Below are 47981 nucleotides of genomic sequence, written 5' to 3'. Positions count from 1 at the left end.
CACGACATACACCCCTTGACGGTGTAGTCCATGCCCCCGGCTGTTGACGCAGCGCGGGGGCCCTTACGTCACCCGACCCTACCCGGCAGACCGGCCCCGTCCATCGGCATCAAGATGGATACCCCTTTTCACAAATTGTTCCGTTTCGTTCAAAGGAGTTCAGTTGCCGAGCACGCGGGTGCTGCGAAAGCCCCGCGCGGTCAGCCGGATGAGGACGAGGCTCGCGAGCAGGGTCACTGCCAGCACCAGTGCGAGAGCGGGCAGCACCCACTCGGGCAGAAGCAACACCGAGGGCACCGCGATGAGCGCGGGCAGCATCGCCACCAGGCGGATGGGCCCGCCGTTGAGCCCGGCCTTGGTGTCGAGACTGCTCGGGTACAACAACGCACCGAAGAGCGTCGCGGTGGCCGACCACACACCCATCGACAACGGCACGACGACCAGTGCGACACCGTAGGTCGGTGACAGCGACACCGACACCCCGATGACGAGGGAGGTGACCACCGACGTGAGCACGAAGGCGAGCATCGCGACGATCCAGGCCACAGCGGTCAGCACGAGCGCGGCACCGAGATAAGCCGAGAACAGGTGCCGACGCGGGATCGGCCCGGCCAGTAACGCTTCGATCCCGCCCCCGGTGATGTCGTCGGCGACCACGCCGGGAAGCGTCAGCGTAGCGACGATGGCCACGAGCATCCCCAGGATCGCCGGAGTCATCGTCAGCAGATACGAGGTCATCGGCAGGAATTCCCCGGCCGTGTCGCGAACGGCGACCAGCCCGTCGGGGTCGCTGGGAATCAAGTCGGGCATGTTCGCCAGCGTGTTCACACCGCCGGAGCCGAGGAAGACGAGCACCCCGAGCGCTCCGCCGACAAGGGCGGCAAGCCACACGGCGGTGGTGCCCTGCTGAATCCAGGCGCGTCGCGCGAACGCGGACACGCGGCGTCGGGCAGGGACGGTGGTCGTGGTCATGCGTGGGCCTCCAGCACGTCGAGGATCGTCGTCTCGGTCACCGCTTCGTAGTCGCAGTCCAACTCGATGAGGTCGCGGCCCTGGACGATGAGGAAGTGCCGCGCCAGTTCGAGCGCTTCGGGCACGCTGTGAGTGGAGTAGAGCACCGTGCGGGTCTCGCCCCATTCGCTCAGCAGGGCGCGGGTCTGCGCGGCGTAGACCGGATCAAGACCGGTCAGCGGCTCATCCAGCACGATGAACTCGGGGTCGGTCATCGCCAGTCGAGCCAGATCGACCCGTTGCCGTTGACCCCGGCTGAGCGAGGACACCTTCTTACTCATCAACGAGGCAAGGTCGAAACGCTCAACCAGTTCCTCGGCGGGGACGACGATGGCATCCGGGTAGGTGCTCGTGATGTTCTCCCAGAACCGCAGGTTCTCTTCCACGGTGAGCGCGCTCGCGAGCGCGGACTCATGTCCGAGATACCCGACCCTCGATCGGATCGCAGCGCCGTCGGCCACGGCAGAGCCGAGCACCGTGCAGGTGCCGCTCAGGGCGGGGATGATGCCGCACAGGGTGCGCATCAGTGTCGTCTTGCCCGAGCCGTTGCGGCCCAGCAGGGCGGTCACGCCCGGTCGCAGCGACAGATCGACCGGACCAAGCACTTCGGTGTCGCCGTAACCTGCCACCAGCCGGGAGACGTGCGCAGCATCGGTCACGTTCATCCCTGTGCCTCCGATCCCTTCCGAGGTGTTTCTCGCTGAGCGGCGTCTTCCTCTCGCGGCATCAGCACCGTGCTGAGGGTGCGACGACGACGACCCGGGGTCGCATCGTTGGCCAGCAGGCTTTCGAGTGCCGCCATGAGAGCGCGGCCGAACTCATCGACCTCCTCATCGCTCGCCCAGAACGAGGCCTGAGCGAAACTCACCCGATCGGCGTACAGGTCAGGGTCTCCCGCTTGCAGGTAGTCGCCGAAGTCGCGGATCAGACCCGAAGTGAACACCGTGAACGCTGTCAGGAGCTCCTCGTTGCTCAGAGAGTTCAGTTCCTCCGCCGAGGGGTTCGCGAACCCCGGCGCCAGCCGGTACGTCTTCTCGCTCGCACCCCGAATCTGCTGCTCATCGGCCACCTCGATCAGCTCGTGCTTAACCAGATGGCCGACGTGCCGGTACAGCGTGGCGATCGGAACATCGGACAACCGCTCATGAAGCTGATGCGTCGTCAGCTCCCCCTCACCCAGCAGGGCCTGGACGATACGAAGCCGGACCGGGTGCAGCAGCGCTGAAGAAGTAGCCATGCCCCAATGATATCAGTATTGATAGTGATAACGCGAAGTGCCTTCGTGGCTGCACTGTTCACCTCGTCGGTATGACGGTCTCGATGCGCGTGATGAGCGCGGGCGACGGGTGCAAGTACTTGCTGCGCACGATCGCCGCCGCCGACGGCGACCGTTCCCTCTCGACGCCGTTGACGAGGTACTACTCGGAGGAGGGAACACCTCCGGGCAACTGGATGGGGTCAGCCCTGCCCGGTCTCGGTGACGGGCAGATCGGTGCTGCGGATCAGGTGTCCGAGGCGCAGTTGCAGTTGCTGATCGGGATGGGCCGCGACCCCATCACCGGCAAACCGCTGGGCCGGGCGTTCCCACGGTACGTCTCGGTCGCCGACCGCATCAGCGAGCGCGTGAAGGGTCTTGATGCGGGGTTGGGGATGGGTGAGCGTGCCGAGCAGGTCGCCCGGATCGAGGCCGAGGAGACCGAGCGGGGCAACCGGCGTGCGGTCGCGGGCTTTGACTACACGTTCTCGGTGCCGAAGTCGGTCTCGGTGCTGTGGGGCGTCGCGGACGCCGGAACGCAGGCGCTGATCGCCCAGGCGCATCACGAGGCGGTCACGGAGGTACTGGAGTTCATGGAGCGGGAGGTCGCCGCGACCCGCACCGGCTACACCGCCGCCGATGGCGCGGTCGCTCAGGTCGATGTCACCGGGCTGGTCGCCACCGCGTTCGATCACTACGACAGCCGATCCTCTGATCCGCAGTTGCACACGCATGTCGTGGTCAGCAATAAGGTGCAGACGGCGTTGGATGGGCGGTGGCGGTCGCTGGATGGGCGGCCGATGCACGCGGCGGTGGTCGCGTTGTCGGAGCATTACAACGCGGTCCTGGCCGACCGGCTCACCGGGATGCTCGGCCTCGGTTGGGAGGCGCGGGATCGAGGCCGGGACCGGAACCCGGCGTGGGAGATCGTCGGGGTCGGTGAGGAGCTGATCGAGGAGTTCTCCACCCGCTCCCACGACATCGACGCCGAAGCCGACCGCCTCATCGCCGCCTATGTCGCCGAACACGGCCGCCGGCCGTCCGCAAAGACGATCGTGCGGCTGCGTGCCCAAGCGACGCTCGCGACCCGGCCGGAGAAGCAGACGCATTCGCTGGCCGACCTGACCGCCGGATGGCGCGACCGCGCCGCCGCCGTGCTGGGTGAGGATGCGACCGGGTGGGCCAGCCGCATCACCCAGACCCAGGCCGCCCGGCCTTTGCGGGCGGATGATGTGCCGTTGGAGGTGATCGCCGAGCTCGGGCAGACCGTCGTCGAGACTGTGGGTGAGAAGCGGTCGACCTGGCGGCGCTGGAACCTCCACGCCGAAGCCTCCCGGCAGTCGATGGGGTGGCGGTTCGCGTCCGTGCGGGATCGGGAGGCGATCGTCGCGATGATCGCCGATGCCGCCGAGCAGGCCTCGCTGCGGTTGACGCCGCCGGAGCTGGCCTCGAGCCCGGTCGTGTTCCGCCGCCAGGACGGCACCAGCGTGTTCCGGCCGCGACATTCGACGGTGTTCTCCTCGACCATGCTGCTGGAAGCCGAAGACCGCCTCCTCCACCTGGCCAGCACCCGCACCGGCCCCACCGTCGACGTCGAGACGGTCGAGCGGATCGCCGCGAAGCCAGACCGGCAGGGCCGGGTGCTCGGTGCGGACCAGGCCGACGCGCTCACCAAGATCGCCGTGTCCGGTCGGGTGCTCGACGTGCTGGTCGGCCCCGCCGGAGCGGGCAATACCACATGCAATCTCTGACGCCACTACCGAGCATCAGCGACGGGGGAGTTGGACTGACCTCGACCCCATCGCGCCGCGATACCGGGGTGAGCGTTGTGCCGCATGAAATCAACGATCTAGGACATGTGACCTGTGAATAACTTCACCGCGATACCCTGACCTACAGGTTGCTTAGCGCTTTCGTTAGCACTTCTGGCGGCCGCACTGATTGCGTATGTGAGTTAATGGGCGAGGAGTGCGGGGATTGTGTGGCGTCGAGCCGTGAGTGCTGGGGTGATGGTCGCGATTCCGACGACGAGGAGTCCAGCGACGGCGACAAGACTAGAGATGCCGACCCCATACACCGGGGTGGCGGTGTCGCTGACCTGCATCAGTGCGGCCGTCGCGACGAGTCCGACCGCGCCGTAGACGAGTGCTCCGGTGAGGAACGCTGTGCCGACGTAGATGATGGTCTCGAAAGCTGCGCTGAGCGTCGTGGTAGCGAGGGTTCCGCCACCAGTTTCGATGAGCGCGTTGTTTCGGTCGCGGGTGCGTCCGGTCATGAAGATCACCGCTGCCGCGCCGAGCGCGGCGATCAGAAGTGCGGGGCCGATGATGGTGAAGATCGACGCATGGTTGATGGTCATGTTCTGGGTTCCGCCGCCTTCGAGCGTAGTTCCGGCGGTCATGAACAGCGTGTACAGGCTGCCGGTAAGGGCGATGCCGACCATGAGCGGGGTGACCGCTGCGGTGCTCTGCGTGAGGCGGTACCGGCATCCTGTGCGGGCGAGGAACCAGGCCGGTGACCAGGAGGCTGGGATGATCGCTGTCCAGGCGCGGAGGATGAGCGGGTAGACGAAGGGCCCGAGCGCGGCGATCAGGGCGGTGAGGGCGATGCTGAACAGTTGTGCCCCGCTGACGATGCCCGCGATGCCCATACTCCCATCAGGATCATCAGTCACCATCCTTGCGATCAGGGGGGCGGCGATCACGTTGATGCCGAGAATCACTGTGGCGAGCGTCGCCACTCCTACCCCGATCCAGCGCATCACGGCGAGGCGCGCGCGGGGCTCCTCGGGCTCTCTCACGGCTTCGATCGCGGGCACCCGTCCCGCGCGGAACGCACCGCGCAGTCCCGAGACGATCACGAGCGTCAGAGCAATCCCAACCGTCCATGCCACCGTGCTGGCACCGAACACAACGGGGAGGTTCCGCAGGGAAGCTTGCTGCCCAGCGAGGGAGAGGAACACTCCCGCCGTCAACCGTCCAAGGATCAGCCCGGCACCCGTACCGGTGAGGGCGAGCAGGCAAAGCTGGATCAGCACGACCAAGGTCACTTGACGCGGGAGGATTCCAGCCAGTTGCAGAAGCGCGTAGCCGCGCCTGCCCGAACTGATCGCAAGATTCGTCGTCGCTCCGGTGACCGCGACTGCGGCAAGCACCGTGAACAGGATCGTGCCCTGCGTCATCGACACCAGCGAATCACCATCGGCCGGGCTGAGGGTCGCCGCCGTCTCAAACTGGGATATGACAGCGGACAGCACCATCGTCGCCACGGCGATCATGAGAAGACCGCCGATCCAGAGTCTCCATTCCCGCACGAGTTCCTTGGCGGCGACGATCGCGATCATGCGGCCAGCGATTCCTCTCCTGCGGCGCGCACCGCGTCCAGCACTGCCTGCGCGCTCGGCTTATGAAGCTCCGCGTGGATGGAACCATCGCGCAGCACGAGCACCCGATCGGCGCGTGCGGCCGCTTCGAGGTCATGCGTGACCAGTACCACGCTGCGCGCTCCGGAAGCTGTCTCGCGCAACAGGGAAAGCACTTGCGCCCCGGTCGTAGTATCGAGCGCCCCGGTCGGCTCGTCAGCGAACACGAGCGAAGCGCCTGACGCGAGCACCCGTGCGATAGCGACACGCTGCTGCTGACCGCCAGAGAGCTTGCTCGGCAAGAACCCGGCTCGCTCCGTGAGCCCGACCGCGTCAACTGCGGCGCTTGCATCGGCTGCCGCGCCCCGCTTACGAGCGATCCGTGCAGGAAGTGCCGCGTTCTCCATCGCGGTGAGCGACGGCACCAGATTGTAGGACTGGAAGATGAACCCCACACGATCCCGACGCATCTTCGCCAAAGCGTTTCGGCTCAGCGCCGCGATGCTCTGCCCGAACATACTCACCCCGCCAGCCGATGCCGGTTCCAGCCCTGCCAGGCAGTACAGCAGCGTGGACTTCCCCGAACCTGATGGCCCCACGATCGCGACCATCTCACCGGGGTTCACTTGGAGCGATACGTTGCGCAGCACCGCCACGGGCGGCTGCCCCTTCACCGTCTCAAACGTCTTCTCAAGATTCACGCACGCGACCAGCGGCGATGCATCGGATGCATTCGGAACAGGAAGGCTCATACAGCAATCTAAGCCCATCCTTACCCGCGCCCGCTGAAAGCCCTCACGATTCTCCAGACAGCCCCCGCTTCCAACTACGGAAACCCCTACCCCCTCAAGCGATCAACCGGCTCACCCCGCTTGCACCCCTAACCCCTTCTGTTCTTCTGACTGCACGCAGGTTACGGCCGTAGAGATGGGCTTGCATCGAGGGGTGAAATTCCTGGTCAGGGTGGAGATCCTGGAGTGAAAATGTAGGTGGCATTGCAGCGAATACCACATGCAATCTCTGACGTCGCGACCACTCGCTAGCGGCGGCGGATATCGCACAGCCGGGAGGCTCAGATGACGTGGCAGATGCCATGGTTCTCCGGTTCAGGTCATCTTCGCGTGGTGAGATGGAGTCATGAGCGAGGTCGAAGCGAGGGCGGTTCAGAAGCACTCGCGTTCGTCCTGGGTCGGGGACTCGGTGGCCGCGCTCGTGCTGGTCGTGGTGTTCTGGGTGCCACAACTGTTGTCGGCTTCTGAGGTATGGCTGACCGCCGCTGGGGTGGTGTTGGCGCTTATGGTGGCTGCTTCGGTGATGGTCCGCTGGCGGTTGCCGAGCGTCGCTCCCGTGGCCGCGCTCGTTGCGACCGGCGGTGCCTGGTTTCTGCAGGTGAGTTCTGATCCAATGCTTGCTGTCGCGTGGTGCCTGTACCCGCTTGCGCTGCGTCGTGGGCGTCGGTCGCCGGCTATTGGTGGTGCGGCTGTCGTCGTGATGATCTTGGTCTCGCTTACTTATGGCGCTCCGCCGTCTGCTGCGGGTGTGGATCAGCGGATCATCTTCGCCGCCGTTGCGATTGGTGCGGTGTGGCTGTTGGGTCAGGCCGAAGCGAAGCGGCTGGAGGCTGTGCGGGAGTCTGCTGATCGGCGGGCTGCGTGGGAGCGTGCGGTGCATCAGGCGGCGATGGCGCGTGATGTTCATGACGTGGTGGGTCATGCGCTGAGTGTGATCAGCGCGGAAGCGGAGGTTTCTCGAAGTCTTCCTGGTGTCGGTGAGGCGGAGTTGAGGGAGAGCTTGGGCGATATTGAGCAACGCGCTCGCGGCGCACTGGAAGAGGTGCAGGCGCTTGTGCGTGCGCTCCGGGACGGGGAGCCGGACGCGGGTAGTGCGATGCCGATTCAGCAGCTCGTGACTGCCGCGCGGGTCAGCGGGCTTGAGGTCGATACCCGGCTTGACGCGACGGGTCTGCCCGAAGCGACCTGTCGAGTGTTGTCGCGGGTGGTGCAGGAGGCGTTGAGTAACGTCGTGCGCCATGCCAATGCGGAGCGCTGCGAGGTCGCAGTCTGGCATGAGGACGAGAGCGTACGGGTGCGCGTCGATGACGATGGGGTCGGACTCTCGGCCGGGTATCAACCCGGCATGGGATTGACGGGCATGCGGGAGCGAGTGGGCGCGGTCGGTGGCTCCGTGACGGTGACGAACCGGCTGGAAGGTGGAACCCGGCTCCTGGCGACCTTGCCGATAGGAGAGGGTGGATGAGCGCGCCGATCACGGTTCTCCTGGCCGATGATGATGCTGACTTTCGTCGTGTCTACCGGCGTCTGTTCGACGGCACCGACGGCTTCCGCGTCGCAGGCGAGGCGGGCACCGGCGCGGATGCTCTTCGTCTGATGGCGGCGTTGCGGCCGGATGTGGCGTTGGTGGATGTGCAGATGCCGGACGGGTCGGGCCTGGACGTGGTGCGCGGTGCAGTGGGGCTTGGCACACGGATCATCATGCTCACGACGTTTGACCTGGATGAGTACGTCAGCGAGGCGCTGCGGCAGGGTGCGGCGGGATTCCTGCTCAAGAATGCTTCCGCTCAGGAGGTGCTGGCGGCGGTGCGCGCGGTGCACGCAGGGCATAGCTCCCTGGCGCCTGAGGTCACCGCTCGTCTGGTGGATCAGTTCAGCGCCCGTCCCCGGCAGAGCCCGCACGCGTTCGCGGACACGCAGTTGAGCGACCGGGAGTTGCAGTTGATCCGCTTGATCGCCCGGGGGCACTCGAATCAGCGGATCGCTGGCGAGCTGCATCTGAGCGTGGAGACGGTCAAGACGTATGTGAAGCGGCTGTTCCAGAAACTCGACGTGAGCGACCGCACCCAGTTGGCGGTGCTCGCTCACGAGGCCGGGCTGCTGCACGCGCCACGCTGACCCGATCTCCGGTAAGTGTCCACTTCCGGGGGTCACAATCGCGGGCGCTGACACGTCACGGTGGAGGTAACCACAGAGTTGCCGACGGCCGTGAGGAGCAGTACCGCGTGATCGAGATATCCGACGTATCGAAGAAGTACGGTCCCAAGACCGCCGTCGACCAGGTGACTTTCACCGCGAGGCCAGGCCGGGTGACCGGGTTTCTCGGCCCGAAAGGGGGCCGGGAAGTCCAGCACGTTGCGCATTCTGCTGGGTCTTGACCGGGCGACGTCGGGCACAGCTCGGATCGACGGGAAACCGTATGCCACGTTGGCGCAGCCGCTGCGCACGGTGGGTGCGATGCTCGACGGGGCATCCGCGGTGCCCGAGCGTCGCGGGGTGGACCATCTGCGGTGGATCGCGCAGTCCAATCGCATCCCGGCGCAGCGGATCGGTGAGGTCCTGGAAACGGTCGGGCTGACCGATGCGGCGACGGTCCGGGTACGGAAGTACTCGCTCGGGATGAAGCAGCGCCTTGGGCTTGCCGCCGCCCTGTTGGGTGAGCCGCGCATCCTTGTGCTCGATGAGCCGGTGAATGGTCTTGACCCGGAGGGCATTCGCACGATCCGCACTTTCCTGCGCCGCTACGCGGACCAGGGCAACACGGTGCTGTTGTCCAGTCACCTGATGGGTGAGACCGCGGAGACCGTGGATGACATTGTCATCATCAACAAGGGCCGGATCATCGCCGACGGCACCCTCGATGAGATCACCGAAGGGCACGCGTCACTTGAAGACGCGTTCTTCGCGCTCACCGGCAGCGAGCCTGGGCAGAGCTGGTGAGCGGAATGTTCAGCGTCATCCGCTCCGAGTTCACTAAGTTCCTCACCCTCCCTGGTGTCTGGCTGGTCACCGGCGTCATCGTGCTGCTGTTCATCTACATGCAGCAGAGCCTCCACGCCGATCACGTCAGCATGATTGCGAACGTGCGCCCTGACGGGACCGCCGATATCGGCCTGGGTGTCGTGGAGGTCGCTTCGCAGATACGCGGTTCGATCGGCACGGCCGTGATGAACGCCGGGCTGCTGCTTCCCGTGCTCGGCGCGGTCATCGCCGGTTCCGAGTTCAAGGCCGGGCAGCTCGGGCTGAGCCTGGTCGCGGTGCCGAACCGTACCCGGTTCGTGCTCAGCAAGGTGTTCGCCGTGGGCCTGTATGCGGCGGGCCTCGCCATCGTGTTCATCGCCGCCGCCCTGGTGCTGATGTACCTCGCGGTCAAGGACTGGGACCCCGATGTGCTGTGGAGTGCGCAGACGTTGCAGGAAGCAGGGCGCGTGCTCCTGTACATGGTGACGATCACGCTCACCGGAGCCGCGATCACTCTCGTCACACGGCGGACGCTCTCCGGGATCATCGTGTCCATCGTGCTCATCACCCTGACCTTCGCGCAGGTCGTTGCGCTGATCGCCCCCGCCGTTGATGCGTTCCTTCCGTTGAGCGCCGCCCGCAACCTCATGTTCCAAGACGCCGCGATTCTCCCGGTGCCACTGACTGGAACCGAACTACAGGGCGCGCTCGTCCTCACCGGCTGGGCCGCCATCACCTCGGTGGTCGCGCTGGTCCTGATCCGGCGGAGGGATGCCCGATGAGCGCGAAGGTCCTCTCTGCCGATCCCGTGATTCGTCGTCGTGACGTGATCGGTTCGGAGATCACGAAGATCATCACCCACCCCGCAACCGTCATAATGCTCGCCATCACGCTCGTCGTGAACCTCTTCCTGGCAGTCATCGACGCATCCGGGCTGATCTTCTACACCGGGGCAGGCCCGGCGCGGCTGTCCTCGTTCGGCATGGTGATGCTTGCACCGCTCTACGCATTCCTCGTCATCCCGGTCTGGGCAGCCGCAACCGAACACCACGGCGGACAGCTCCGCATGAGTCTCACCGCCACGCCACGTCGCGGAACTTTCGCGCCCGCAAAACTGACCGCGACGACCACCGTGTGCCTCGCAGCCGCTGTCATCGCGATCGTCCCGGCGCGTCTCGTCATCGGAATCGCGTCCGGCCTGGACCCGGCCGAGCTCGCGCAGAACTGCGTGCAATGGGTGGCGGTGTATGTGCTGATGTCGCTCATCGCCTTCGGGCTCGCGGGAGTCCTCCGAAACACCATTGCGCCCTTGGCGATCATGATCGCCCTGCCCGTCGTGGTCGCCACTGGCATCCTGCAATGGCCCGACGGCATCCGCTTCCTCCCCGACCAGGCCAGCCTCAGCCTCGTCGGAACACCCGGTTACGACGTCACCGAACTCCCGCCCGTGATCGCCGCGGGTGTGCTCGTCGGTTGGGCTGTGCTCTCGGTCGTCGCCTACACGATCGCGCTACTCCGCCGCGATGCCTGACCTCATGAAACCCGCACCACGCCGAACCACCTGGAAGGAACCCCGCACCATGCAGAAGAAGCGCAGTACCATCATCTGGATCATCGTCGGCGCAGTCGTCGTCCTCGCCGCAATCGCATTCCTCGCCCTCGGCAGCTAGAAGCGGCGAGAACATGCCACCCAGAGTGCTACTGATCGCAACGTGCGCTGCGCTTAGTGCACTCGCGATCGGAGTCATACTGTTGCGCCGTGCTCGTGCTCAGCAGCAGAGGTTCAGGCACGAGGAGCGGATCGCAGACGCCCTTGGCGCGGTCCTCCTGGCTGCCCGCGCGCACCTACCAGAGGCTGTCTCGGAGATACAACGCCGGGAAGCAATGGCGGCCATCGAGGTCACTGCGAGCGACGCGGTGGTAGCTATCAGGCAAGAGATTGCACGAGAAGCGCCCGCAAGCCCGATGGTTGTACCGGCCGAGATGCCCCGCTGAGACCTTTTGTTGGTCTCGCTGTAGCGCAATGGATTCGGACCGTTCAACGATGGAAGGGCTGCGTGACCGTGTTCCGTTTCGGGTGTGCCGAGTACTTCACGATGCAGTAGTGAATCCAGTCGCCTTGCCCCTAACGAAAGTCTTGGTAGTCACGGCTGGCTGGACGAACCTGACTCATCGAGGACGCTCCGTCTCGCTCGCAGAAGGAGACGGAGCGGTGCCGCCGACAGGAGCACTTGTCGGAGGTGAGCCTTTGACCGAGGTCGAAACGGTTACTCTCTACGTTGATCCCGAGTTTCTGCAACAACAGATTGCTTGGGCACGACTGTCAACGCCGATAGCGAGTACGTTCAACGCGGCCGCTCAAGGGGCGGGCCAGATTCTCGCTCTTCGCCCGTCACCTGCGGAACGTCGAGCGATTACCTCACAAGCGCGTGCGATCGCGAATCACGACAGTTCAGCGGGGGTTCACGCTTCGGGGCGCTTCGCTGCGATTCCTGGACAGGCTAACCGGTGTGGTCACACCGACGGCTTTGGCGATTCCGAGGAGAGAGGTTCGGGTGATCGTCGCCGCGTTCCGACGCGACCTTGCGCGACCCTGGTCAATGGCGAGGTTGAGTCGTCAAGCGAACCTCTCTACCTCGCAGCTCACGCGCGCATTCAACTCAGCGTACGGTGTGTCACCGATGCGGTTACTGGCGCGACTTCGCGTAGAAGGGCTCGCCGAACTGCTCCAGACGACGAACTGGACCGTTCAAGAGTGCGCTGCGGCTGTCGGCTGGCATGATGCGGACCACGCGGCAAAGATGATGAAGCACATCTACGGCATCACTCCGAGCGAGTTCCGAAAAGCGGCACGTTCATCGCCCTGGTGAATGTCGATGTCTGCTACTTCTTCATGCTCCGATGCTCGCGTAACTCGCGGAATTCATTGCGTTGCTCTGTCGTCGCACGCGGCGGCGCTCGGTGGCCTCGTGGGTAACGGCGCGGATGAGCAGGGCCACACTGGCCGGGCCCATGACGATGAGCTTGAGGGCGTTCCAGCAGCACAGGAGTGCAAGCAGGTGGAGCCAGCCGGGGCCGCCGTGTTCGATGAGGCTGCGGAAGTAGGTCGCGGCGAGGAGGTATGGGGCGGCGAGGAGCATCGCGGGGATGCCCCATTTGAGGCCGCGGCGGGTGCGGATCGCGTCGAGGGCGATGTTGGTGGGCATGTACCGGCGCAGGTAGTACCGGATGCGGGTGCTCAGTGCCCAGAGCAGTCGGATCATGGTCGGGCCTCTCATCAAGACGTGTTGCTCCGTCGAGGAGGCAGAAACATGATGAGTGGCCCCGAAGGGACTGTCCCGGAGGACCCGCAGAGAGTGGAAACGCTGCCTCTCGTTCAGGATACGCCGTTGCCCGGACATTTGTAAGAGGTGCGCCGCTGGTCACCGATCCTGGTGGCGCACCTGCCTGGCACATATTGATGGGAGCCCGGCATGGTCACGATCACTTCTCTCGCCAAGGACGAGCGTTCCGCGCGGATCGTTCTGGCCTCGACGCTGGAACCGGACGACGCGCTGACGGGGAGGCTGATCGCCGCTGTCGGCGCTGTCGAGACGGTCCGGTTGCTGTCGACCGCGGCCCCGTTGCCGACATCGGTTGATGCGGTCGAGGGCGGGCTGTGGCGGCAGAAGGCCGCGCCGCGTCTGGATGCCCGATTGGTCGAACGAGTCGTTGCCGATACGGATCGACTCGGGCTGGGTGTTCTTATCCCCGAGGACCATGATTGGCCGAGCGGGCTGGACGATCTCGGCGATCGCGCGCCGACCGCGCTTTGGGTGCGCGGGGCAACCTCCCTGCTTGCGGGAGACCTACGGGACCGTGTGACGATCACGGGCGCCCGTGCGGCGACCGGTTACGGCGAGCATGTTACTTCCGAGCTCGCCGCAGCGCAGGCCGCGGCAGAGCGCGTGATCGTATCCGGCGGCGCTTACGGCATCGACCGTACCGCCCACGCTTCGGCGTTGTCGGTCGGCGGGCAGACCGTCGCGGTGCTTGCGGGCGGGCTTGACCGTCTGTACCCAGCCGGGAATCAGGAACTGCTGGGACGGGTAGGGGACGTGGGACTGCTGGTGGGGGAGATGGCTCCAGGCTCGGCACCGACTCGGTGGAGGTTCCTTGCTCGTAGCCGTATCCTCGCGGCTGTCTCGGCTGCGACCGTGATTGTGGAGGCCGGGTACCGGTCCGGGGCGCTGACTGTCGTCGCCCGTGCGGCTCAGCTCGGTCGCCCGATCGGCGCGGTTCCTGGGCCGGTCACCAGTGCCGTCAGCGGGGGCACTCACCGCATTCTCCGTGAACGAATCGCGTCGCTCGTGACGGATTCCACGGACCTTAGCGCCCTGATCGAACCGCCCGCCCGCGACCAGGGCCGAGCGTTCGACCGCGACGCTGGCATGGCGCGCTCCGTGCCGCTGCCCGGCCGCACCTTGTAGCAACACTGCTCCGGCTGGGCCGGAGTTTGTCGGCACTGTTCTCTACTCTGGGAGTATGGTTTTTACCGCTCTGCATCGCGTCCTCGGGGTCGCTCCGGGGCCTGTGACAGATGAGCTGCTGGATGCCGCGGTGACTGCCGGGGCGGTGGAGACGAACGATCTGGATTGGAAGTCGGAGCTGCCGCCAGCGAAAGGACTGCCGCAGACCGATTTCCCCAAGGATGTCGCGGCAATGGCGAACAGCGGCGGCGGTGTCATCGTCTACGGTGTGCGCGAATCTCAGAAGGCCGCCGTCAGCCGGGTCGATGTCGGGGAGTTCGATGAAGCCTACGAACGGTCGCTGCGGTCAGCGGCGATCACCGCTATCTCGCCGCCGGTGTTCGGACTGGTCGTGCATCGCCTCGGCGCGGAGGGCAACCGCGCGGTTGTGGTAGAGGTGCCAGCCAGCGTTGACGGGCCGCACTTAATCTACCGCAACGACTACTTCGGTGCGCCCGTACGCAACGACGCCGACACGGTGTGGATGAAAGAACGCCAGATCGAGGCCATGTACCGGGCACGCTTCGATGAACGCCGCCACGCCACCGAAGCGCTCGACGCCCTTTTCACCGAGGCCGCCGGCGGCCGCAACACGCACGAGCGGGCCTGGCTGATCGCCGTCGCCCACCCTCGCGCGCCTCGGCTCAGTGAACGGTTGACTCGCGATCAGGCGCGCGACGTGCTCACCAAGGCAAAGAGCATGGGCGAGTTCTACGCGGGCAAGGGCGGTGTGCATCCGCTGGACAACGTCGAGCACTACAACCCCCGGCCAGGACTGCGCCGCTGGATCGCCGTCAACACCACCACCGACCGCTCCATCTGGCGAGAGGCATGGGCGGGAATCCACCATGACGGGTCGGTCACCGTCGCGGCAGCAGTCGGCGGGCACCGGATGAGCAGCGACGGGCATTTCGAGGGCTTCCAGGTGCAGTCCGCAGCGATCGAGTGCGGTATCGCCGACCTGATGGGACTTGTCCGCGCGACCGCTGAGGCGACCGGCAACGACGAGTACGAGGTGCGCGTCGGGATCGAATGGGCTGGCAAAGCACCGTTGAGCATCCTGACCATTGACAACTTCGGGCAGACCTTCGACGGCGTCTCCACACCGCTGCATCACTACACGCCGGTCGAGACGAGCGTGAACGCGATCGAGGCGCCGCTGGACTACTACTGGCATGTTCACGACCTTGCCCAAGACTGTGTGAACCAGGGCGGCGTATCGAACGTCCGCATGATCCACCCACCCGACCGCGACGACCCGCAGTAACCGACCACGTCCGCTACAGTGACGGGCCCAGTGGCCGGGCCGCAGCCGGACGATGGTGCTCGTGCCGGCTGGCCGCGGTGAGAGCTCGTGCCCGGTCGAGCGCAGCGCGGGCGCGGGCCGCGTCGATCTTCTGTGCGTCCGTTTGCGCCGGGGAGCCGAGCGCGGCGGTTTCGTTGACTGTGTAGCGATCCCGGTAGGCGGCAATGACCATGCCCATGCGCCGCCAGATTGCCGCACCTATACCGTCCTTCGGCTGCGGGCCAAGCGCGGCCGTCCACGGCTCGCCGTCACGCACCGCCGTGTCGAGAAGGGTGCCGGCGCGGGTCTCGATGAGGTCGCGCCGCTCCGCGAGCGCTCGACGCATCTCGAGCGTCATCGTTCCGGTCGCCTCGGGAATCAGCCCGGCGATCAATCGCGGCGTCTCGCGAGTGCGACCGGAACCGGCGGGACGGGCCGTGACTCGGGCGAGCCGGTAGTGCAGAACCGCAGCGATATCATCCGCATCCCCGAACCCGCGTGCTCGCACGAGGCGTGGCAGCAGAGTGTCGACGTGATGCTGGTTCGCCTCGGCCCGCCGCAGCTCGGCGGTCAGCGCCCCGAACGCGGGTGAAGCGATCGCGTCGTCTGCGTCGTCGTCGCTGAGGCCAGAGGAGCGGATGAGTGCGGCCCAGCGGTCGTGCTGTGCGGCGGCAGCCAAGGTCTCGTACTCGGCGGCAAGCTGAGCGATCGAGCTCCATTCCTCATGCTCGGCGGTGATCGTCTCGTGCGCGGACAGTTCAGCGCCGACGTGCTGCAGGACACCAAACAGCACCGATCTGGCGGTGGCCTCGATGTTGTCGCCGGGGTGCGGCCCGTCGTGGGCGTCGTCGGGTTTGTCGACGGCGACGTAGGCGAAGTTTCCTTCCTTGCCTCGGGTGAGGGCGACGTACAAGTTCTCCCTGGTCATCGCAGCGTCGACCAGGACGTGCGACCTATCGACCGTGATGCCCTGCGCCCGGTACGACGTCACCGCGTAGCCGAGGTTCTGTAAACGCACCTACCTCTCACACGAGTAGGAAGGTGGGGCCGAGAGATGGGCCACGAACAGCAGGAGCAGACCCCGCGATCAGCATCGTCGTTGCGGGCGGTGGTGTACGTCAGGATCAGCGATGATCCCGAGGGCACCGAGCGTGGGGTGGATCGGCAGGAGGCCGACTGCCGTGCGTACGCCGAAGCCCACGGCTGGGAAGTCGTGGCGGTGTTTCGCGAGAATGACACGTCGGCGTTCAAGCAGCGCACGATCACGTTGCCGTCGGGTGAGCGGGTGCGGCGGGTGATCCGCCCGCAGTTCCGCGCCATGCTCAAACACCTCACCGACGGGCACGCGCAGGTAATGGTCGCCTACGACCTGGATCGGGCGGTGCGCGACCCGCGAGATTTGGAAGACCTCATTGATGCGAAGGTGCTCGGCGGGTTCACCGTCAGCTCCGTGACAGGCTCCCTCCGGCTGGACACGGACTCTGATGTGGCGATGGCCAGGGTGCTGGTCGCGATGGCGAACAAGTCGTCGGCGGATACTGCGCGGCGTGTGGCGCGGGCGGCGAAGCAGCAGGCCGTCGAGGGTGCCTGGCACGGCGGCCGTGTCCCGTTCGGATACCGGGCAGAGTCAGGCGCCCTCGTGATCGATCCGGTGGCCGGGCCGCTCGTGGTCGAGGCGTATCAGCGGGTGCTGGCCGGTGACTCGCTGTACCGCATTCGGAAAGACTGGAACGAGCGCGGCATCCTCACGACCCACGGGTGCGCGTGGTCGGATCGGACGCTGAAACTGATGCTCCGAAATCCCTCCAATAAGGGTGTGCGCGAGTATCGGCCCATCATGCCGGACGGGAGCCGCGCAAAGAGGTCGAAGATGCAGGTGCAGGCGGCGTGGCCTGCACTGGTAGACGAGGACACCTGGCAGCACGTCTCTGACGTGCTTGACGCGCGCAAGAAGGCCCGGAACTTCCATCAACCCGGTACGGGCGCGGCGAAGCGCATGTACCCGTTCTCCGGGCTCATCCGCTGCTCGAAGTGCGGGACCGCGATGATTCACCGTGGCAACGTGTACCAGTGCATCCAGCCCACGCGCGGCGGGTGCCACCGCTCGATCCGTTCCGCCGAAATCGAGAGGCTCGTCGAGGAAGCGGTCCTGGCAACGTTCGAGCAGGTCACTATCAGCCCCACGAAACGCAGCAAGTCTAACGGTGACCTTGTGGCGCGGGTCGGACTCACGGCGACGCTCGACGCGGATAGGGCACGTCTGGCGCGGCTCGATGATGACTACTACGACGGGCTGATCGACAAAGCGATGTGGGTGCGGCAACGCGCGAGGATCGCGGAGCGGATCGAGGCGACCCGCCGTGAGTACACCGCCACCTTGCCTGAGCATGCGGGGCCGAGCATCGACTTGACCACCGTCGCGGCCGAGTGGAAGGGCCGCACCCCGATGTGGCAGTACCAAGCGGCCAGCCTCATCCTGCAAGCTGTCCTCGTCCACGCGCTCCCGGAGGGAATGAACGGAGCCACCCCTGCCCGTCGCCGCAACGAGAGCATCGAAGCATTCCACGGCCGACGTGCCGCGTACCGCGCCGAAGTCCTCTCGCACCGGGTCGAGTTCATCTGGCGCGCATAGCTCGGATGCGGTGATCGGCCCCGAACCCTGGCTGCCAAGGCAGATCAGGGTGCGGGGCCGTCGCGTTTCTCGGCGACCGACAGGCTCGTGGGCCGAGGGGCGGTGCAGAGTCCGCGCAGTTTGTCCAGCACAGCAGGATTGTCCACCACGGTGGTGAAGCCCTGCGCCCGGCGGGATTCGGCAGCGAGCCGTGCGCCGAGCGTGGCGACAGGAGACGGGGCAGTACCGGCGGTAGCGGGGATTTCGGCGTGGGTGCTCATACCGTTAGGTGCGGAGCCCTACCCCCAAATCAAGGCGCGGCGTGCTTGTCGGGGTTGGCGGCGCGGATCATCTTCATCAGTGCCTCGTCGCCGCGCAGAGCGTCCAGCGTTTCGCCGTTCAGTAATCGCAACAGCACACCATCACCGACCGTGGTCCCCGCATGTTTCCGGTCGGGGTGCCCGAGGACGATCCGCAACAGCGCAGACCACGACCGGGGCGGTATGCCGAGCAGCGTTGGGATTGCGCGGTCACGGCGCAGCACCTCGACCCCGCGCTGACGTGAGGAGAGCTCGGCAAGCCGGTAGGCCACATGTTCGACGCACTCGGCTACGAGCGCAGCATCCCAGCCCGCAGACTCGAACAGCGCGACCGTGGCGGATAGCAGTGCGGTGACCCGCGCCTGATGTTCGCTCTCGTCCGTGTCGCCGTCATCGTGGTGTGTGAACGCGGGGTGATAGTCGGCCAGGTGCTCCCGCTCTGCGAACCGCACGGCATCATGGAACCCGGTGATCCGAGAAGTGTGGCGCACCTTGCTGACAGAGGTCAGCATCCCAGCGGCGCGAGTCTCCGCGTGACAGGTGATCTGAACGGCGCGGGTGACGACGGCCCACGGGTTGCCCGCGTTCCGGGTTGAGGGCGCGAGCATCACCTCGAACGCGGCGGACGCGACCGCCCAGGCATCCAAGCCGTGCTTACGTGCGAGTGGCCGGTACTTCGTCGCGGTGTAACGCATGAGTTCTGCCGCATCACGGTCGCCCCGCCACGCGCCCGACCCAGCGTCGTGTAACCGGGTCAGTAGCGCGCGCAGACCTTCCGGGCTCTCGAAACCGCTGCTGGCCGAGCCAGCAGGTCCTGCAGCGACGTTGGTAGCGGGTGAGGTGTGTTCGTCCACGGTGACGCCTCCCAGAAGGGAGGTGCGCCACCGTCACCCACAGCGGAGACACGCGCGAAGGCGTTCTCGCGCATCTCGGCCATGGTCGGACGAAGCATCATCGCTAGGGCTTTGCTGCTTGCTACACGGCGCGAAGCGCCAATGTTGGTGAAAGTCGTGCTGCGCGCAGTGCCGGGTACAGACCTGCTGCGGCTCCGACGAGAACAGCGATAGCAGGGCTTGCCGCTGCGGACTCGACGGGGATCACCAGGGGCTGACCAGTGGCGAGTGCGAGCACGGTTGCAGCTCCGACGCCGAGTGCGAGGCCTACGATGCCTCCGATGAGGGCGAGTGCGGCCGCTTCGGTGATGAACTGGGTCGCGATGTGTCCGGGACGTGCCCCGAGGGAGCGACGCAATCCGATCTCACCGCGGCGTTCAAGAACCGTGACGACCATGGTGTTCGCGATTCCGACTGCGCCGACCAACAACGCGATTCCGGCGAGGGCAATGCCTAACGTGCTGAGGGAATCATCGGCGGTGGTGCGTGCGTCGGCGAGGTCGGTGAGGGCGTCGACCGATACGAAGGGTGATCCGGGGCTCGCCGCTGACGAGAGCACGTCGGTGATCTGGGTGATGCGTCCGGGTTCTGCTCGGACGTACATGGCGGAGATGTCACCGATCGTCGTCCCGTCGAAGGTGTGTCGTACCCACTGGTCGCCGAGGATCGCGGCGGTGTCGATGTCGGTTGCGAGGCCTGCGGATTCGAGGATGCCGAGCACTCCGTACCAGCGCCCGCCGATCCAGACACGGTCGCCGGGCTCGGTGATGCCGAGCCGGTCGGCAGCGGTACGGCCCAGCACGGTAACGGGCAGGCTGCGGGTAGCGTCGTCGAACCAGCGACCGGCGGCGAGCTCTGCCTCGATCGCGCCGAACACGTCGGGGCGCGCGACGGCGACTCGAATCCCGTTCGTCTCTGTCTCCGGGACCAGGTCGGTACGGTAGACGGAGGTATCCGCAGGAGCAGTCTCGAACACGCCGACATCGGCGACGCCGTCGACGCGTTCCACCATGTCTGGCGCGGTTGCTGGCAGGGGCACGAGATTGTCGTCGGGGCCCGTTGCTGGTGTCACTATGGCTAGGTTTGCGCCCATCCGGTCGAGGTCTGCGAGCAGTTGCGCCTGGTTGGATGCTGCCGCGCCGGTGAGCGCGGTGAGCGAGGCGATGCCGAGCGCGACACCGAGAGATGCCAGGGCGGTGCGTTGAGGGCGGCTGGAGACACCGAGCCAGGCGGTGCGCAGCAGATCTCGTACCCGGAAACGACTGCGGCGCGTCGTCTGACTCATCGATCACTCGCTTTCGGACGCAGAGATATGCCGTCGACCTGGCGCGGCTCGGGTTCTGGCGGGCGGCGGTCGATGATGCGGCCGTCCCTCAATCGGATGCGGCGGGTGAACCGTTCAGCGAGCACGGCGTCATGGGTGACCATGACGACTGCGGTTCCGGCATCGGCGATGCCAGTCAGGAGCGCGATGATCGCTTCGCCGGTCGCGGAGTCCAGGGCACCGGTCGGTTCGTCGGCGAACAGCACAGCCGGGTCGCGTACCAGGGCTCGGGCGATCGCGACGCGCTGCTGTTCACCGCCGGAGAGCTCCCCGGGACGGTTCCGCAACCGGTGCCCGAGCCCGACCGCTTCGAGCGCCGCAACCGCACGCTCCTGCCGCTCACTCGGGGAAGCGCCGGTGTACAGCAGGCCGGTGGCGACGTTCTCGGTCGCGGAGACGGTGGGCAGGAGGTGGAACTGTTGGAACACGAAGCTGATCCTGGCTGCGCGGATCGCGGAGCGTTCCGCCTCCCGCATCCCACCCAAGTCCTGCCCATCGATGAGCACAGCGCCACCGGTGGGGTCATCGAGAGTGCCGAGGATCGACAGCAGCGTGCTCTTGCCCGAACCAGAAGCACCGACGATCGCAAGCTGATCGCCCGCATTGATCCGCAACCATGTCGGGTGCAGTGCCGTCACCGGTGGAGTCCCGGGATAGGTCTTGGAGACACCGCGCACCTCGATCACCGGTACCTGAGCGGTGTCGTCGTGATCGTTCTCTGGCGATGAGGCAACGATGGCGGTGGTCATCGGGAGATCACCACCTGATCGCCTTCGCTTAGCGCGTGGGCGTCTGCGGGTGCGCCGTCGACATCGGGACCGGAGGCGAGGATCTGTACCCGGGCGTCGCCGACGAGTCCGATCTGCACCGGCACCCGCACAATCCGATCCCCCGTGAGCACCTCGACCGCGTAGCTGTCGCTCGCCGTAGCGATCAGAGCCGTGGCAGGAACGATCAGCGTCTCCGCGCTCTCCTCGGTGTTCTGCACGATCACCCGGACGCTCGCAGGCCCGGTGGCGGCGACCTGCTCCTGGTCGGGGAACTCGATCATCGCCGTCGGCGGGGTCGTCTGCCCGTCCTCTCCGGTGGGTTGCCCGCCGGGGTCGACGGCGGCGATCGTGTTCTCCAGTTCCGTCCCGTCGGGCAGCACCACCGTCACGGGTGTTCCCGCGATGAGCTCCCGGGCCTGCGCAGGGGTGAGCTTTGCGATAGCCGTGAGCGTGGTTGCGGTGTACGTTGCTGGGCTGACCCCGGTCTGCCCGAGCTCCCCGGTCACCTGAGAGACGCGGATGCTCGGCGCGTTCACCACGACCACATCGGCAACTGCCACGGTTCCGGTGACGGGGATGCCGAGTTCCTTCTGCCAGCGACGCACCGCCTCCGTCGTCCACCAGTCGAAACGAGTGTCAGGCTCGCGGTCGAAGAACCCCAACCGGGCGAGGTTCTGCTCCAGCTGCAGCACGTCCTGTCCATCCGTTGCGTCACTGGATAGGTCACGCCAGAACGGGCGCGCGCCCTCCAGCAAGACCACGGGTCTGCCGTCGGCCTCATACACCTGTTGGCCGACCTCGATCACTTGTCCCGGAGCAGGCAGTGCCGTGAGTACCCCTTGAGCTGCAGGGAGCTTCACGGGTTCCCCGTATCCGAGGGTGGCGTTCAACCTCAGCTGACTGGTGAGCGTGCCCAGCTCCACTGGAACGGTCACCGCGGCAGCAGGCTCGGGCACACCGGATGTTGCAGCGTTGCTTTCCCAAGGTTTCCAGATCGCGACCGCGACGCCACTCGCAGCCAGCGCTGCGATCACGACCGTGGTCAGCAGGACGCGCAGAGTCTTGCGTGGTGCTGTCTTCGCGCTCATGATGCGGGCGCGTTCTGGAACTCTTCGAGAACCATCCAGGGGTCGAACCCAAGATCCTCACTCGAGGCGAACGCAAACGAGCTCGCGGGGTCATAGCATTCCTCGGCGAGGGCGCGGAAGTCACTCTCGCTGAATCCATCGGGGATGAGGATCGCACCGCCCATCGCCGCATCGGGATCGGCGATCTGCGAGAACCCGTTCTCCCTGGCACACTGCGCGAACGCGAGCGCCGCCTCTTCCTGTCCTTCGAGTTCTTCTGCCACATCCGGGTTGCTGCTCGGATCGAACTGCGCCTGCACGAAGTTCGGATGCTCCGCCTCGCACGCGGCGTACGCATCCTGTACGTCAGGAGTGTCGGCGAAGTAGTCGGCGCTCTGGACAGCGACCCAGGTGTTGCCGGCCTCATCGCCTTCCATGCCGAGCAGCCCCGCGCCGGAGCCGTCACCGCTGCTGACTTGACCGCCGTCACCGGGCTGACCGGGGACCTTCACGAGCACCTGTCCGCTGGCGTTGATCTTCGCCTCGACATCTGCGGCGGTCAGGCATGCCAGAAACGCCGACGCCTCATCAGGGCCTTGCGAGCCCGTGGCCGGGTCCTCTGGACTGGCGGTGTTCGTGCAGCCGGTCAGGGCGAGCGCGCCCGCCATGGTGAGCCCGGCGAGGGCGACGAGCATGTTACGGGATTTCATGAGTACCTCCGTGAACCGTGGCGGCGACGTTCACCGCTCGAGACAAGTTCTACGGAGGGCCGGGTTAGGTCCAGGTTTGGGTCGACCTAACCGAAACCTAACCTCCTGATGGCGATCATGGAGAATGTCAGCCCATGATGGTGAGACCGAGAACTCAGAAAATGGAGGTGAGAAAACGCATGCACGTTCTGATCGTGGAAGACGAGATCGACTTGGCCGAATCCCTTGCCGAGGGGCTTCGGCATGAGGGGTACCTCGTTGACGTCGCGCACGACGGGGCCGCAGCCTTGGTCAAAGCCGGGCAGGTCGACGTGGACATCATGATCCTCGACCGCGACCTTCCCGTCCTCCATGGCGACGTCGTCTGCCGCACGCTCCGCGACCAGCAGCACCCGATGCGCATCCTCATGCTCACCGCCGCAGGCACTCTCGACGACCGCGTCACTGGCCTCGACCTCGGCGCGGATGACTACCTCGCCAAACCCTTCGCCTACGTCGAGCTCCTTGCCCGGCTGCGCGCCCTCGCCCGCCGTGCCACCGAAGGAAACCAGATCGTCCTCACCTCCGGGAGCGTCCGCCTCGATACCCTCCGCCGCGTCGCGGAACGAGACGGAAAACCCCTCGCCCTGACCCCCAAAGAGTTCGGTGTCCTCGAAGCACTCCTCTATGCCGACGGCGGGTACGTCAGCGCCGATGACCTCCTCGCTGATGTGTGGGAAAGCGGAGCAGACCGCACCCGATCCGTGGTGAAGCTCACGATCCACACCCTGCGCCGCAAACTTGGGGACCCTGACGTGATCCATACCAGTCCCGGCCTCGGCTACCGGATCGGAGCAGAGCGATGAACGCCACCACGAGCAAACGCCGGTGGGGTTTCCGCACGCGCTTGACGGCCCTCATCGCGGTGGTCTTCGTCGCCGGTGGCGTCGCTCTCCTCGGCGTCCAGTACTTCCTCGTCCAAGGGCTCTTCGACACCGCCATCGACGGCCTCGTTGGATGCTCGGATGAGAACGGTGTCACCGTCACGACCAGCGATGACGCACCCGCCGGTGGCGACTGCGCCCACATTCCGGTAGCCACCGAAGCACCGAGCGAGCACGAAGTCACCGTCGGTACCGACGGCGCCGCCATCACCATCGAACAGACCACGATGCTCTCCCAAGAGGTTCTCTCAGGGCTGCTGTTGTGGTCGATCGTCACCTTGCTGGTCTTCACCCTGGTCGCTGTTGTGGCCGCGTCATGGTTGTCCAAGCGCTCGTTCGCGAGGATCGGACAGATCACTGACACCACCAAGCGCATCACCCGTAATGACCTCCACCAGCGTCTGGACCTGCCGGGACCCGCGGATGAGATCAAGGAGCTCGGCGACACGATCGACACCATGCTCGACGGCCTTGAAGCATCCTTCACCCAGCAAGAGCGCTTTGTCACCAACGCTTCCCATGAGCTGCGCACGCCGCTGACCACGACCCGCGCCGCGCTGGAGATCCCGCTCGAGCAAGGACGCGTTCCCGAACACCTCGAACCGGCCATCCGCCGTGCCCTTGATGCCAACCAGCGCAGCGAACAACTCATCAGCGCACTCCTGCAACTCGCCCGCACCTCCACCATCACGCCCGCACACGGCCCCGAACCGGTCCAGTTTTCCGAGATCATCGAACGCAGCCTCACCGAACACGAAGCCGACATCATGGCCATGGATCTCTCCGTTACCACCGAACTCGCCACCGCATCAGCTTCCGCCGACCCAGTGCTGCTCGCGCTCGCGATCGACAACCTCATCGACAACGCCATCCGCCATAATCACCGCGGTGGGACTCTTCACCTAACGACCGGGATGATGGCCGAGCGCCCATGGGTGGAGATCAGTAACAGCGGTCCGACGATGACCGAAGAAGAAGCGGCCGCACTCATCGAGCCCTTCAACCGCGGTCAGTCCACGCGCACTGCTACAACAGGACGCAGTCTCGGCCTCGGACTCACCCTCGTACAGAACATCACCGAATCCCTCGACGGCACCCTCACTCTCACACCGCACCCCGACGGCGGACTAACCACCCGTCTCACCGTCTAGCACCTGGATTCGACCCACAGTCGAAGTCATGCACGTATGCCACCGCGGGTGGGGCGTGCGCACCTCCCTCATGAGACGACTCATGAGGGAGGCCCAGATGAAGGGCGGCGTGATCCTGTTCCGCGGCAGCGGGGCCGCCGCGCGCCGCTATGTCGAGGCCGACCGTTCCCGCGCCGACGAGTATTACCTCGGCGCAGATGACGCCGTGGCCGAGTACGCGGTGCTCGACGCCCGCGGTGAGGTCACGGCCACCTGCTCGCTGACTGCCGAGGAGTATGAGGGGTGGGTGGACTGGACCGAGCCTGTCGCGGGCGAGTCGATGGGCACCCCGCGCAAGCCCGGCGAGGGGTCGAAGGGTTCGCCGTTGTTCGCGGAGATGACGATCAACGCACCTAAGAGCCTGTCGGTCGCCGCCGCCCTCCACCCCGAGGTCTCGGAGGCTCTGGACGTGGCGCAGCAGGACGCGCTGGCTGAGATTCGTCGCTGGCTGGGTCAGCACTCGGTCACCAGGGTTGGCCCGCGTGAGGCGCGGGAGGTCGTGCGCATCGAGAGCATGCAGGTCGTCGGTATCCGGCACAAGACCTCGCGAGCGGGTGACCCACACCGGCACATTCATATGCAGATTGGCACGCGGGTGTGGGCGGCTGGGAAGTGGAGGGCGTTGGACACGGCGGCGTTGTTCAAGCAGCAGGGCGCGATCCGCGCCCTCGGCACGGCGGTCATCGCTGCGCACCCGCAGCTCGCTCAGACCCTCGCAGAGCACGGTCTGACGCTCGATCCCGTGAGCGGCGAAGTCGCGGAGTTGCGGCCGTTTAACGGGGTGATGTCGAAGCGTTCGGCGCAGATCAGGCGCAACCTTGACCGGCTCGAAGCCGGGTGGGAAGCGCAGCACCCCGGAGAGGTGCTCGGCCCGGTGATGACGGCACGGTTGCAGGGCATCGCATGGACGCATCAGCGGCCTGGGAAGAAGCCCACCGACCTCAAGAACGAGGAATGGTGGGTGCAGGAACTCCGCGACGCCGGATACGACCCCACCAAGTTGCAACAGCAGACCGCGCAGCGTCCGGTGCCGCTTGATGATCTTGCCGTGCAGGAGGTTGCATCGCGTGCGCTGGATCGCTGCGCCGCCGCATCATCGGCATGGACGACGCATACGGTGCAGGAGCATGTCACCCGCATCACCACCGAGCACGGCGTGCACGCAACTCCCGCCGAGCTGCGCGATTTCATCACGATGGCCACCGATCTTGCGGTCTCGGATTGTTTCTCCGTGCTCCCGCCAGATGCGGCGACCCCGGAGCATGTGGCGCACCTGACCAACCTGACCGTGGTCGCCGCTGAAACCGCGCTGCGCGACCGACTTGCCGCTGCGACACCTGAGCAGAAGCCCGGTCACCCGGACGTGACTGAGGCCGCACGCGCGGTGGGGCTGGATGAGGGGCAGGCGGTCGCTGCTGCTGCGGTCGCCTCGACCGATCCGTTGGTGATCGTGGAGGGCGCTGCGGGCAGCGGAAAGACGACGATGCTGCGCACCGCCATCGAAGTGGCTGCCGAGCACGGTCGGGCGTCGAGGGTGGTTGCGCCGACGCTGCGGGCAGCACAGGTCGCGCACGACGAACTCGGCGTCCCCGCAACATCGGTCGCGGCGCTCGTGTACGCACACGGGTGGCGCTGGAACCGCGACGGCGTATGGACACGCCTACACCCCGGCGACACCGACCCCGACACTGGACGCACCTACACCGGCCCACACCGAGATGCGGTGCTGCGCCAGGGTGAGCGGGTGATCGTGGACGAGGCCGGGATGCTCGACCAAGACACCGCCCACGCCCTCCTCGCCATCACCTCCGAAGCAGGCGCAACCGTCGCGCTCGTCGGTGACCGCGCCCAACTCCCCGCCGTCGGACGGGGCGGGGTGCTGGACATGGCCGCGCAGATCAGGGGCCGCACCTATGACATGACCGAACTCCACCGCTTCTCTGATGCTGAGTATGCGGCCCTCACGTTGACGATGCGTGACCGTGAGAGCCCCGGCGACGTGTTCGACCGGCTTACCGCGATGGGGCTCATCACCCTGCACACCGACGAGGAGCAGGCCCGCGACCGCATCACCGCCAACATTCAAGACGGCGAGGCGATCACGGTTGCCTCGAACGATGAAGCCGCCGCGTTGAACGAGCGCGTCCGCACGGGGCGAGTCGAGCGTGGTGAGGTCGACGACATGATCGCGGCGATCGGCAGCGACGAGCTGCCTATCGGTCGGGGTGATCTGATCCAGACGCGGAAGAACGACACAGGTTTGGGCGTGGCGAACCGGCAGCAGTGGATCGTCCAACACGTTGATCGTGATGGCACGGTTTATGCGCGGGAAGCTGCCAGCGGGCGCAGAAACCCGCGTGCCGTGGCCCTACCTGCCGAGTATGTGAGTGAGCACGCGCACCTGTCCTACGCAGCGACCGCCTACGGCGTACAAGGCGCAACTGTCAACACCTCGCACACGATGCTGTCGGAGGCTACGAGCGCGGCAGGCGTCTATGTCGGCATGACCCGAGGCCGCGAGACGAACCGGCTCCATGTCGTCGCCACGGACATGGCCGACGCCAGGGCGCAGTTCGTCGCAGCGATGGAACGCGACCCCGCAGACCGTGGCCTTGACCACGCCGCCGCACGAGCCGCCGAAGCGGTGCGCGGCATCGTCAAGAACGGCCCGATTCAGCGCGTCACAGAAGAACTCGCCCGACTCGATCAAAGAGCCAAGCGCGCCGAGCAGCAGGCCGAGCGGTGGGAACAGACCGCCAACCGGCTCGACGCCCAACGCACCAGGCACCGTGCCGAGAACGACGAGGACTCCACTGTGCTCCGTCGGGCCGAAGAAGAAGCCACTCGAGTACACGCCGAGGTCGCTGCGCCCCTCACCGCGCAAGCTGAACACGACGGAGCGGCGTACTTCGCCAGCGTCGAAGCAGAAAGGGCGGCAAACACACGCCTCGCGAAGATCGGGCGCTTCGGGAGGCGCAAGGCCCGCGACGAGCACCGCACCGCGAGCGAACAAGCAGCAACCATCCGAGCCCACGTTCGCGATGCATGGGAGGCCGAACCGCCACGAACCCCCAGCGCGCTACCCGAATGGGCTGCACAAGTCGCGGGGCGGAGAGCGGAGGATGATCCCCACGTGATCGAAGCTGCCCAAGCTGTCGAAACGGCGCGCACCGCACGGTCCACGACGAGCGAACGTCACCGCAACGAGCGCCTGGTGCTTCTGGCGAGTGAATATGGGGCAGAGAACGCCCGCGCTCACCAGTACGGGATGCGCGCCATCAACCCCGGGCGTAACGCCCGCGACGCCCGCACCCGTGCAACGCTGCTCCGCGCCGAGAGCGCGGAGCTGCGAAGCCTCCCGGCGAACGACGCCGCCAAGCTCATAGAGACCAGACGTGTGGAGCGAGAGCGTGCGCTACAACAAGCCGAACAGCGTCAACGGCAACTATCCTCGCCAGAACCGATGCCGCTCCAAGGCCCCGACTCGCAGCCTGAACGCGGGATCGGACTCTGACCTAAAGCTCGCGCACGGCGCGACACTATTCTCGAAAGTACGAACCAGAATGGAAACATGACCGAAGCCAAGGGAAGAACGAGGCAGGTGCGCTTGCGCGACGGAGTGACGGCCAGTGTTGCCGAGTTCGGTACGCCTTCTTCGACAGCTGCATCTTTGCTATTCGTGCCCGCGCTCGGCGTTCCACTTTCCTACTACAGGCCGTTGCTGACGCAATGGTGCGAACGTGGGCGACACATTGTTGCTGTCGAACAGCGCGGGGTCTCACTATCCTCGGTCGCGGAGACTCGCAGGGCAACGTTCGGTTACACGACGATCATCCGCGACGATCTGCCTGCCGTGGCCGAGGAGTTCTTCTCCACCGCTCAGCCGTTCATGGCGGTCGGTCATAGTCTGGGCGGCCAGTTGGCTCTGTTGGCCACGGCCTCCGGCGCGATAACGCCGTGCGCGGTTGTCGCAATTGCGAGCGGGACGAGTTCACCGGCAGCGATGAACACCGTGTGGGGGCGACTGAAAAGACGCGGGCAGGTGGCATTTATCCGGGCAACCTCCGCCGTGCTGGGGTATTGGCCCGGTAACCGGCTGGGGTTCGGCGGGAGGCAGCCCCGTTCTCTGATGCGAGACTGGTGCGCCGAGGGGCGGCATGGTCGGTACCTGCTGCACGGTGACGGCGAGGACTATGAAGCGGCGTTGCAAGCTCTCCCGCAACCGACGCAGATGGTCACCCTGCACGGTGATCCGATAATCACCGAGCGCGCCGCAACGCACCTCGCTCAGCGACTACCCGGCCACGTAAACCACCACACCCTGTCGATGCCGACTGGCGAGCCTTTCGATCACATCCGGTGGGCACGCTCAAAACCCGAGGCCGTCATCGATGCCGTGGAAGGCTGGCTCGAAACCATCTCCATCGCCTAGCGGCTTTCAGCCGGGATAAGTGATGAGAGTCTTCCCCACAGCGCGCCCGTGCTCTTCTCGCAGAAACTCCGGTAACTCGCGCAGCGACACACGACGCGCCACGGGCGTGCGAAGTCGCCCCGCTCTCAGATGAGTAAACACTGGGTCGAAGAGTTCAGCAAGTCGTTCCCGAGGGTGCGCGTGGATAATGTCGCGGAGCCGGAACATCTCGACCCGCTTCCCTTCACCTTGGGTGAAGCACACAGGCGGGAGCGGCTCGCCCGAGAGGAGCCCGTAATGCACGAGCACGCCGCCGGGAACAAGCGCATCCATCAGCGCTGCTCCCTGCGAGCCACCCACGCAATCGAAGACCACATCGAAACCCGATCGGCCTGAGGCTCCGTGCAGGAGCTGCTCCCAACCAGATTCGCTCGTGTCGATTACCGAACTACACTGCTCCGGTCTTTCAGACAGACTCCCTGGCGTTCCACGAATCACGCCCACCGGATAGATGCCATGCAGGTTGAGTAGTTCGGCCAGATGGGTTGCGATCGTTGTGGTCGCCGCGGTCACCGCGACACTGCGCACCGTGTCAGAGGAGTGTCGATCAACCATGAGGTGCGCAGTAAGCGGGTTGATATAGGCGAAGCAGGCCACTGTGTCGTCAAGGTCGTCCGGCACAGGGATACACCACGTGTAGTCGGTGCGCTTGATCTGCTGCCAGTTCCCGGCCGATCCGATCGGCAGCACCCGACGACCGATCATGCCGCCCGGCACGCCAGGCCCGGCCTGTTCGATCACACCGATGCCTTCGAACCCAGGGACGAAAGGAAACTCTGTCCGCGAACCATACGCACCCGACACCGTGACCGCATCAGAGGGGTTTATCGTGCTCGCGAGCATCCGCACCGCAACCTCGGAATCGGCGAGAGATACAGGAATCTGGGCGGACCGGATCGAGAGAACATCGTTGAGCTTCCCCGGCCGCTCAGCAACCACAGACATGACCTGCACCATGCACCTCCCTCCCACCGATCCTACGAAGCATGTACCGCTCAGACGGAAGAAGGCTAGACGAGCCGCACCCTTCTAAGGCCGCTTGATAGACTGAAATGGCGCGCACGCGCACGATTACAGGTGAGTGTGTTTAGGGCACCTCGGCTAGCCCAGGTCCAGGTGCTCGGCCACATAGTCGGCCGGGAGCACGACGGAGCCGCCCCAGCGCCTTGCCGCCCGGCGGACGGTGAGGGAGCCGTCGTCCCGAACTTCGGCGACTGTCCACCTGTCGCCGTTGCGAACCCAGCCGCGCCCGGCCCGCAGCCGCCGATCGTTGCGCCGAGTGATGACCGAATCCCCGGCAGCGGCACGGGCGCCATCGCGCAGCTCGACCTCGCGCAGCGCATCCACCGTGCCGTCGAGGATCAGATCGGTACGCGCCCGGAGGTTCAAGGCCATCACGGATTCGTTCGAGTCGGTGACCAGCACGCTAGCCCGCCCGGCGACCCGATCCGCACGCCAGGCAGCGTATGCGGCATCGACCATCGCTTCCGTGTCTCCGCCGACGATGCGGTCGTGCTCCGCGTAGGTGTCGATGACCTCGGTTCGCCCGTGCCGCAGGCCGAGCGAGGCGACCTTCTCCCACACGTTGGCGAAGCGATGGATGTCCACCAGTTCTGGCGCGTCGTCCCGGTCGTGGACGAGCAGCGAGAACGCACCGCTCGCGGTCGGAGATTGGAGCTGGGCGTAGTCGCCCACGAGCAGCACCTTCGCCCCCGCCTCGACGGCGAGAGCGGTGATGCGGTCGAGCGAGAGCGTGCCGGCCAGGGACGCCTCATCCACGATGACGAGCTGCCCGGCCTGGAACGTCTCGCCAGTGCGCTCGTGAACCTCCCACCATTTCGCGGTGTTCTCGGTCTGGATGTTCAGGTCATCGGCGAGGATCTGGGCTGCGACGGCGGACGGAGCGAGGCCGACGACGGAGCCCGGGCCGTGCTCGCGCTCCCACGCCCGCCGCAACGCCGACATGGCGGTGGTCTTGCCTGCCCCAGCCGGGCCAACGAGGACATCGACGACGCGGCCCGAGATCGCAACCTTCACCAACGCCGCGGCCTGGTCGTCGCCAAGCCTGTGCCCCTTCCGATCCGGCCTCGCGGCGGTCCGCTCCACGACCGCAAGCGGCACGGTCGGCCCGGTCGTGGAGCGAGCGCGCTCGAGGAGGCGATCTTCGGCTGCCAACAGCAACTCGGAGGAGAACACCGTCGAGTGCTTCGGCCGGAACACGCTGGTTCCATCCGGCCGCTGGAACACGGCCGGGCTCGACGCGAGCTCAGGCGGCGTCAACCGCAGCGACACAGCCTCGGCCGCGTCCACGACCAGCCCGACGACTGCCTCTCGATCCTCGGTCGAGGCGAACCTGTAGCCCATCGTCTGCCGGGCCGCCTCAGCGGTGAGGTTCCACCGCCGCCAGGTGGACCGCTTCTCACCGACCGTCTCGACCACGCTGCCTCCGAGCGACGCGATCACATCCAGCGGCACATCGTCGGCGCGCAGCAGCAGCGGCTCCTCGTTCGCCGCAACCGCACGCGCCCAGGAGGTCGCATCCGTACCGAGCACGCGGCCGGCGCGCTGCCGCCAGGAGGCGGTGAGGTCCGCGAGGGAGTGAACCTCCTTCTCGGGCCTGGTCGAGCGCGTCGCCTGGGCGCGGAGCTTCATGATCGTCGCCGGCGACGGCCGCCGCCCGTGCGCCTCGACGTAGCGGTCGATGAGGCGATCCGTCTCGGCGTCGATGTGCCGCGAACGGGTGGAGAACTCAGCCACCAGCGCATCCGACACCCCGGCGATCGCCCACGCCGGGTTCCGATCCCGGCCCATGTCGCGGGCCTCCCACTCAACGCCGAACATCCGGGTCAGGTGATCTGCGAACACCGCCTCGTGCAGCTCGGAGAGTGCGACCGTCGCCGCGTGCATCGGCCTTCCGTCGAGCGATCGCCACTTACCGTCCAGGACGGTCTGCACCTTGTTCGAGATGACGACGTGCGTGTGCAAGTGCGGGTCGCCCGACCGCGAGTCGTAGTGGTCATAGGCGGTAGCGATCAGCCCATGAACATCCACCTGCGCAACCGCGCCGTTGCGTGCGGTTGCGCCCGCGCGCGTGGCTGCAACCTCCCGTTCCATGAACGCAACCACCTCTGCAACCGCCGCGTGATGGGCCTGCGCGACCAGGGCCTGCGTGCCCGCGTCGGCGACCGCCCACAACACGCTCGCGGACTTCGGGATCGAGAACGTGAAGTCATAGCCCGCAACCGCCCGCCGCATACCACGATCGGCCTCCTCAGCCTCGATCGCGGCCACGGCCTCCGCGCGCGAGACCGGCCCCAACTCAGGGCGAAGAGCTTCCACCCGCTCAGCGATCCGCTCCGCGACCGGGCGGTACGCGGGGTACGCGCGACCCAACGGTGCGCCCATGATCGGGTCGCGGCCCATGCCTACGAGGAGCTGGAGCTGGGCTTCCGACACCTGATCGCCCCCCGTGATCTTGCCGCCGCCAAGGGCGCCGACGCCCGCGCCGAGCCACCGGCCCGGAGGCGTGCCCTCGGCGTTGTAATACCTCGTCAACGGGGTTGAGAGAGACCGGTCACCATCACCGGCCGCGACGGTGCGCAGCAGGTACTTGTAGCCGTCGCCCGCGCTCATCACACGCATCGAAACCGTCACCGCCGAGCCTCCCTCCGCGCAACGCGGAGGTGCGCGACTGACCGCCCGCAGGGGCGGGCGACCTCGATCTGCAAGAGGCGTGGTAGCTCAGGAGCGGAGGCCGGCCGACGCGGAGACGGGGTCCTGAGCGGCCGTTCGCGCGGGGCGAGCAGAGGGCGCAGCGGCGAGGCCTTGACGGTGACGGGATGACCTCCGTGTCGAGGGCGTGCACCTGGCAGGTGACCAGCCCGGTCAGCAGTCGCAGGGACGACGGCCGGGGATCACCGATCTGCCGGAGTCATCATGCGCAAGCCCAACGACGCGAACAAAGATCGCCGCCTGCGGGTCGGTTCGCTGTTCTCCGGCTACGGCGGGCTCGACCTCGCCGTCGAGGAAGTCTTCGACGCCGACACCGTGTGGTTCTCCGAAATCAACGAACCCGTCGCGCGCGTCTTCGCCCACCACTGGCCCGATGCCCCGAACCTGGGCGACATCACCGCGATCGACTGGAGCACTGCTCCGTCGGTGGACATCCTGTGCGGTGGGTTCCCCTGTCAGGACGTGTCCACGGTCGGCAAGCGTGCCGGTCTCGCCCCCGGCACACGCTCCGGCTTGTGGGCGCACATGGCAAACGCGATCGACGCGCTGCAACCCGAGTGGGTCGTGATCGAGAACGTCCGCGGGCTGCTCTCCTCGCCCGCGATCCGCCCGCGCCCGGAAGGAACCGACAATGAGCCACGCAACGCCGCAACCCCAATCGGACCCGCAACCCCCAGCGGCGCAACCCTTGGCGATCTGGAAACCGACCCGTGGAGTTTGGGAGAGTCCGCAACTCGACCTCTTCGGGCAGCGGGTGCCGTGGTGGGAGACCTGGCCGACCTCGGGATGGATGCGGCATGGGTTGGTCTACCCGCTTCCGCGGTCGGCGCACCCCACCCCAGATTCCGGGTCTTCATCCTCGCCCATCGTCCTGTTCCGCACCCCGTTGGCATCCGACGCGGCCAGGGGTGGGGAGAGCTTGCAACAGGTGAAAGCCCGTCGCGGGACGATCGCGCTCAGCCACCAGATCATCGACCTCGCTCTCCACGGTCCGGCCGGCTATCCGAGGCCGGAGGAGCCGGAGAGTCTGTGGACGCTGATCGGGCAGCTCTTCGACGCTGGGGACGCTACGCCGGAGCCATCCGACGCTGGGAACACCTCACCGGACGAGCCGCCCCAGCCCCCGCCCTCGTGAACGACACCAGCGGGCCGCGCCCAGCACCGGCGTTCGTGGAATGGCTGATGGGCCTCGAACCCGGCTGGGTCACCGACCCCCGCCACGACCTCACCTTCTCCCAGCAGCTCACCGCCCTCGGCAACGGCGTCGTCCCGAAGCAAGCCGCCCATGCCCTGAGCATCCTGATGAGCGAGGGATGGACGTAACGGCAGAGCGCAAACGTGGGATTCGGGTCAGTTCCCGCTCGTGGAACTTACGGCCACCTCGGAAGACTCCGCCTGTCCGGTCATCTGCCGCTGGTATTCGCGGGGTGGGATGCCGTGGGCGGAGGTGAAGACCTTGGTGAACGCGGCGGGGCTCGCGTAGCCGAGCTTGCGGGCGATGTCGCCGGGTCGTTCGCCGTGGTGGAGCAGTTCTCGGGCGAGGTTCATTCGCAGCTGCGCCCGCCAGTGCGGGAAGCTCGTCCCGGTCTGGCTGGTGAGTTCTTTCCCGAGCGCTGTCGGTGTCATGCCGAGTGCCTTGGCCCAGTCGGCGAGGGACCGGGAGTCGGCAGGATCGCGGCGCAACGCAGTCGCCAACGCGCCCGCGGCGCCGGTCAGCGTCGTCTCGGCGATCTCGTTTCGGAAGAACTGCTCGTGGAACAGCTCGTCTGTGAGTCGCAGCGGGTGGTCAGAGTTCAGCAGGCCGTACTCGGCGAAGGTGGTGTGCAGCAGGTAGCTCTCCGTTTCGGGTGGGAAGGAGAACACGCGCAGGTCGTCGACGCCGATGCGGACCCTGCCGTAGCGGTTGCCGAGCGGTCGCAGAATGGAGCCGGCGGCGAGCCCCACGCGGTGCGACACCCCGGCGGGCACCCAGATCACTTCACCGCGTCGCAGCTTCTGGTCGCGGGTGGCGATGCGGATGATCGCCTCGCCCCGGTAGACCCACAGCAGCACATGGCAGTCGTTGACCCGCATCGGCCCGCTGTAGGCGGGGATCGGCGGCGGGTGGGCCTGCTCGTCTGCGACCAGGGCGGCCACGTTCCGGGCGAGCTCATCGGCCGGTGCCGCCTTCACTCGGGCGCGGCGTGCGTACTCGCGCGGGGTGATGCCGACGTGCCGCTGGAACGCGCGGGTGAACCCGGCCGCAGTGGCGTAGCCGACGTGCCGCTGGGCCCACGCGACCCCGCGCCCCTCTGCCAGATGCGCCGCGGCGGAAGTCACCCGCGCGCGGGTGCGCCATTCGGAGAGCACCACCCCGGTCTCGTTCGCGAACTGCCGCCGCAAGGTCTTCGCGCTCACGCTCTCACGGTCGGCGAACTCGTCCGCACTCAGCGGCGACCCCGGCGTGCGCAGCACCGCCTGCGCCACGGCGCGCGCCTCACGGGAGCGTGGCATCGGCAACCGGGGAGTGCGAACCTGTGGGTCAGCGTGTCGGGACAGACCTGAGGCGAGCTCCAGCAGCGGGCCATCGGCGGCGAGTGCACCCAGGCCACGCTTGTGGATCAGCCAGTCGGCCCAGTCGTCCGTGATGTCCACCACTCGCACCTCAGACAGCACGGCCGACTTCGGAACCGAGGACGACCAGACGGCGACGGTGACCGTGCCCGGTTCCAGCCGCAACGCGTGAGTGACGCCTGCCGGTATCCAGATCGCCTGTCCCGCCACCAGCCGATGTGCAGCGCCGTCGACGGTCATCTCGATCATCCCAGTGCGGACCCAGAGCAGCTCCGCATGATGATGGGCATGCGGGTCGATCCGCCCCGCGGGGATGTCGCCCTCCGTGTATCCGAACGGCGAAGCAAGTGCTGACCTCACGCACACCTCCAGCAAGTAAAAGAAGTCGTCCGCCCATGATAACAAGATCAAGTTAGGTAAGGCTAATCTGAGTAACGCGGTGCTACGCCTTCTGACGCGAGCGCCGCGCCCCCGTCATCGCCGTCGAACGGAACCTCTTTTCGCCATGCCCAAGACCTCCCGAACACTCACAGTGCACCCGATCAGCCTGCGCGAAGTCGAGGTCGCCCGAGTCACCGACATCACACCCGGGATGCGACGGGTGACGCTGATCGGCGAGCAGTTGCGGGCGTTCACCTCGGAGAACGGCTTCGCGCAGCCGGAGTTCCGCAGCGACGGTTTCGACGACGACATCCGGCTGGTGTTCCGCTACCCGGGGCAGGCGGAACCGGTGCTGCCGGTGCAGAAGGAGAAAGGGGTGGACCTGCCGAGAGACCCCCGACCGCTGTCGAAGGTCTACACGGTTCGTCGCTGGGACCGCGAAACCGGCGAGGTGGACGTGGACTTCGTCAAGCACGGCATCGGCGTCGGCACCACCTGGGCCTACCGCGCCCAACCGGGTGACCGCATCCACTTCTACGGCCCCTCAGCCTCGCGGGCGCTCCCGAACGACGCGGACTGGATGCTGGTCGCCGGGGATGACACCGCAATCCCGGCGATCGCGCGCCTCCTCGATGAGCTGTCCGACGATGCGCAGGCGCAGGTGTTCATCGAGGTCGCCGAGGATGCGCACCAGCTGGAACTGCGGGCGCTGCCGGGTGTCGAGGTGACCTGGCTGATGCGTGACGGCGTGGAGGCTGGCACGACCACCCACCTGCTGGACGCGGTACGCGCTGCCAACTGGTGGGACGGTCGCCCCTTCGCCTGGGTCGCCGGCGAGCACGCCGCCGTCCGCGACATCCGCCGCCACCTGGTCGAGGAGCGCGACGTACCGAAGGAGGACATCGAGTTCACCGGCTACTGGCGTCGTGACAACGTCATCGCCCTCCAAGACGACGACGCGGTGCCCGACCAGGAGAAGAACACGGCAGCCTTCGAGAAGCTCCACGACCTCACCGAGCTGATCCCGCCGATCGCGATCCGCACCGCCGTCGAACTCGGCATCCCCGAGGCGATCTCCCGAGGCGTGACCGGCGTGAGCGAGCTGGCCGCCAAGGCGGGTGCCGATGAGCGGGCGCTGGGCAAGCTCCTGCGCTACCTGCACGCCCTGGACGTGCTGACCGAGACCCAACCCGATCACTATGCTCTGACGCCGGTTGGCGAGGGGCTGACACTCGAGTTCATGATCGAGCACCTGCACCCCGCCGGGGTCGGCGGACGCGAGATGCTTGGCATCTTGGGCCTCACCGAGTCCATCCGCACCGGCCAGGCCTCCTACGCCACGGTCACGGGACAGAACTTCGCCGAGGTGCGGGCCGAGCAGGACTACGAAGACCGCTACCTGGAGCGACTGGCAAGGTTCCAAGCATCCCTGGCAGAACCCATCGCCAAATCCGACATCCTCACAGGCGTCGAACATCTGGTGATCCACTCCGGCGGCGCCGGGGCGCAGGCGCGGGAGTTCCTGGCTGTGCACCCCGACCTGCGGATCACGATCTGCGCACTCCCCGCCCAGGCCGACTGGCTGCGCCGCGACCTACCGGACACCATCCCCGACAAACAGCAGCGCGCGTGGGTCAGCGTGGTCGAACAATCCGTGTTCGAACCCAGCCCCGCATCGGACGCGGTGCTCATCAGCCGCGGGTTCAAGGCCCTGCCCGATGCCGACGCGGCCCATGCACTGCGCCGCGCAGCTGAGAACCTCACCCCGAGCGGCCGGGTGCTGCTGGTCGAGGAGACCTACGACCTCGATGACTTGGACGAACACGACGGCGAAGCAGACCTCATCGGCCTCACCGTCCACGGCTCCGGCCTGCGCACCGAAGCGGAACTCGACGCTGTCATCGCCCGGGCAGGGCTGGTCCGCACCACGACGCACACCGTCGGCTGGGGCACCACCGTCCACGAACTCGTGCCAGCCGACACCCAGTGACCCTTTCCCTCCCCAAAGAATAGAAAAGAGCACAGCAATGACCCTGACCAGACCACGACGACGCGGGGCAGCCCTGGCCGCCGCACTCCTGAGTACCGCGCTCTTGCTCACCGCATGCAGCGGCAACGATGCACCCGAAGGCACCATAGATAACTCGCCGGCCGCTGGCAACGACGCATTCCCTGTCACCGTCACCACTACGTATGGTGAGACCACTCTGTACGAGAAGCCAGAGCGGATCGTCGCACTCGGCATGAGCAACTTGGATATTCTCACTAGTCTCGGCGTGACTCCGGTCGCATTCGCAGACGACGGATACACCGTCAACGGTGGGAGTCCCGACTTCTCGAATGCCCCATGGGTAGACGGCAAGGTGAGTGCTGACCTCTGGGATGTCGGACTCGCGGATGGCGAGGTGAATGCCGAAGCGATCGCTGCCTATGATCCTGATCTGCTGATCGTCGGCACCAGAGACGCCGAAGACGGGAACATGTACGAGACCCTCTCAGAAATCGCGCCGGTATACGTTAGTCCCTCGGCATCCGAATGGCAGAAGGACACAACCGAGATCGGTCAGCTCACGGGAAAATCCACCGAAGCCGAAGAGCAGATCGCAGCTGTCGAGAAAGCGTACGAAGATGCGCAGAGCAGCCTGCCAGGCCTTCAGGGTAGGACGTACAACATCGGCGCCCTGGACGCTGGCGAGATCTGGATCGAGGGGCCGTGGACGTTCCTCTCCGATCTCGGACTTGTCCCCGCAGACAATCAGCCGGCGGAAGACATCCAAAACATGTCCATGGAGAATGTTGATCAGCTTCAAGCCGATGTCATGGTGCTCGTTGCATACGACGATGCCACGACCGACACATTCAAGTCGGATCCCCGCGTCGCGAGTCTCCCGTCGTCGGAAAACGGCACGCTCATCTACCTTCCAGCTAACTTCCTTGGGGCAGCGCACCGAGCCGGACCGTTGAACAGGCTGTGGGTCAAGGATCAGATGGTGAGCTACTTGGAGAAGACACCGCTCAACCAGGAAGGAAATTAAGCCCCAAGCGGTCAACTAGTCATCCGCCCACATGCTAACGACCATGACTCCTCTCTGAGTTCTGATGACCATACATACGAACCAGGCTGAGACAGCAGAGCGCACAGCCACGTCGGCTGCCTTCGGCCGCCGACGGATGGGCGGAGCTTTGATCGCCGTGACTGTGCTGGCGTTCCTATTCCTACTGAGCATTGCCGTGGGGTCGAAGGATATTCCATTCGGTGTGGTGGTGGATTCGCTGCTCCACCCGACCGGAGACGGGGATGCGTATGTCGTCTGGGACATGCGCATCCCCCGCACGGTTGTCGGGCTTTTCATCGGGGTCTCCTTGGGGGTAGCAGGAGCCTTGATTCAGGCACTCACACGCAACCCCCTGGCCGATCCTGGCATCCTCGGCGTCAACGCCGGAGCATCCTTCTTCGTCGCCCTCGGTATCGCCGTCTTCGGCGTGTCCTCGATCGAGGGGTATGTGTGGTTCGCGTTCGCCGGGGCATTGGTGGTGACCGTTGCCGTGTACATAATCGGCTCTGCGGGGCGGGGCGGCGCCGATCCGGTGCAGCTTACCCTCGCCGGGGTCGCTCTTGGCGCGGTACTCGGCGGCGTAGTGACCGCGATGGTGCTTCTCGACGAGGTGACGTTCAAGAAGATGCTCAGTTGGAACGCCGGCAGCATTGTCGGCCGCGGATGGGACGTACTGCTGCCGGTGTTGCCGTTCCTGCTCGTTGGGATCGTCCTCGCGATCTTCGCGGCGTCGTCGCTGAACTCGATCGCCCTCGGTGACGATCTGGCGAAGGCCCTCGGTGTGAATATCGTTCGCACCCGCATCCTCGTCATCCTCGCTGTCACCCTCCTTGCGGGTGGTGCGACCGCGATCGCCGGGCCGATCGGGTTCGTCGGGCTCATGGTCCCGCACATCGCCCGCTGGATCGTCGGACCGGATCAGCGCTGGATTCTCGTTTATACGATTCTCCTCGCCCCGTGCCTCGTGCTGGCGGCCGACATCGTGGGGCGGATCGTGATCCGGCCCGGCGAGTTCCCCGTCGGCATTGTCACCGCGTTCGTCGGCGCACCGGTGCTGATCGTGCTGGTGCGGCGAAAGAAGGCGAGCGGACTATGACAGGTCTCGATACACGGGCCACGCCGAGTGCCCGCCCACCGCGTGTGGATTTCGGTCATCGCACGGTCGTGGTGCGTCGTGGGCCGGTTGCGGTGCGGTGGCGGGCCCGTACCGTGATCGTCTGCGCCATCCTCGCTGTACTGGCGGTCGCGGTGACGGTGTGGGCGCTGATGCTGGGCGACTACCCGCTCACGTTGGCCCAAGTGTGGGCGGCGTTGACCGGTGACCCGGAGGCGGGGTTCGCCCGCACGGTGGTGGTGGAGTGGCGGGCACCCCGCGCGGTCGCCGCCGTCATATTCGGTGCCGCGTTAGGCACCTCGGGGGCGGTGTTCCAATCCCTGACCCGCAACCCGCTCGCCAGTCCCGACATCATCGGGTTCTCCACCGGCTCCTACACCGGCGCCCTGATCGTGATCATCCTGATCCACGGGTCGTACTTGGAGTTGGCGGGCGGGGCGATCCTCGGCGGCATTGCCACCGCAGCCTTGGTCTATGTGCTGGCATGGCGGCGTGGGGTGCAGGGTTTCCGGCTGATCATCGTCGGCATCGCCGTCAGTGCGGTGTTGGGCTCATTCAATACCTGGCTGATGCTCAAAGCCGACCTCGAAGTCGCGATGAGTGCGGCGGTGTGGGGGGCGGGGTCGCTGAACGGCACGAACTGGGAGCAGGTGCTCTACGGCGGCGCGATCATCGTCGTCCTGCTGGCCGGTATCGCTGCCCTTGCTCCTGGGTTGCAGCAGCTCCAACTGGGCGACGACGCCGCGAAAGCCACCGGCACCCGCGCCGAACCGGTCCGGCTCGGCATCATGGTCCTCGGCGTCGCCCTTGTCGCGGTCGTGACCGCCGCGGCGGGACCGATCTCGTTCATCGCGCTCGCCGCGCCGCAGATCGCCCGCCGTATCGCCCGCACCCCGGGGGTGACTGTGGCTCCGGCGGCGTTCATGGGCGCGCTCATGCTCGCTGCCGCGGACGTGATCGCCCAGCACCTGCTCCCCGTCTCCCTGCCGGTCGGGGTGGTCACCGTCGTCGTCGGCGGGGCCTACCTGGTCTGGCTCATCATCCGCGAGATCCGCCGCCGTGCTGTCTGACGCCCATCCCATTGAAGGAACAACCCCGTGACCACGACCCAAGCATCCACCTCACGCGACACCCACCGTGCTCCGTTGACTCCTGCCGGGTCTGCTCGGTTGCGTGTGGAGGCGGCGTCGATCGGCTACGACAAACGGATCATCAGCGACCAGCTGTCGGTGTCGGTCCCCGATAGGTCGTTCACGGTGATCGTCGGACCCAATGCGTGCGGCAAGTCCACGCTGTTGCGCGGGCTGTCGCGGCTGCTCAAACCATCGACCGGGAAGGTGATCCTCGACGGAGCAGACATCCAGTCCTACAAGACCAAGGAGGTGGCACGCAAGGTCGGGCTGCTGCCGCAGACCTCGATTGCCCCGGACGGCATCACGGTCGCCGACCTCGTGGCCCGCGGCCGGTACCCCTATCAAGGGTTCATTAGGCAGTGGACCGAAGACGATGAGCAGGCCGTGTTGAGGGCGATGGACGCCGCGGCGGTCACCGACCTGTCCGGCCGGCTTGTCGATGAGCTTTCGGGTGGGCAGCGGCAGCGGGTGTGGGTGGCGATGGCACTGGCCCAGCACACCGACATCCTGCTGTTGGACGAGCCGACCACGTTCCTGGACATCACGTATCAGATCGAGCTGCTGGAGCTGTTCACCGACCTCAACCGCGTCGGGCACACCCTGGTCGCCGTGCTCCACGACCTGAACCACGCGGCGCGCTTCGGGACGCATCTGATCGCGATGAAGGACGGCGCCATCGTCGCCCAGGGCACCCCCGACGAGATTGTCACGGTGGAGCTGGTGGAGGAGGTGTTCGGGCTGCGGTGCGTGGTCGTTCCCGACCCGGTGGCCGGCACTCCGCAGGTGGTGCCTCTCGGACGGGACCGGCACCAGGAGCGCCCATGATCGTGTCGCCTACCGCCGACCCGGCAGAACTGGGGCGGGGACGGTTGACCCGGTGGCTGCCGGTGTTCTGGCAGGCTCCGCCGGACCCGGCTGCCGTCGTGCCGTTCTCGGTGACGGAGAGGACGAGCCCGGTCCGGTTTCTGCTGGGCGTGATCTTCTCGGTGAAGCGGTTCACGGTGCCGGCGGCTCTGCTGGCGGTGTTGTGGCAGGTCGGCGAGGCGCTGGTGCCGGTGGTGATGGGAGTCGCGATCGACCGTGCCCTCGCTACCGGCGACGCGGCGCAGCTTGGGTGGTGGCTGGTCGTGCTCGCGGGCGTGTTCCTGATGCTGTCGCTGGCGTTTCGTTTCGCGGCTCAGCTCGCCGAGCGGGCGACCGAAGCGGTGCAGCACCGCTTGCGTGCCACGCTATCTCGTGCGGTGCTGCATGGTGACGGCGCGGGAGCGCGGGCGCCGGACGGTGGCGTGGTGTCGCTGATGACCAATGATGTGACCCGTCTGGCGGCGGTCACGCTGACCGTGTTCCCGGTCGGCGAATTCTCAGGCGTCGTCTTCATCGCCGTGTCGCTGCTGGTCATCCACTGGCCCCTGGGCGTGGTCGTGCTCGCCGGGGCCCCGGTGGTGGTCTGGGAGATGGGCCGGCTCAGTGGGCGCCTCGCCCGCGACAGCCGGGTTTATCAGACGCTGCTGGCCGAGACGGTGGGGCGGGCGACCGATCTGGTGGCCGGATACCGGGTGGTCAAGGGTATCGGCGCCGAAGCAGAGGCGTCCCGCAGGTATCGGGATGCCAGCCGGCAGACCCTTGACGGGGCGTATCGCAATGTGGGGCTGCTGGGCCGGTTCCTCACCGGCAGCGCCTCGATCAGCGGGGTGTTCGTGGCTGCTATCGCTGCTCTGGCGGGCTGGTTCGCCGTCACCGGGCAACTCAGTATCGGCGGGTTGATCGCCGCGGTCGGGCTGACCCAGGCGCTGCTGCCGCCGATGCGGATGCTCGCGATGAACGCAGTGCTCGCCTGGGCCGCGGCGGTCGCATCCAGCGGCCGCATCCTCCACGCCCTGCAAGGCACCCCCGCCTCCGCTCCGCATCAACCACCCGCCCAGACGCCTCAGACGCCCGCGGTACCGGTGGTGGAGCTGTCATTGGCCTCGGAGGATGCGGTGCGGATCGAGCCGGGCGAAATGGTCGGGCTCGTCGCAGACGATCGTGTCGCCGCCGGCATCGCCGCAGCACTGCTGGACCCGCACGCGGACGGCGACGTGCGGATCAGCATCGAAGGCACGCCCGGCAGAAGTCTTGACGCGTACCGTTCGACTGTCGTGGTGGCACCGCATCACGCGACCTTGTTCAGCGGCACGATCGCCGACAACCTCACCCTCCCCGCTGCCCCGGCCCGGTTGCGCGACGCGGCGCTGCGGGCGGCGGCGTGCGAGGACTTCATCGCCACCGCCGGCGGCATCGACGCAGAAGTCGGCGAGATGGGAAACCGGCTCTCCGGCGGACAGCGGCAACGCCTGGCACTGGCCCGTGCCCTCGCAACGGATGCACCGGCCCTGGTGCTGCACGACCCCACGACAGCGGTGGACTCGGTCACCGAGCAGACCATCGCCTCCCGGCTGCGCGAGATGCGCCACGGCCGTTCCACGATCCTCATCACCTCCTCCCCGGCCCTGCTCAGCGCCTGCGACCGCGTCGTCGACCTGCACGGCCAAGACAACGGGGAACTGGACGACGAGGGACGGGACGGCGCGGGAGGGGTGCCTCATGACTGAGACGACAGGTGCTGCGTCCGGTGGTGGGCTGCCGGTTGCCGGCGGGAGGGAGACCTGGCAGGTGGTGTGGCGGATGAGCCACGGGCACCGCCGCAAACTTGTGGCCGCCGCGGTTCTGGGGATCGTCGCCGCACGTTGGGGTATCGGGTGGCGGGGGTGCAGGACGGCACCGCCGATGCCGGCACCGTGGTCTGGGTCCTTGCCGTGATGATCGCGGCCGCGATCGCCGGAGCGGCCGGGACGGCGGTCACGGTCGTGCTGGCCGCGCGCAGCTACCATGCGATCCTCGCCGAGCTGCGCGAACGACTCGTGGAACGGGCCATGAGCCTGCCGCAGAGCGTCGTGGAAGACGCGGGCACCGGCGACCTGGTGTCCCGATCCAGCGACGATGTGGCCCAGGTCGCCGACGCCGCACCCCAGATCATCCCCGCGTTCACGACGGTCGTGTTCACGATCCTGGCCACCTTCGCCGGAATGGCCGCACTGGACCTCTGGTACGGACTGGCCCTGATCGTCGTGCTCCCCGTGTACGTGGTCACCGTGCGCTGGTACCTGCGCACCGGGCCGCGCGTCTACCGGGCCGAACGCGCCGCGATGAGCGGGCGGGCACAGCAGCTCGTCGAATCCCAACGCGGCCACGCCACCATCGTCGGCTTCGACCTGACCGAGCACCGCCACCACCGGGTGCTGGACGCCTCCTGGAAGGTCGTCGCGCACTCGCTGCGGGCCAGGACCGTGCAGAACATGTTCTTCGGCCGACTCAACATCGCCGAATACCTCGGCATGGCCGCGATCCTCCTCGCCGGATTCTGGCTCATAGACGCCGGGCAATCCACCGTCGGCGCCGCGACCGCCGCGATGCTGCTGTTCCTGCGCCTGTTCGGACCCATCGGCCAGCTCCTGATCGTGGTCGACATCCTCCAATCCGTACTCGCCTCACTCGCCCGCATGGTCGGCGTCATCACCACCCCCACCCAACCCGATACCGCGCCGGCGCGATCCGCGCCGTCGCAGGGCGCCCCGGCGACCGTGCGGATCGAAGGCGTCACACACCGGTATCAGCAGGACAGCTCGCCAGCCCTGCACGACATCACCCTCACGATCGACCGCGGCCAGCGGATCGCGATCGTCGGCGCGTCCGGCGCGGGCAAGAGCACTCTCGCCGCTGTGATCGCCGGCATCCACCATCCTCAGCAGGGAACGGTGGCCCGCCCGGAACGCACCGCTGTCATCACCCAGGAAGTGCACACCTTCGCCGGGACCCTGCGCGACAACCTCACCCTCGCCGCCCCCGACGCCGACGACGCGGACGTGCGGGCGGCACTGGCGACGACCAGGGCATCAGGCTTGCTGGAGCTGCTGCCCGAGGGCCTGGACACCATGCTGGGAACGACCGGTCATCCCCTCACCGCCGCCCAAGCCCAGCAGATCGCCCTCGCCCGGATGGTGCTCGCCGACCCGGACCTTGCGATCCTTGATGAGGCGACAGCGGAAGCCGGCTCCAGCCACGCAAACATCCTCGACCGGGCTGCGGATGCCGCCCTGGCCGGCCGCACCGGGCTCGTGATCGCCCACCGGCTCTCGCAAGCGGCTGCCTGTGATCGCATCCTCGTCATGGCTGGCGGGAAGATCATCGAGGACGGGACGCACGCCGACCTCCTCGCCAGCGGCGGGGTGTATGCGCGGCTGTGGGAGGTCTGGGCGCAGGGGCGCGAGCGGGCGGACGGGCCGCAGTGACCGGCCGTCCGCGACCCGGAACGGCGACGCCGCGTTCCGGGGGTGAGAGACCTGTCCACCCCACACCGGCGGCGGCATGGTGACGGCCGCCGGCTCGCTGGGACCATTGCGGGACCTGGCACCGTTGCTGGGGCCGCTGGCGGTGATCGAGTCGGTGCGCACCCTCCCGGTGCTGCCGGTCGCGTTCGCGCACGCGAAGATCGTCCACGTCATGGCCGGCCGTTCCCGCGTCCGCACGGCAGAGGGCGAACGGATGCTGACCGCCGGGGACGTGATGGTTCTCGGGGGCGGGGCGTGGTGTGAGGCGGTGCCGTCGCCGCAGGTGCGGACGTGGACGATCTACCTGGAGCAGGAGTTCATGGTCCGGCACATGCTGTGGGCGCTGCCTGCCGAACCGGAGCGGGTGCTGCCTGGGCTTCACCCGGATGAGTGGGACGGGCGGACGGTGTTCTTCCGGCCGGGAGAAGACTTGTTTGCGCGGTTGGAGCCGTTGTGGCGGCGTATGAGTGCCTTCCCGCACCGGGGCGGCCCGGAGAGCGTGGCCGCTGTGATGGCGTTGTTCGCGCGAGCCGTCGAGCTGACCGTCCCCGCCCTGGTCACCGACCCGAGCAGACCGATGCCGTTCGCCGCGGGTGTGATCGGTCGCCTCTCCGATGTCCCCGCAGTCCCCGAGGCCGAGCGGGCGGCCGGGTTGCTGCGCGAGGACCTGGGCCGCGCGTGGACGGTGGAGGAGTTAGCGCGGGCGGTGGCGCTATCGAAATCGCAACTCACCCGCCGCTTCGTGCAGGGGTACGGGCTCGCGCCGATGCGGTGGCTGGCCGAGGCGCGCACGACTGAGTTCTCCCGGTTGATCGAGGAGACCGTCCTGACGGTCGAGCAGGCTGCCCGCCGGGTCGGGTGGGCCGACCGGCGGGTCGCGGCGGCCTGGTTCCGGCGACGCTACGGGGTATCTCCCACCGAGTTCCGGCGGCAATCCCCATCGGCCTGCGCCGGGGAGGCACCCTGCGTGCTGTGCCGTGGTGGCCGGTGCGTGTGGCGGCCCACCGCCTGACCGGTGGCGGCGTCGATCGACGCATTCCCGGCGTGCGGCGCGTCACGTCCTCCCTGATCGCTGGCCTTGCCTGGTTTCTGGCTGATAGGCCGGTACAGATACGTCGGGTTCATCGCGGAGCCTGACGGTCGCTGCCTCTGTCCGTCGCCCGTCTCCCTCTGCTGATCCTCCCGGCGCACCTCATGGTCGCAAGGGTTGCCGGCATCTGGCAGGCGTCCTTGCCGGGAGGAGGACGAAGGTGGCGACAAGCGAGGACGCGCGAGCGGCGCGTGACGCGAAACTCGAAGAGCTGCACGCGCGCCTGACCGGTGCGGTCGAACAGCTCGTCACCGGAGACGACTGGCGGCGGGCGCTGGAGTTCGCGGCACGGTTCCGGTCTCGCAGTTTCGGGAACGGTCTGCTGATCGCCGTTCAGCACTTCGCGGCGTTCGAACAAGGCCGGGTGCCGGAACCCGAACCGACCTATGTCGCCGGCTACAAGCAATGGCAGTCCCTGGGCAGGCAGGTCGTCAAGGGGCAGCCGGGGTACATGATCTTCGCTCCGGTCACCGGCCGGTTCGCATCGAGCACACCACAGGACGTCGCATCCTGGTAGAGCCCCATAGAGTGGTGTAACGCACAGAGGCCCGGACACACCCACCCGGATGTAGACGCGGCCACCGTGTGATCCTTCGAGTCAACCTTCCAAGAATCCTCGAATAGGAGTCATCACGATGACCGCTCCTCACATTATCGACCCTGCAGGCCTCCTCGGTGAAGCCCTATCCGAAGCATCTCCAGACATGATGCGAACCCTGCTGCAGACCATGCTCAATACCCTTCTGTCCGCCGACGCGGATGCCGTCGTCGGTGCCGAGTGGGGCAAGCCCTCGCTCGACCGGTCGACACGCCGTAACGGCTACCGTCACCGTGACCTCGACACCCGGGTCGGAACACTCGACGTGGCCGTTCCGAAGCTACGACAAGGCACGTACTTCCCGGAGTGGCTGCTCGAGCGCCGCAAGCGTGCCGAGTCGGCACTGATCACGGTCGTGGCGGACTGCTACCTCGCCGGAGTCTCCACGCGGCGGATGGACAAGCTCGTCAAGACTCTGGGGATCAACGCGTTGTCGAAGTCCCAGGTCTCGCGGATGGCTGCGGATCTCGATGAGCAGGTCGAGGCGTTCCGCCACCGGCCCTTGG

At 66.7% G+C, this 47981-nt stretch carries 37 protein-coding genes and 3 pseudogenes; 25 read left to right on the top strand and 15 right to left on the bottom strand.

Annotation, left to right across the window (positions count from 1 at the left end; translation table 11 throughout):
- Window positions 1-159: 159 nt before the first annotated feature.
- Genes BSP109_RS13485 through BSP109_RS13475 form a run of 3 tightly spaced genes read right to left on the bottom strand, consistent with a single transcriptional unit; the run spans window position 160 to window position 2248 of the window.
- Window positions 160-972 carry a hypothetical protein gene (locus BSP109_RS13485; protein WP_101601286.1) on the bottom strand — a complete coding sequence of 271 codons (813 nt, stop codon included), beginning with the start codon at window positions 970-972 and terminating at the stop codon, window positions 160-162.
- Window positions 969-1676 (bottom strand): ABC transporter ATP-binding protein, encoded by a 708-nt coding sequence (locus BSP109_RS13480; RefSeq protein ID WP_101601284.1) that lies wholly within the window; start codon window positions 1674-1676, stop codon window positions 969-971. The genes BSP109_RS13485 and BSP109_RS13480 overlap by 4 nt, the downstream gene beginning before the upstream one ends.
- Window positions 1673-2248: a helix-turn-helix domain-containing protein gene (locus BSP109_RS13475; protein ID WP_101601282.1), complete on the bottom strand. Its 576-nt coding sequence runs from the start codon at window positions 2246-2248 to the stop codon at window positions 1673-1675. The genes BSP109_RS13480 and BSP109_RS13475 overlap by 4 nt, the downstream gene beginning before the upstream one ends.
- Before the next feature lie 83 nt (window positions 2249-2331).
- Between BSP109_RS13475 and mobF (BSP109_RS13470) the strand changes: the two are divergent.
- Window positions 2332-4005: pseudogene (mobF, locus tag BSP109_RS13470) on the top strand (MobF family relaxase); the annotation flags it as partial.
- A gap of 215 nt (window positions 4006-4220) precedes the next feature.
- Here mobF (BSP109_RS13470) and BSP109_RS13465 read toward each other — a convergent pair.
- Both BSP109_RS13465 and BSP109_RS13460 read right to left on the bottom strand, forming a co-directional pair.
- Window positions 4221-5543 (bottom strand): hypothetical protein, encoded by a 1323-nt coding sequence (locus BSP109_RS13465; RefSeq protein WP_180959742.1) that lies wholly within the window; start codon window positions 5541-5543, stop codon window positions 4221-4223.
- A gap of 62 nt (window positions 5544-5605) precedes the next feature.
- Entirely contained in the window at window positions 5606-6379 is a 774-nt protein-coding gene (locus BSP109_RS13460) for an ABC transporter ATP-binding protein (protein ID WP_087054289.1), read from the bottom strand.
- A gap of 385 nt (window positions 6380-6764) precedes the next feature.
- Between BSP109_RS13460 and BSP109_RS13455 the strand changes: the two genes are divergently transcribed.
- The 6 genes from BSP109_RS13455 to BSP109_RS13425 all read left to right on the top strand — a co-directional run bounded on the left by BSP109_RS13455 (window position 6765) and on the right by BSP109_RS13425 (window position 12249).
- Window positions 6765-7883 carry a sensor histidine kinase gene (locus tag BSP109_RS13455; RefSeq protein WP_101601278.1) on the top strand — a complete coding sequence of 373 codons (1119 nt, stop codon included), beginning with the start codon at window positions 6765-6767 and terminating at the stop codon, window positions 7881-7883.
- Window positions 7880-8536 carry a response regulator transcription factor gene (locus tag BSP109_RS13450; protein WP_087054608.1) on the top strand — a complete coding sequence of 219 codons (657 nt, stop codon included), beginning with the start codon at window positions 7880-7882 and terminating at the stop codon, window positions 8534-8536. The genes BSP109_RS13455 and BSP109_RS13450 overlap by 4 nt, the downstream gene beginning before the upstream one ends.
- A gap of 237 nt (window positions 8537-8773) precedes the next feature.
- The gene (locus BSP109_RS13445; protein ID WP_257944695.1) at window positions 8774-9358 is read left to right on the top strand and encodes an ABC transporter ATP-binding protein; all 585 of its coding nucleotides are present in this window, start codon (window positions 8774-8776) and stop codon (window positions 9356-9358) included.
- The gene (locus BSP109_RS13440; protein WP_087054610.1) at window positions 9355-10161 is read left to right on the top strand and encodes an ABC transporter permease; all 807 of its coding nucleotides are present in this window, start codon (window positions 9355-9357) and stop codon (window positions 10159-10161) included. The genes BSP109_RS13445 and BSP109_RS13440 overlap by 4 nt, the downstream gene beginning before the upstream one ends.
- Entirely contained in the window at window positions 10158-10910 is a 753-nt protein-coding gene (locus tag BSP109_RS13435; protein WP_101601276.1) for an ABC transporter, read from the top strand. The genes BSP109_RS13440 and BSP109_RS13435 overlap by 4 nt, the downstream gene beginning before the upstream one ends.
- 979 nt (window positions 10911-11889) lie before the next feature.
- Window positions 11890-12249 carry a helix-turn-helix transcriptional regulator gene (locus BSP109_RS13425; RefSeq protein WP_140403516.1) on the top strand — a complete coding sequence of 120 codons (360 nt, stop codon included), beginning with the start codon at window positions 11890-11892 and terminating at the stop codon, window positions 12247-12249.
- 21 nt (window positions 12250-12270) lie between these two features.
- Here the strand turns inward: BSP109_RS13425 and BSP109_RS13420 are convergent, their stop codons facing one another.
- Window positions 12271-12642, bottom strand: coding sequence for a sulfate permease (locus tag BSP109_RS13420; protein ID WP_101557662.1), 372 nt, complete (start codon window positions 12640-12642; stop codon window positions 12271-12273).
- A 210-nt stretch (window positions 12643-12852) separates the two neighbouring features.
- Between BSP109_RS13420 and BSP109_RS13415 the strand changes: the two genes are divergently transcribed.
- Window positions 12853-13848 carry a DNA-processing protein DprA gene (locus BSP109_RS13415; protein WP_101601274.1) on the top strand — a complete coding sequence of 332 codons (996 nt, stop codon included), beginning with the start codon at window positions 12853-12855 and terminating at the stop codon, window positions 13846-13848.
- A 55-nt stretch (window positions 13849-13903) separates the two neighbouring features.
- Complete coding sequence (locus BSP109_RS13410; RefSeq protein WP_101557663.1) at window positions 13904-15154, top strand: helix-turn-helix domain-containing protein; 1251 nt, start codon at window positions 13904-13906, stop codon at window positions 15152-15154.
- Window positions 15155-15167: 13 nt separating this feature from the next.
- Here the strand turns inward: BSP109_RS13410 and BSP109_RS13405 are convergent.
- A pseudogene (locus BSP109_RS13405) lies at window positions 15168-16178 on the bottom strand (C-terminal helicase domain-containing protein); the annotation flags it as partial.
- A 48-nt stretch (window positions 16179-16226) separates the two neighbouring features.
- On the opposite strand from BSP109_RS13405, the gene BSP109_RS13400 reads away from it, so the two are divergent.
- A complete protein-coding gene (locus tag BSP109_RS13400; RefSeq protein ID WP_101601273.1) occupies window positions 16227-17804 on the top strand; it encodes a recombinase family protein in 1578 nt (525 codons plus the stop codon).
- A 289-nt stretch (window positions 17805-18093) separates the two neighbouring features.
- Here the strand turns inward: BSP109_RS13400 and BSP109_RS13395 are convergent, their stop codons facing one another.
- The 5 genes from BSP109_RS13395 to BSP109_RS13375 form a co-directional block, all read right to left on the bottom strand.
- The gene (locus BSP109_RS13395) at window positions 18094-18957 is read right to left on the bottom strand and encodes an exopolyphosphatase (RefSeq protein ID WP_101601271.1); all 864 of its coding nucleotides are present in this window, start codon (window positions 18955-18957) and stop codon (window positions 18094-18096) included.
- A 121-nt stretch (window positions 18958-19078) separates the two neighbouring features.
- Window positions 19079-20281, bottom strand: coding sequence for an ABC transporter permease (locus BSP109_RS13390; RefSeq protein WP_101601269.1), 1203 nt, complete (start codon window positions 20279-20281; stop codon window positions 19079-19081).
- Entirely contained in the window at window positions 20278-21069 is a 792-nt protein-coding gene (locus tag BSP109_RS13385) for an ABC transporter ATP-binding protein (protein ID WP_101601268.1), read from the bottom strand. Before BSP109_RS13385 ends, BSP109_RS13390 begins: the two co-directional genes overlap by 4 nt.
- Window positions 21066-22178, bottom strand: coding sequence for a peptidoglycan-binding domain-containing protein (locus tag BSP109_RS13380; RefSeq protein ID WP_101601266.1), 1113 nt, complete (start codon window positions 22176-22178; stop codon window positions 21066-21068). The genes BSP109_RS13385 and BSP109_RS13380 overlap by 4 nt, the downstream gene beginning before the upstream one ends.
- On the bottom strand, window positions 22175-22852 hold the full coding sequence (locus tag BSP109_RS13375) for a hypothetical protein (RefSeq protein ID WP_101601264.1): 678 nt from the start codon (window positions 22850-22852) through the stop codon (window positions 22175-22177). The genes BSP109_RS13380 and BSP109_RS13375 overlap by 4 nt, the downstream gene beginning before the upstream one ends.
- A gap of 194 nt (window positions 22853-23046) precedes the next feature.
- Between BSP109_RS13375 and BSP109_RS13370 the strand changes: the two genes are divergently transcribed.
- The 4 genes from BSP109_RS13370 to BSP109_RS13355 all read left to right on the top strand — a co-directional run bounded on the left by BSP109_RS13370 (window position 23047) and on the right by BSP109_RS13355 (window position 29412).
- A complete protein-coding gene (locus BSP109_RS13370; protein WP_101601263.1) occupies window positions 23047-23712 on the top strand; it encodes a response regulator transcription factor in 666 nt (221 codons plus the stop codon).
- Window positions 23709-24941: a HAMP domain-containing sensor histidine kinase gene (locus BSP109_RS13365; protein ID WP_101601261.1), complete on the top strand. Its 1233-nt coding sequence runs from the start codon at window positions 23709-23711 to the stop codon at window positions 24939-24941. The genes BSP109_RS13370 and BSP109_RS13365 overlap by 4 nt, the downstream gene beginning before the upstream one ends.
- Window positions 24942-25023: 82 nt before the next feature.
- Window positions 25024-28494, top strand: coding sequence for a MobF family relaxase (mobF, locus tag BSP109_RS13360; protein ID WP_101601259.1), 3471 nt, complete (start codon window positions 25024-25026; stop codon window positions 28492-28494).
- 57 nt (window positions 28495-28551) lie between these two features.
- Complete coding sequence (locus tag BSP109_RS13355) at window positions 28552-29412, top strand: alpha/beta fold hydrolase (protein WP_101601258.1); 861 nt, start codon at window positions 28552-28554, stop codon at window positions 29410-29412.
- Between the two features lie 6 nt (window positions 29413-29418).
- On the opposite strand, the gene BSP109_RS13350 is transcribed toward BSP109_RS13355, so the two are convergent.
- Both BSP109_RS13350 and mobF (BSP109_RS13345) read right to left on the bottom strand, forming a co-directional pair.
- Window positions 29419-30408, bottom strand: coding sequence for a zinc-dependent alcohol dehydrogenase family protein (locus tag BSP109_RS13350; RefSeq protein WP_101601256.1), 990 nt, complete (start codon window positions 30406-30408; stop codon window positions 29419-29421).
- A gap of 144 nt (window positions 30409-30552) precedes the next feature.
- Window positions 30553-33093 carry a MobF family relaxase gene (mobF, locus tag BSP109_RS13345; protein WP_101601255.1) on the bottom strand — a complete coding sequence of 847 codons (2541 nt, stop codon included), beginning with the start codon at window positions 33091-33093 and terminating at the stop codon, window positions 30553-30555.
- A gap of 294 nt (window positions 33094-33387) precedes the next feature.
- On the opposite strand from mobF (BSP109_RS13345), the gene BSP109_RS13340 reads away from it, so the two are divergent.
- A complete protein-coding gene (locus BSP109_RS13340; RefSeq protein ID WP_101601253.1) occupies window positions 33388-34506 on the top strand; it encodes a DNA cytosine methyltransferase in 1119 nt (372 codons plus the stop codon).
- A gap of 27 nt (window positions 34507-34533) precedes the next feature.
- Here BSP109_RS13340 and BSP109_RS13335 read toward each other — a convergent pair whose 3' ends face one another.
- A complete protein-coding gene (locus BSP109_RS13335; RefSeq protein WP_180959740.1) occupies window positions 34534-36096 on the bottom strand; it encodes an AraC family transcriptional regulator in 1563 nt (520 codons plus the stop codon).
- Between the two features lie 145 nt (window positions 36097-36241).
- Here BSP109_RS13335 and BSP109_RS13330 point away from each other — a divergent pair, with 145 nt between their 5' ends.
- From BSP109_RS13330 to BSP109_RS13285, 10 genes and pseudogenes are all read left to right on the top strand, one after another.
- The gene (locus BSP109_RS13330; RefSeq protein WP_101601249.1) at window positions 36242-38107 is read left to right on the top strand and encodes a siderophore-interacting protein; all 1866 of its coding nucleotides are present in this window, start codon (window positions 36242-36244) and stop codon (window positions 38105-38107) included.
- Between the two features lie 37 nt (window positions 38108-38144).
- Complete coding sequence (locus BSP109_RS13325; RefSeq protein WP_101601248.1) at window positions 38145-39152, top strand: ABC transporter substrate-binding protein; 1008 nt, start codon at window positions 38145-38147, stop codon at window positions 39150-39152.
- Between the two features lie 157 nt (window positions 39153-39309).
- Complete coding sequence (locus tag BSP109_RS13320) at window positions 39310-40269, top strand: iron chelate uptake ABC transporter family permease subunit (protein WP_308297917.1); 960 nt, start codon at window positions 39310-39312, stop codon at window positions 40267-40269.
- Window positions 40266-41357 carry an iron chelate uptake ABC transporter family permease subunit gene (locus BSP109_RS13315; RefSeq protein WP_101601246.1) on the top strand — a complete coding sequence of 364 codons (1092 nt, stop codon included), beginning with the start codon at window positions 40266-40268 and terminating at the stop codon, window positions 41355-41357. The genes BSP109_RS13320 and BSP109_RS13315 overlap by 4 nt, the downstream gene beginning before the upstream one ends.
- A 27-nt stretch (window positions 41358-41384) precedes the next feature.
- Window positions 41385-42245 (top strand): ABC transporter ATP-binding protein, encoded by an 861-nt coding sequence (locus BSP109_RS13310; protein ID WP_101601244.1) that lies wholly within the window; start codon window positions 41385-41387, stop codon window positions 42243-42245.
- Window positions 42242-44011 (top strand): ABC transporter ATP-binding protein, encoded by a 1770-nt coding sequence (locus BSP109_RS13305; RefSeq protein WP_101601243.1) that lies wholly within the window; start codon window positions 42242-42244, stop codon window positions 44009-44011. The genes BSP109_RS13310 and BSP109_RS13305 overlap by 4 nt, the downstream gene beginning before the upstream one ends.
- Before the next feature lie 156 nt (window positions 44012-44167).
- Window positions 44168-45748 (top strand): ABC transporter ATP-binding protein, encoded by a 1581-nt coding sequence (locus BSP109_RS13300; protein ID WP_219618552.1) that lies wholly within the window; start codon window positions 44168-44170, stop codon window positions 45746-45748.
- A 76-nt stretch (window positions 45749-45824) separates the two neighbouring features.
- Window positions 45825-46799: an AraC family transcriptional regulator gene (locus tag BSP109_RS13295; RefSeq protein ID WP_101557673.1), complete on the top strand. Its 975-nt coding sequence runs from the start codon at window positions 45825-45827 to the stop codon at window positions 46797-46799.
- A 238-nt stretch (window positions 46800-47037) separates the two neighbouring features.
- Window positions 47038-47391, top strand: a pseudogene (locus BSP109_RS13290) (ArdC family protein); the annotation flags it as partial.
- 121 nt (window positions 47392-47512) lie between these two features.
- Window positions 47513-47981: transposase (locus BSP109_RS13285; protein ID WP_180959738.1), on the top strand; the 469-nt coding region annotated here is incomplete at its 3' end.

This window comes from Brevibacterium sp. Mu109 (assembly GCF_900169375.1).
Lineage (GTDB): Bacteria > Actinomycetota > Actinomycetes > Actinomycetales > Brevibacteriaceae > Brevibacterium > Brevibacterium yomogidense_A.
The sequence above is the reverse complement of the archived record's forward strand: the minus strand, read 5'-3'. Positions and strand labels throughout refer to the sequence as shown.

Coding starts and splice junctions, on each gene's coding strand:
- BSP109_RS13485 (WP_101601286.1), bottom strand. CDS start 972: ATGACCACGACCACCGTCCCTGCCCGACGCCGCGTGTCCGCGTTCGCG.
- BSP109_RS13480 (WP_101601284.1), bottom strand. CDS start 1,676: ATGAACGTGACCGATGCTGCGCACGTCTCCCGGCTGGTGGCAGGTTAC.
- BSP109_RS13475 (WP_101601282.1), bottom strand. CDS start 2,248: ATGGCTACTTCTTCAGCGCTGCTGCACCCGGTCCGGCTTCGTATCGTC.
- BSP109_RS13465 (WP_180959742.1), bottom strand. CDS start 5,543: ATGATCGCCGTGGCGACGATGGTGCTGTCCGCTGTCATATCCCAGTTT.
- BSP109_RS13460 (WP_087054289.1), bottom strand. CDS start 6,379: ATGAGCCTTCCTGTTCCGAATGCATCCGATGCATCGCCGCTGGTCGCG.
- BSP109_RS13455 (WP_101601278.1), top strand. CDS start 6,765: ATGAGCGAGGTCGAAGCGAGGGCGGTTCAGAAGCACTCGCGTTCGTCC.
- BSP109_RS13450 (WP_087054608.1), top strand. CDS start 7,880: ATGAGCGCGCCGATCACGGTTCTCCTGGCCGATGATGATGCTGACTTT.
- BSP109_RS13435 (WP_101601276.1), top strand. CDS start 10,158: ATGAGCGCGAAGGTCCTCTCTGCCGATCCCGTGATTCGTCGTCGTGAC.
- BSP109_RS13420 (WP_101557662.1), bottom strand. CDS start 12,642: ATGATCCGACTGCTCTGGGCACTGAGCACCCGCATCCGGTACTACCTG.
- BSP109_RS13415 (WP_101601274.1), top strand. CDS start 12,853: ATGGTCACGATCACTTCTCTCGCCAAGGACGAGCGTTCCGCGCGGATC.
- BSP109_RS13410 (WP_101557663.1), top strand. CDS start 13,904: ATGGTTTTTACCGCTCTGCATCGCGTCCTCGGGGTCGCTCCGGGGCCT.
- BSP109_RS13400 (WP_101601273.1), top strand. CDS start 16,227: ATGGGCCACGAACAGCAGGAGCAGACCCCGCGATCAGCATCGTCGTTG.
- BSP109_RS13390 (WP_101601269.1), bottom strand. CDS start 20,281: ATGAGTCAGACGACGCGCCGCAGTCGTTTCCGGGTACGAGATCTGCTG.
- BSP109_RS13385 (WP_101601268.1), bottom strand. CDS start 21,069: ATGACCACCGCCATCGTTGCCTCATCGCCAGAGAACGATCACGACGAC.
- BSP109_RS13380 (WP_101601266.1), bottom strand. CDS start 22,178: ATGAGCGCGAAGACAGCACCACGCAAGACTCTGCGCGTCCTGCTGACC.
- BSP109_RS13375 (WP_101601264.1), bottom strand. CDS start 22,852: ATGCTCGTCGCCCTCGCCGGGCTCACCATGGCGGGCGCGCTCGCCCTG.
- BSP109_RS13370 (WP_101601263.1), top strand. CDS start 23,047: ATGCACGTTCTGATCGTGGAAGACGAGATCGACTTGGCCGAATCCCTT.
- BSP109_RS13365 (WP_101601261.1), top strand. CDS start 23,709: ATGAACGCCACCACGAGCAAACGCCGGTGGGGTTTCCGCACGCGCTTG.
- mobF (WP_101601259.1), top strand. CDS start 25,024: ATGAGGGAGGCCCAGATGAAGGGCGGCGTGATCCTGTTCCGCGGCAGC.
- BSP109_RS13355 (WP_101601258.1), top strand. CDS start 28,552: ATGACCGAAGCCAAGGGAAGAACGAGGCAGGTGCGCTTGCGCGACGGA.
- BSP109_RS13350 (WP_101601256.1), bottom strand. CDS start 30,408: ATGGTGCAGGTCATGTCTGTGGTTGCTGAGCGGCCGGGGAAGCTCAAC.
- mobF (WP_101601255.1), bottom strand. CDS start 33,093: ATGCGTGTGATGAGCGCGGGCGACGGCTACAAGTACCTGCTGCGCACC.
- BSP109_RS13340 (WP_101601253.1), top strand. CDS start 33,388: ATGCGCAAGCCCAACGACGCGAACAAAGATCGCCGCCTGCGGGTCGGT.
- BSP109_RS13330 (WP_101601249.1), top strand. CDS start 36,242: ATGCCCAAGACCTCCCGAACACTCACAGTGCACCCGATCAGCCTGCGC.
- BSP109_RS13325 (WP_101601248.1), top strand. CDS start 38,145: ATGACCCTGACCAGACCACGACGACGCGGGGCAGCCCTGGCCGCCGCA.
- BSP109_RS13315 (WP_101601246.1), top strand. CDS start 40,266: ATGACAGGTCTCGATACACGGGCCACGCCGAGTGCCCGCCCACCGCGT.
- BSP109_RS13305 (WP_101601243.1), top strand. CDS start 42,242: ATGATCGTGTCGCCTACCGCCGACCCGGCAGAACTGGGGCGGGGACGG.
- BSP109_RS13295 (WP_101557673.1), top strand. CDS start 45,825: ATGGTGACGGCCGCCGGCTCGCTGGGACCATTGCGGGACCTGGCACCG.